General features: G+C 71.2%; 50 protein-coding genes (1 of these 50 running past the window's edge). 23 read left to right on the forward strand and 27 right to left on the reverse strand.

The window, feature by feature from the left end; all coding sequences use genetic code 11:
• Nucleotides 1–447 (forward strand): hypothetical protein, encoded by a 447-nt coding sequence (locus tag H4W80_RS20820; RefSeq protein ID WP_192786616.1) that lies wholly within the window; start codon nt 1–3, stop codon nt 445–447.
• A gap of 577 nt (nt 448–1,024) precedes the next feature.
• Nucleotides 1,025–3,130: an ATP-binding protein gene (locus H4W80_RS20825; protein WP_192786617.1), complete on the forward strand. Its 2,106-nt coding sequence runs from the start codon at nt 1,025–1,027 to the stop codon at nt 3,128–3,130.
• A gap of 8 nt (nt 3,131–3,138) precedes the next feature.
• Here H4W80_RS20825 and H4W80_RS20830 read toward each other — a convergent pair whose 3' ends face one another.
• Nucleotides 3,139–4,059, reverse strand: coding sequence for a terpene synthase family protein (locus H4W80_RS20830; protein WP_192786618.1), 921 nt, complete (start codon nt 4,057–4,059; stop codon nt 3,139–3,141).
• Between the two features lie 631 nt (nt 4,060–4,690).
• Between H4W80_RS20830 and H4W80_RS20835 the strand changes: the two genes are divergently transcribed.
• Nucleotides 4,691–5,590 (forward strand): proteasome assembly chaperone family protein, encoded by a 900-nt coding sequence (locus H4W80_RS20835; protein WP_192786619.1) that lies wholly within the window; start codon nt 4,691–4,693, stop codon nt 5,588–5,590.
• 325 nt (nt 5,591–5,915) lie between these two features.
• The gene (locus H4W80_RS20840) at nt 5,916–6,956 is read left to right on the forward strand and encodes a Gfo/Idh/MocA family oxidoreductase (protein ID WP_192786620.1); all 1,041 of its coding nucleotides are present in this window, start codon (nt 5,916–5,918) and stop codon (nt 6,954–6,956) included.
• Between the two features lie 72 nt (nt 6,957–7,028).
• On the opposite strand, the gene H4W80_RS20845 is transcribed toward H4W80_RS20840, so the two are convergent.
• Nucleotides 7,029–7,820, reverse strand: a complete 792-nt coding sequence (locus tag H4W80_RS20845; RefSeq protein ID WP_192786621.1) for a tyrosine-protein phosphatase — start codon at nt 7,818–7,820, stop codon at nt 7,029–7,031.
• Between the two features lie 64 nt (nt 7,821–7,884).
• Here H4W80_RS20845 and H4W80_RS20850 point away from each other — a divergent pair, with 64 nt between their 5' ends.
• Nucleotides 7,885–8,757, forward strand: a complete 873-nt coding sequence (locus tag H4W80_RS20850) for a hypothetical protein (protein WP_192786622.1) — start codon at nt 7,885–7,887, stop codon at nt 8,755–8,757.
• Nucleotides 8,758–8,825: 68 nt separating this feature from the next.
• Here the strand turns inward: H4W80_RS20850 and H4W80_RS20855 are convergent, their stop codons facing one another.
• The 3 genes from H4W80_RS20855 to H4W80_RS60900 form a co-directional block, all read right to left on the reverse strand.
• Entirely contained in the window at nt 8,826–11,351 is a 2,526-nt protein-coding gene (locus tag H4W80_RS20855; RefSeq protein WP_225963570.1) for an ATP-binding protein, read from the reverse strand.
• Between the two features lie 72 nt (nt 11,352–11,423).
• A complete protein-coding gene (locus H4W80_RS20860) occupies nt 11,424–12,983 on the reverse strand; it encodes a metallopeptidase domain-containing protein (protein WP_225963571.1) in 1,560 nt (519 codons plus the stop codon).
• Nucleotides 12,974–13,525, reverse strand: a complete 552-nt coding sequence (locus tag H4W80_RS60900) for a hypothetical protein (protein WP_225963572.1) — start codon at nt 13,523–13,525, stop codon at nt 12,974–12,976. The genes H4W80_RS20860 and H4W80_RS60900 overlap by 10 nt, the downstream gene beginning before the upstream one ends.
• 106 nt (nt 13,526–13,631) lie before the next feature.
• Between H4W80_RS60900 and H4W80_RS20865 the strand changes: the two genes are divergently transcribed.
• Nucleotides 13,632–14,789: a PucR family transcriptional regulator gene (locus tag H4W80_RS20865; RefSeq protein WP_192786624.1), complete on the forward strand. Its 1,158-nt coding sequence runs from the start codon at nt 13,632–13,634 to the stop codon at nt 14,787–14,789.
• A gap of 60 nt (nt 14,790–14,849) precedes the next feature.
• Nucleotides 14,850–15,863 (forward strand): amidohydrolase family protein, encoded by a 1,014-nt coding sequence (locus H4W80_RS20870; RefSeq protein ID WP_192786625.1) that lies wholly within the window; start codon nt 14,850–14,852, stop codon nt 15,861–15,863.
• Between the two features lie 9 nt (nt 15,864–15,872).
• Here the strand turns inward: H4W80_RS20870 and H4W80_RS20875 are convergent, their stop codons facing one another.
• A complete protein-coding gene (locus tag H4W80_RS20875; RefSeq protein ID WP_192786626.1) occupies nt 15,873–16,292 on the reverse strand; it encodes a MarR family winged helix-turn-helix transcriptional regulator in 420 nt (139 codons plus the stop codon).
• Between the two features lie 69 nt (nt 16,293–16,361).
• Between H4W80_RS20875 and H4W80_RS20880 the strand changes: the two genes are divergently transcribed.
• The 4 genes from H4W80_RS20880 to H4W80_RS20895 all read left to right on the forward strand — a co-directional run bounded on the left by H4W80_RS20880 (nt 16,362) and on the right by H4W80_RS20895 (nt 20,414).
• A complete protein-coding gene (locus H4W80_RS20880; protein ID WP_225963573.1) occupies nt 16,362–18,095 on the forward strand; it encodes an ABC transporter ATP-binding protein in 1,734 nt (577 codons plus the stop codon).
• A gap of 105 nt (nt 18,096–18,200) precedes the next feature.
• Nucleotides 18,201–19,454: an MFS transporter gene (locus H4W80_RS20885; RefSeq protein ID WP_192786627.1), complete on the forward strand. Its 1,254-nt coding sequence runs from the start codon at nt 18,201–18,203 to the stop codon at nt 19,452–19,454.
• Nucleotides 19,455–19,481: 27 nt separating this feature from the next.
• Complete coding sequence (locus tag H4W80_RS20890; RefSeq protein WP_225963574.1) at nt 19,482–20,054, forward strand: hemerythrin domain-containing protein; 573 nt, start codon at nt 19,482–19,484, stop codon at nt 20,052–20,054.
• A gap of 33 nt (nt 20,055–20,087) precedes the next feature.
• Nucleotides 20,088–20,414 (forward strand): DUF5709 domain-containing protein, encoded by a 327-nt coding sequence (locus H4W80_RS20895; RefSeq protein ID WP_192786628.1) that lies wholly within the window; start codon nt 20,088–20,090, stop codon nt 20,412–20,414.
• Nucleotides 20,415–20,566: 152 nt separating this feature from the next.
• Here the strand turns inward: H4W80_RS20895 and H4W80_RS20900 are convergent, their stop codons facing one another.
• Nucleotides 20,567–21,220 (reverse strand): HAD family hydrolase, encoded by a 654-nt coding sequence (locus H4W80_RS20900; RefSeq protein ID WP_192786629.1) that lies wholly within the window; start codon nt 21,218–21,220, stop codon nt 20,567–20,569.
• A gap of 77 nt (nt 21,221–21,297) precedes the next feature.
• Here H4W80_RS20900 and H4W80_RS20905 point away from each other — a divergent pair, with 77 nt between their 5' ends.
• A complete protein-coding gene (locus H4W80_RS20905; RefSeq protein WP_192786630.1) occupies nt 21,298–23,301 on the forward strand; it encodes a catalase in 2,004 nt (667 codons plus the stop codon).
• Between the two features lie 106 nt (nt 23,302–23,407).
• Complete coding sequence (locus H4W80_RS20910) at nt 23,408–24,112, forward strand: Uma2 family endonuclease (protein WP_192786631.1); 705 nt, start codon at nt 23,408–23,410, stop codon at nt 24,110–24,112.
• On the opposite strand, the gene hrpA is transcribed toward H4W80_RS20910, so the two are convergent.
• Nucleotides 24,102–27,974 (reverse strand): ATP-dependent RNA helicase HrpA, encoded by a 3,873-nt coding sequence (gene hrpA, locus H4W80_RS20915; protein WP_192786632.1) that lies wholly within the window; start codon nt 27,972–27,974, stop codon nt 24,102–24,104. The two genes, H4W80_RS20910 and hrpA, sit on opposite strands and share 11 nt — an antisense overlap.
• Nucleotides 27,975–28,186: 212 nt before the next feature.
• Complete coding sequence (locus H4W80_RS20920; RefSeq protein ID WP_192786633.1) at nt 28,187–29,257, reverse strand: ADP-ribosylglycohydrolase family protein; 1,071 nt, start codon at nt 29,255–29,257, stop codon at nt 28,187–28,189.
• 73 nt (nt 29,258–29,330) lie between these two features.
• Here H4W80_RS20920 and H4W80_RS20925 point away from each other — a divergent pair, with 73 nt between their 5' ends.
• Complete coding sequence (locus tag H4W80_RS20925; RefSeq protein WP_318786973.1) at nt 29,331–31,253, forward strand: Xaa-Pro dipeptidyl-peptidase; 1,923 nt, start codon at nt 29,331–29,333, stop codon at nt 31,251–31,253.
• 37 nt (nt 31,254–31,290) lie between these two features.
• On the opposite strand, the gene H4W80_RS20930 is transcribed toward H4W80_RS20925, so the two are convergent.
• The 6 genes from H4W80_RS20930 to H4W80_RS20955 all read right to left on the reverse strand — a co-directional run bounded on the left by H4W80_RS20930 (nt 31,291) and on the right by H4W80_RS20955 (nt 37,203).
• Nucleotides 31,291–33,030, reverse strand: coding sequence for an RNA polymerase sigma factor (locus tag H4W80_RS20930; RefSeq protein ID WP_192786635.1), 1,740 nt, complete (start codon nt 33,028–33,030; stop codon nt 31,291–31,293).
• 44 nt (nt 33,031–33,074) lie between these two features.
• Nucleotides 33,075–34,241, reverse strand: a complete 1,167-nt coding sequence (locus H4W80_RS20935; protein ID WP_192786636.1) for an FAD-dependent oxidoreductase — start codon at nt 34,239–34,241, stop codon at nt 33,075–33,077.
• On the reverse strand, nt 34,238–34,942 hold the full coding sequence (locus tag H4W80_RS20940; protein ID WP_192786637.1) for a maleate cis-trans isomerase family protein: 705 nt from the start codon (nt 34,940–34,942) through the stop codon (nt 34,238–34,240). The genes H4W80_RS20935 and H4W80_RS20940 overlap by 4 nt, the downstream gene beginning before the upstream one ends.
• Nucleotides 34,943–35,026: 84 nt before the next feature.
• Nucleotides 35,027–35,236 (reverse strand): hypothetical protein, encoded by a 210-nt coding sequence (locus tag H4W80_RS20945; protein WP_192786638.1) that lies wholly within the window; start codon nt 35,234–35,236, stop codon nt 35,027–35,029.
• Between the two features lie 12 nt (nt 35,237–35,248).
• A complete protein-coding gene (locus H4W80_RS20950; protein ID WP_192786639.1) occupies nt 35,249–36,448 on the reverse strand; it encodes a hypothetical protein in 1,200 nt (399 codons plus the stop codon).
• On the reverse strand, nt 36,445–37,203 hold the full coding sequence (locus H4W80_RS20955) for a hypothetical protein (RefSeq protein ID WP_192786640.1): 759 nt from the start codon (nt 37,201–37,203) through the stop codon (nt 36,445–36,447). The genes H4W80_RS20950 and H4W80_RS20955 overlap by 4 nt, the downstream gene beginning before the upstream one ends.
• A 201-nt stretch (nt 37,204–37,404) precedes the next feature.
• On the opposite strand from H4W80_RS20955, the gene H4W80_RS20960 reads away from it, so the two are divergent.
• Together H4W80_RS20960 and H4W80_RS20965 are read left to right on the forward strand one after the other, a co-directional pair.
• Nucleotides 37,405–38,667, forward strand: coding sequence for a helix-turn-helix domain-containing protein (locus H4W80_RS20960; protein ID WP_192786641.1), 1,263 nt, complete (start codon nt 37,405–37,407; stop codon nt 38,665–38,667).
• 184 nt (nt 38,668–38,851) lie between these two features.
• The gene (locus H4W80_RS20965; protein WP_225963575.1) at nt 38,852–39,685 is read left to right on the forward strand and encodes an SAM-dependent methyltransferase; all 834 of its coding nucleotides are present in this window, start codon (nt 38,852–38,854) and stop codon (nt 39,683–39,685) included.
• A gap of 46 nt (nt 39,686–39,731) precedes the next feature.
• Here the strand turns inward: H4W80_RS20965 and H4W80_RS20970 are convergent, their stop codons facing one another.
• Nucleotides 39,732–40,538, reverse strand: coding sequence for a DUF4253 domain-containing protein (locus tag H4W80_RS20970; RefSeq protein ID WP_192786642.1), 807 nt, complete (start codon nt 40,536–40,538; stop codon nt 39,732–39,734).
• 108 nt (nt 40,539–40,646) lie between these two features.
• Between H4W80_RS20970 and H4W80_RS20975 the strand changes: the two genes are divergently transcribed.
• On the forward strand, nt 40,647–41,225 hold the full coding sequence (locus H4W80_RS20975; RefSeq protein WP_192786643.1) for an HAD-IA family hydrolase: 579 nt from the start codon (nt 40,647–40,649) through the stop codon (nt 41,223–41,225).
• On the opposite strand, the gene H4W80_RS20980 is transcribed toward H4W80_RS20975, so the two are convergent.
• Together H4W80_RS20980 and H4W80_RS20985 are read right to left on the reverse strand one after the other, a co-directional pair.
• A complete protein-coding gene (locus H4W80_RS20980) occupies nt 41,186–41,869 on the reverse strand; it encodes a TenA family protein (RefSeq protein WP_192786644.1) in 684 nt (227 codons plus the stop codon). The genes H4W80_RS20975 and H4W80_RS20980 overlap by 40 nt on opposite strands.
• Before the next feature lie 270 nt (nt 41,870–42,139).
• Nucleotides 42,140–43,189, reverse strand: coding sequence for a TIGR03118 family protein (locus H4W80_RS20985; protein WP_192786645.1), 1,050 nt, complete (start codon nt 43,187–43,189; stop codon nt 42,140–42,142).
• Between the two features lie 220 nt (nt 43,190–43,409).
• On the opposite strand from H4W80_RS20985, the gene ppgK reads away from it, so the two are divergent.
• Nucleotides 43,410–44,132, forward strand: coding sequence for a polyphosphate--glucose phosphotransferase (gene ppgK, locus H4W80_RS20990; RefSeq protein ID WP_192786646.1), 723 nt, complete (start codon nt 43,410–43,412; stop codon nt 44,130–44,132).
• Between the two features lie 18 nt (nt 44,133–44,150).
• Here the strand turns inward: ppgK and H4W80_RS20995 are convergent, their stop codons facing one another.
• Nucleotides 44,151–44,906 carry a WXG100 family type VII secretion target gene (locus tag H4W80_RS20995; RefSeq protein WP_192786647.1) on the reverse strand — a complete coding sequence of 252 codons (756 nt, stop codon included), beginning with the start codon at nt 44,904–44,906 and terminating at the stop codon, nt 44,151–44,153.
• Entirely contained in the window at nt 44,906–45,214 is a 309-nt protein-coding gene (locus H4W80_RS21000) for a hypothetical protein (protein ID WP_192786648.1), read from the reverse strand. Before H4W80_RS21000 ends, H4W80_RS20995 begins: the two co-directional genes overlap by 1 nt.
• A gap of 166 nt (nt 45,215–45,380) precedes the next feature.
• Between H4W80_RS21000 and H4W80_RS21005 the strand changes: the two genes are divergently transcribed.
• Together H4W80_RS21005 and H4W80_RS21010 are read left to right on the forward strand one after the other, a co-directional pair.
• A complete protein-coding gene (locus tag H4W80_RS21005; protein WP_192786649.1) occupies nt 45,381–45,785 on the forward strand; it encodes a YbaB/EbfC family nucleoid-associated protein in 405 nt (134 codons plus the stop codon).
• Nucleotides 45,786–45,877: 92 nt separating this feature from the next.
• Nucleotides 45,878–46,537: a FadR/GntR family transcriptional regulator gene (locus H4W80_RS21010; protein WP_192786650.1), complete on the forward strand. Its 660-nt coding sequence runs from the start codon at nt 45,878–45,880 to the stop codon at nt 46,535–46,537.
• 316 nt (nt 46,538–46,853) lie between these two features.
• On the opposite strand, the gene H4W80_RS21015 is transcribed toward H4W80_RS21010, so the two are convergent.
• Nucleotides 46,854–47,660, reverse strand: coding sequence for a hypothetical protein (locus tag H4W80_RS21015; RefSeq protein WP_192786651.1), 807 nt, complete (start codon nt 47,658–47,660; stop codon nt 46,854–46,856).
• A 117-nt stretch (nt 47,661–47,777) separates the two neighbouring features.
• On the opposite strand from H4W80_RS21015, the gene H4W80_RS21020 reads away from it, so the two are divergent.
• Nucleotides 47,778–47,924, forward strand: coding sequence for a hypothetical protein (locus H4W80_RS21020; protein ID WP_192786652.1), 147 nt, complete (start codon nt 47,778–47,780; stop codon nt 47,922–47,924).
• Nucleotides 47,925–48,029: 105 nt separating this feature from the next.
• Here the strand turns inward: H4W80_RS21020 and H4W80_RS21025 are convergent, their stop codons facing one another.
• Nucleotides 48,030–48,566 (reverse strand): nuclear transport factor 2 family protein, encoded by a 537-nt coding sequence (locus H4W80_RS21025; RefSeq protein WP_192786653.1) that lies wholly within the window; start codon nt 48,564–48,566, stop codon nt 48,030–48,032.
• Nucleotides 48,567–49,037: 471 nt separating this feature from the next.
• On the opposite strand from H4W80_RS21025, the gene H4W80_RS21030 reads away from it, so the two are divergent.
• Together H4W80_RS21030 and H4W80_RS21035 are read left to right on the forward strand one after the other, a co-directional pair.
• On the forward strand, nt 49,038–50,201 hold the full coding sequence (locus H4W80_RS21030; RefSeq protein WP_192786654.1) for a sensor histidine kinase: 1,164 nt from the start codon (nt 49,038–49,040) through the stop codon (nt 50,199–50,201).
• Complete coding sequence (locus tag H4W80_RS21035; RefSeq protein WP_318786975.1) at nt 50,198–50,821, forward strand: response regulator transcription factor; 624 nt, start codon at nt 50,198–50,200, stop codon at nt 50,819–50,821. The genes H4W80_RS21030 and H4W80_RS21035 overlap by 4 nt, the downstream gene beginning before the upstream one ends.
• On the opposite strand, the gene nirD is transcribed toward H4W80_RS21035, so the two are convergent.
• The 5 genes in view from nirD to H4W80_RS21060 are tightly spaced (at most 1 nt apart) and all read right to left on the reverse strand, a layout consistent with a single transcriptional unit that may run on beyond the window.
• Nucleotides 50,818–51,141 (reverse strand): nitrite reductase small subunit NirD, encoded by a 324-nt coding sequence (nirD, locus tag H4W80_RS21040; protein WP_192786656.1) that lies wholly within the window; start codon nt 51,139–51,141, stop codon nt 50,818–50,820. The two genes, H4W80_RS21035 and nirD, sit on opposite strands and share 4 nt — an antisense overlap.
• Nucleotides 51,138–53,564: a nitrite reductase large subunit NirB gene (gene nirB, locus H4W80_RS21045; RefSeq protein WP_192786657.1), complete on the reverse strand. Its 2,427-nt coding sequence runs from the start codon at nt 53,562–53,564 to the stop codon at nt 51,138–51,140. The genes nirD and nirB overlap by 4 nt, the downstream gene beginning before the upstream one ends.
• On the reverse strand, nt 53,561–54,955 hold the full coding sequence (locus H4W80_RS21050; RefSeq protein ID WP_192786658.1) for an FAD-dependent oxidoreductase: 1,395 nt from the start codon (nt 54,953–54,955) through the stop codon (nt 53,561–53,563). The genes nirB and H4W80_RS21050 overlap by 4 nt, the downstream gene beginning before the upstream one ends.
• Nucleotides 54,952–56,964: a molybdopterin oxidoreductase family protein gene (locus H4W80_RS21055; RefSeq protein ID WP_318786976.1), complete on the reverse strand. Its 2,013-nt coding sequence runs from the start codon at nt 56,962–56,964 to the stop codon at nt 54,952–54,954. The genes H4W80_RS21050 and H4W80_RS21055 overlap by 4 nt, the downstream gene beginning before the upstream one ends.
• Before the next feature lies 1 nt (nt 56,965).
• Nucleotides 56,966–56,991, reverse strand: the final stretch of a protein-coding gene (locus H4W80_RS21060) for an MFS transporter (protein ID WP_192786660.1). Its footprint extends 1,285 nt past the window's final position; 26 of the gene's 1,311 nt are visible here — the last part of the coding sequence; its start codon lies off the right edge, out of view; its stop codon occupies nt 56,966–56,968.

A 56,991-nucleotide genomic window follows, 5' to 3' on the forward strand; every position in this document is an offset into this window, starting at 1 on the left:
ATGACGGAGCAGACAGCAAAGATCGAGTCGCGTTGTGATGGTTGCGGGGGCATCCTGGTCCGCCAGGTGAACCAGTTCATCGACCGCGGGCAGCTGTGGTGGGATGCCGAGGCCTCCTGCGCGTCCTGCGGTGTTGGCTGGTGCGAGAGCTTCGAGTCAGGAAAGCCGCCGGAAGTTGTCCGCAGTGCCCTGCTGGCGGCGAATGGCCCAAGCCGACTGCGTGTGGTCGGTCCGGCGCCGAACCTGGTCTCGGTCTTAAAGGTTCTGCGGGAGGTCTGTGAGGTGCCACTCCCCCAGGCTCGTGAACTCGCCGACGAACTCATTGACGCCGGCTTGGTCGGGACGCTGGTGGAGATGGAGTTTCTGCGAACCCGGCTGCGGGGCCGTGGCGTCGCAGCCGAGGTGAGTCTTGCCGGCCAGTCCGCCCCGGGAGCGGCCGAGGTGTGATCGCCGGGCGCGTCGCCTCTTTCCCAACCGGTGGCGGCGGCGTGCTGGTGGACCCTGACGCGGAGCCTCATGATCTTCGAAGCCCCCCGGCGGCGGCTTCGATCTTGACCGGCGCGCGTCTCCTGCTTGCAGTGCCGGCACCAGCATGATTCCTGTGGCTGGGCGATCGGACGACGGGCTCTCGACACGTGGCCGGCCGTCGACCGCACCATGCGCGATCTGCGAGCGCGGGCCGGAAGGCACCCGGTCCGGGGCGGGCATCAGCTGGCCCACCGCTTCGCCGGTCAACGGGCGGGCTCCAGCGGGCCAACCCGGTGCTCCCATTGTGGAAGGCCGGGTTTTCAGGCCCAGTGTGGAGGCTTGTTGTCCAGGTAGAAGGCGTCCGGGTCGGTCTCGGGCCAGTCGCCCCAGCCCTCGTCCGTGTCGTCCGCTGTCTGCTCCGGTAGAAAATCGTTCACGACGGACATGCTACTCGGGCATACAAAGCGCCCGGCGTGTCCGCAGGTCCAGGGACAGGCGGGGGCGGCGGCGGTACGATGCCAGAGCAGGTGTCGCCTATCCCCCCGTGAGGCTGCTCATGGCAACCCCGACCGGCTGGCAGCGAGACGGCAATCTACCGGCGGAGCTCACCAGCTTCGTCGGCAGGACGCGGCTCCTCGCCAACCTCAAACGGCACCTCGGCGAGTCCCGCCTGGTGACCGTGACGGGCATCGGGGGCGTGGGCAAGTCGCGTACGGTGCTGAGGCTCGCGCATCTCGTCCGGTCGCAGTATCCGGACGGCGTGTGGTTCGCCGATCTCGGGCGGTTGCAGGACGCGGGCATGGTCAAGCACACCATCGCCTCCGCGCTGGGCATCGCCGACCAGTCCTCGCGGGCCGAGTCGGAGTCGCTGTCGGAGTGGGTGGGCGAGCGCGACATGCTGCTCATCATCGACACCTGCGAGCACCTGGTGCACGGGTGCGCCGAGCTGGTGCACGAGTTGCTGGAGGCGGCGCCCAATCTGAAGGTGCTGGCCACCAGCCGCCAGTCGCTCAACCTGCCGTACGAGCACGTGGTCCCCGTGCCGCCGCTGCAGGTGCCGTTCGAGGATCCGGGCGAGAGCCTGTTCACGAACGAGTCCGTGCAGCTCTTCGCCGAACGCGCCGGGGCGAGCGTGCCCGACTTCGTGCTCGACGAGGACAACATCGGCGCCGTGGCCGAGCTGTGCCGCAGGCTCGACGGGATCCCGCTCGCGATCGAGCTGGCGGCCGTGCGACTGCGGGCGCTGTCGGTGGAGCAGATCCTCGCGCTGCTGACCGACCGGTTCAGCCTGCTGGCGGGCGCGAGCCGGACGGCGCTGCCGCGGCACCAGACGCTGCGGGCGGCCATCGGGTGGAGTCACGAGCTGTGCGAGCCCGCGGAGCGGCTGCTGTGGGCGCGGCTGTCGGTGTTCGCCAAGGACTTCGAGCTGGACGCGGCCAGGTTCGTCTGCTCCGACGGGCGGCTGCCGTCCGAGGACATCACCGATCTGGTCACGGGGCTGGTCGAGAAGTCCATCCTGCTGATCAGGAGCAACCACGCCGGGGTCCGCTACAAGCTCATCGACACCCTCGCGGAGTACGGCGAGGAGTGGCTCGACAAGCTCGGCCAGCGGGAGCAGATGCAGCAGCGGCACCTGGAGTACTACCTGAGTCTGGCCCAGCGCAGCGAGGACGCCTGGTCCGGGCCGCGGCAGATCTACTGGTTCGTCCGCATGCGGCAGGAGCACGACAACGTCCGGGTGGCGCTCGACCATGCGCTCAAGTCACCGGGCAAGTCGGTGCTGGCGCTGACTCTGCTGTCGTCGTTGTGGTTCATGTGGATCTGCTGCGGGTTCGTCCGTGAGGGGCGGCTCTACCTGGAGAAGGCGCTCCAGGCCAACCCCACCGCGAGCAAGGAGCGCTGCAAGGCGCTGTGGGTGCTCTCGTACGTGCGCAGCGCCCAGGGCGACAGCATGGGCGCGTTGAAGGCGGCCGAGCAGTGCAGCACCGAGGCCGTCAGGGTCGGCGACTCCAGGGCCGTGATCCTGGCCTCCAAGATGCAGGGCACGGCCGCGCTGCTCCAGGGCGACCTGCAGAAGGCCAGCGCGCTGCTGGGCGTGGCGATCGAGTTCAACACCGACAACAAGGAGCTGAACCCCGGCCTGCTGCCCGCCATCGTCGAGCTGTCGCTGGTGCTGTCGTCGCAGGGTGAGTTCTACGAGGCGGAGTCGCTGCTGCTGGACTGCCTTCAGGTGTGCCGGGAGCGCGGCGAGCTCTGGGTCAGCTCGTACGCGCAGTGGGCGCTGGCCTTCACCAGGCTCGCGACCGGCAGGGCGGAGGAGGCGCTGCAGAGCGCCAGGGAGGGGCTGCGGATCAAGCGGCACTTCCACGACACGCTCGACACCCTGCTGGCGCTGGAGACCTGCGCGCGCATCTTCGTCATGCGCGACGAGCTGGCGCTGGCCGCCAAGCTGCTCGGCGCGTTGCACCAGAACTGGAGGTCGGCCGGCCTGCCGCAGATGGGCGCGCCGTTCCTGACCGACGACCACAACGTGTGCGTGCGCGATTGTGTGCGGCGGATGGGCGAGCTGGCCTACAAGAACGCGTTCGAGGACGGCGCCAGGCTCGATCTGGACGAGGCGTCCGAACTCGCGCTCGGGGGCGAGCCGGACGCCTCTGACTGACGCCGGCCTCAGCCCGCCTGGGGCCAGCGGGTGTCCTCGGGCCAGGCGTGCACGTAGCGTGCGCTGCCGAGGGAGAACTCGATGTGCCCGCGCACCCAGTGTTCGAGCCCCCGAACATACTTGCGGACCGGCAGCGACGCCCAGTGCTCCAGCGCCGCGCGCCGCTCGACGAACGCGGCGATCGCGCCGTTGTGCATCTGCGCGACCTCGCGCAACGCGCTCTGGAGGGAGAGCGCCTTGTGCGTGGCCAGCACGGTGACGAGGTTGTGCCGGGCCTTGTCGTTCCCCCGTTCCTTGGCGTACGAGAGCAGGTCGTTGTCCCAGCCGATGAGGTCGCACGCCAGGTCGGAGAGCGCGCGCACGTCGGGATGATGCCACTCCTCCGCCTCGAGCCGGTAGCCGCCGCCGGCGTCGATGAGAGCGAAGCAGGTGTACGTGGCCCCCGTGATGCGGCGCATCAGCACGTAGTCGTCAGGGGTGGGGATCAGGTCGACTTCGCGGTTGGCCGCCTCCCAGATCTGGGCGAACAGGTACTCCTTCACCGTGATCCGCCACCGGTCCACTTGCGCGGGGGTGGCGGCTTCGGAGATCCGGTGCAGGAGCTCGTTGAGCGCGAGGCCGAACGGGTCGTCGGCGTCCGGCTTCCTGCGCCCGTCGAGGATCTCGAGGAGCGGCGGCAGGGCGCGGGCCAACGCGGAGGCCCGGTGTCCCATCAGCTCGCCCTCGCAGAACGCGTCGTCGAACGCGAAGAGCCAGTTGTACCAGTCGTTGATCAACCGGAGGCTGTCACGCGGCACGGTCGGGTTGGTCCGGGCCGCGAGCAGCCCGATCTTGGAGCACCGGAAGTGCTCGATCGCCTCGGCGCCGGCGAGCATGTTTGAGGCGGCCAGCCATGCATGACTCTCCGCGTCGACCTCCGCGGCATGCACGTTGATCTCGTTCGGGAACGGACATGGCAACGGAGGGATGTGGAGTGGTCGCCTACCAAATGTTTGCGCAGAAGTAGCCACGCCATCCAGCATGACGAGGCAGTGCACGAAAGGCCACAGTCGGCAACTTCGAGGCTTTTAGTGCTTATTTCATACTATGAATCGCTTTGCGTGAACCATTGGATAAACTGGCCATTTACCACATTCGCGCCGCGCGCAACGCCGACGGCGAGCCCGCGCCGCGACCGCCGCTCCCATTCGATAACGCTCTGACCACGACAGACTCCTTTTCGTGGCGAGCGGCGTCAGATTCCCTGTCGGGGACCCGGCAGAAATCGGGGCCCCATGTTACAAGTACGCGAACAGTCCCAGCGTGACCGTAATAAGCCGCAGGCACCAGCAAAGTGTCACCTTTGCCGTCGGTCGCGTCGACAGGCGCCCGACCTCGGCCTACGCCCCCGCCATCCCCAGGGCACCCCTCCTGGCCAGGGCGGACATCCCGGCTGCGAACCCCTGAGCTTCGGGTCCGTGGCGATGTGTCCCATTGACCCTCGATAGGGTGCCGTGCGCGGAATCGTTCCGACCCGCCGTAGGTTCTGGTGAAGAGTACCTAGGGAAAGGCTGTCCAACCGTGTTCGACCCGAAGGATCTCTACGAGCTCGCAGACGACGCGCCCGAGCTGCCCGATCCGGTGTTGCTGTACCACTTCGACGGCTTTGTCGACGCGGGCGCCGCCGGACGCCTCGCGCTGGGCCACCTGCTGGCCGAGCTGGAGCACCGGGTCGTGGCGACGTTCGACGTGGACCGGCTGCTCGACTACCGGTCTCGCCGGCCCATCATGACCTTCGACACTGACCGATGGGTGGAGTGCGAGAGCCCGGAATTGGCCGTTCATGTCGCGAAGGACGCGACGGGAACGCAGTTCCTCGTGATGAGCGGGCCCGAGCCGGACCGGGAGTGGGAGCTGTTCACCAAGGCCGTGTCGGACCTGGTGGAGCGCTTGAAGGTGAGCAAGATCGTGACGCTCCACGGCATCCCCATGGCGGTCCCCCACACCCGCCCGCTCGGCCTCACGATGCACGCCAGCCGGCCCGAGTTGATCAACTCCCAGACGAGCGCGTTCGGACGGGTCCAGGTGCCGGGGAGTGTGGCGGCGCTGCTGGAGCTCCGGCTCGGGGCGCAGGGGCACGACGCGCTGGGGTACGCGATCCACGTACCGCACTACCTGGCGCAGGCCGAGTACCCGACCGCCGCCGTCACCGGGCTGGAGGCGGTGACGCGGGGCACGGGGCTGGTGTTCCCACTGGACGCGCTGCGCGACGCGGCCCGCCGCACGACGACGGAGATCGAGGATCAGATCCAGGCCTCCACCGAGCTCTCCACCGCGATCAAGGGGCTGGAGCAGCAGTACGACGCGTTCGCGGGCGGCGCGGAGCGCGAGAACCTGATGGCCGAGACGACCCCGATGCCGACGGGGGACGAACTGGCCGCCCAGTTCGAACGCTTCCTCGCCGAGCGCGACGACGAGTAAAACCCCACATTTCCATATTTTACGGTGGCCCGAGCCGGCACCACCCGCCGCACGTGGCCGGGGCCTGTCCAGGGTGACGCTCACCAGGTGTGCGTGGCGGGCCACCGTCACGCCGCCCCGTGGGCCGTCTGGGTGGTGCTTTCGTGACCCCGGGAGAAGGGGCCTCTTTGTGTGCCCGGAAACGGGCCCTTCGTGACCCCGGAGAAGGGGGCGCCTTCGTGACCCCGTAGACAGTGGTGCCTTCGTGACCCCGGAAACAGGGCCGGGGGCGGGGGCCGGGGGCCGGCTGAGGGGTCTCGCCGGGCCTGCCGGATAGCCTGAGGAGATGACTGACATCCGGGTCGGACTGGTCGGCTACGGCACCGCCGGAGCGTATTTCCACGCCCCTCTCATCCACGCCACCCCCGGCCTGTCCCTGGCCGCCGTCGTGACCGGCAACCCCGCCCGCCAGGCCGAGGTGGCCGAGAAGTACGGCGCGACCCCGGTGGCCGACGTGGAGGAGCTGTGGAGCCGGTGCGATCTCGTCGTGGTCGCCTCCCCCAACAGGACCCACGTGGCCACCGCCGCCGCCGCGCTCACCCGCGGCCTGCCCGTCGTCGTGGACAAACCCCTGGCCAGGACCGCCGAGGAGGGCCGGGAGCTGGTGCGGCTGGCCAAGGAGCGCGGGCTCATGCTGACCGTGTTCCAGAACCGGCGCTGGGATGGCGACTTCCTCACCATTCGCAGGCTGGTCGAGCAGGGGCGGCTGGGTGAGGTGCTGCGCTTCGAGTCGAGGTTCGAGCGGTGGCGGCCGGTGCCCAAGGGCGGCTGGCGGGAGACCGGGGGCGCGGAGGAGATCGGCGGACTCCTCTACGACCTGGGCAGCCACCTGGTGGACCAGGCCCTGCAACTGCTCGGCCCGGCGCGCGAGGTCTACTGCGAGAGCGACGTGCGACGCGAGGGGGTGGCCTCCGACGACGACACGTTCATCGCGCTGACGCACGCGGGCGGGGCCCGGTCGCACCTGTGGATGAGCTCGGTGGCGGCCTGGCGGGGGCCCCGGTTCCGGGTGCTGGGCTCGTCGGCCGGGTTCGTGAAGTACGGGATGGACGTGCAGGAGGAGCGGCTGCGGGCGGGGATGTCGCCCGGTTCGCCGGAGTTCGGGGAGGACGACGAGGGGAGCTGGGGGCTGCTCGGCACGGAGGAGGCCCATCGTGCCGAGCGGACGGAGCCGGGGGCGTACCTGGACTTCTACCGTGGGGTGGTGGCGACGCTGCGGGAGGGCGCGCCACCGCCCGTGGACCCGGAGAGCGTGATCGACACGCTGACCGTCATCGAGGCCGCCCACCTGTCGGCCACCCAGCGCATCGTCACCCACCTGGGCTGATCCACCCACCGCCCGGACGCGAGCGGCGGACCACTCGCGTCGAACGGCAACCAGCGTCGGCGCGTAGACGGGTCAGTCGCGTAGGCGGGCTCGCAGGGCGGCTGAGTCGGCGTCGGTCCAGCCATGCCGGGTCAGCCAGCCCATCGGCCCGCCGAACCGCTCGTCCAGCACCTGGAAGAACTGCTCGATGTACCGGGCCCGCGGCATGTGGTCGTCCGCCGGCCGCGAGTCCAGATCGCCCCGGTACGTCTCGCTGCTCCGCAGCCGCTTGAGGATCAGCTCCAGCCGCTCCCCCGTCGCCACGTAGTCCTCGACGATCGCCTCGCGGGTCGCCTCCGCCACCTCCAGCGCCAGCGCCGCCAGCACTCCGGTGCGGTCCTTGCCCGCCGCGCAGTGCACCAGCGCCGCCCCGTCGTCCAGCGACATCGCGCGCAGCGCCGCCACCACCGCGTCCGGACGGTCGCGCAGGTAGCCGAAGTAGAAGCCGGTCACCCGCAGCTCCTCGTCCAGCCCGCGCTCGGCCCAGGGCAGCACCCGGTCGCCGTCGATGGTGTCGGCCTCGACGTCGGTGTGCGTGCCGCCCTCCGCGAACAGCGTCAAGTGGTGGTGGCGCACCTCGGGGACCAGGGTGAGCGGCCCCGGCCCCTCCAGCGCGACCTCGGCGTTCGAGCGCAGGTCCACGACGTGCCGCAGCTTCAGCTCACCCACCAGCACCGCCACGTCACCGGGCGTGAGGCCCTGCAGGTTGTCGGCGCGGAAGATCCGCCCGCGACGGGTGCGGCCGCCGTCGCGAGTCGGCAATCCGCCCAGATCACGCGCGTTGACCGCGCCTTCCAGGTCTATCCACCTCATCATCTCGTCCATTATTGCGACCCTATATGTCCGCCAATCATGAGCGGATTCAAGGTTCATAACGCAGCATGAACGTATGGATCCACGACCTCTGCCGCCACGGCTGGTGATCGATCCAACGCTGCACCCGGAGATCTCGGTCGAGCTGCGGTCCAGCCCGCACATCCTCCGCCTGGCTCGATCCGGTGTGCGCGTGGACACCACGAAGAACCCCGCGCTCCTCTTCGTGATCCCGGCCCTCCTGATGGTGATCGCCGTAGCGACCGGCATGACAGCCCTGCTGGTCCCCGGTGTGGGGCTCGGGCTGATCGTCCTGTTCAGGTGGATGGCGTTGGACGGCACCTACCGCTCGACCAGGCGGCGGATCCGCGCCGCCCAGGTCCACGCCAACCGCTTCATCCTCCCCGAGGACCTGGACTACCCCTGCCAGCGGCTGCTGCGCAGGGCGCAGAACGCGGTCGAGGCGATCATGGCCTCCCGCGTCCACCGGGACGGCCTGATCGACACCATCGACAACCGGGTGTCGCTGCCCGAGGAGGTCTGGCAGATCGCCCAGCGGCTGCGGAAGCTGTCGGCCATGCACGCCGAGCACGGCAAGATCGTTCCCCGCGAGCTGCCGCCCGGCATGGAGGACGCGTTCAAGCCCTACACCACCGCTCTGGACGCCGCCTGGACGTCGCTGTCGCACCGCGTCCGCCACCTGGAGAAGTACGCCAAGCAGGTGGTCAAGGCGGACAAGGTCTACCACGCGCACCGGCGGCTCGAGGCCCTGGCCGCCAAGACGCCCGAGTACCAGCAGCTGATCGCCGACACCGTGCGGGACGAGATGGCCCACGAGCGCATCAGGGAGCTGGCCGATCAGGCGGCGCACGTGCGCAAGCTGTTCGAGGAGAGCATCGCCCAGGCCAGACTGGCGGCGGGCGAGCTGATCCGGACCCCCCTCACCTGAGCAGGACCCCACTCACGTGAGCAGCACCCCCTCGCGTGATCCGGCCCCCCTCACGTGATCAGGGCCGCTCAGGAGTCGGTGCGTCTGAGGAGCTCCAAGGTGCGGCGCATGCCGGCCTCGTTGCCGAGGCTGCGGTAGATGTCCCTGGCCTGCTCCAGCGGCTCCACCGCGGCCCCGCGGCCGCCCGCGTCGAGGTGCGCCTCCCCCAGGTAGCGCAGGCTCCTGGCCATCCACCACCGGTCCTCGAGCTCCTCGAACCCCCGCACCGCCCGCCGCAGCTCCCGCTCCGACTCCTCGATCCGGCTCAGCCGCGCCAGGGCCCGGCCGGCCGACACGGCGGTCCTGGCCACTCCCCACGAGTCGCCCAGCGCGACCAGGATCTTCTCGGCCCGCCGGACGAAGTCCAGCTCGCGCAGCCCGTTGTCGGGGTCGCCGACCTCCCCCGCGGCCCGCAGGCAGCGGGCCTCCTCCCACAGCTCCCCGCGCTGCCGGAACATCTCGGAGGCCCGGTCGAGGCTGAATCCGGCCCGGGTGAACAGGTTGGCCGCCAGCCGGAGGTCGCCCGCGCGGTGCTCGACGCGCGCCTGCGCGGCCAGCACCTCGCCGTAGACGCGCAGGGTCTGGGCCTCGGAGTAGCGGTTGCCGTCCCGCTTGAAGATCTCCAGGGCGTCTTCCAGCAGCTCCCTGGCCTCGTCGGGACGGCGTTCCGACATGCGCATCTCGGCGAGGTTGCGCTGGGTGCGGGCCATCCACCACAGGTCGTCCTCGCCCTTGAACGCGGTGATGGCCCCGATGAGGTAGTCCTGCGCCCGGTCCAGGTGGCCGTCGCTGAACAGCGTCATGCCGATCGTGCGCATGGCCCTGGCGGCCCACCAGGTCTCCCCCAGCTCCTCGAACGTCGCCAGCGCCCGCCTGGCCTCCTCCAGCGCCCGCTCCCGCAGGCCCAGGCCGCCGTGCACGGAGGCGCTGTCGAGCAGCGCGATGGCCAGCGCGCGCCGGTCGCCGATCTGCGCGGCGGCCTCGCAGCCGAGCTCGGCGACGGCCACCCAGTCGGCCCAGTACGCGCGCAGCGAGTGGCACAGGGAGCAGAACGCCCTGGCCAGCCCCCAGGTCAGCTCCCACAGCCGGAGCTGGCGGGCCAGGTGGATCATGGAGAGCAGCGTCAGCCGCTCGGCGTTGAGCCAGTCGCCGGCCCGGACCTGGCCGTCGGCGTCGGAGCGGCGCCCGCCCTTGCTCCAGTCCTGCGGCCAGCGGTTCTGGGCGGCCTCCTCGGCGCGGCGGCGGTAGCCGTAGAGCACCCGCTCGATGGCGGCCCTGCGCCGCTCGGCCTCGTCCTGCTCGGCCAGCTCCGCGGCGAACACCCTGACCAGGTCGTGCAGCCGGTAACGCATCGTGCCGGTCTGGTCCGTGCCCGAGCATTCGGCGAGCTGGGCGTCGATGAGGGCTTCGAGCTGGTCGGCGCCGTCGAGCCCGGAGCTGTCGAGCAGCTCGCCGGCCACCCAGCCGGGCACGTCGGGCGCGGTGAGCGCGCTGAGCAGGCGCAGCAGGCGGCGCTGCATGCCCGTGCAGTCGTCGTAGCTGAGCTGCACGGAGGCGCGCACGCTCTTGTCCACCGTCGGGGCCACTTCGAGCTGGTCGAGGCGGCGGCGCGTGTCGGCCAGCCGGGCGGCCATCTCGCGCATGCTCCACTGCTCGCGGGTGGCCAGCCGGGCGCCGCAGATGTTGATCGCCAGCGGCAGGTAGTCGCACAGCCGCACGACCTCCCTGGCGGCCTCCAGGTCGTCGACGACCCGGTCGCCGCCGGCCAGCCTGGCCAGCAGCTCCACTCCGTGCGCCTCGCTGAACACGCTCAGCCGCGTGTCATGGGTGCCGTTCAGGAACAGCGGCGCGCGCGAGGTGACCAGCACCGCGCAGCCTGGCTCGGCCGGGATCAGCGCTTTGACCTGGGCGGCGTCGTGGGCGTTGTCGAGGCCGATGAGGATCCTGCGGCCCTTGGTCCAGGTCAGCCAGAGCTTGCGTAACTCGTCCAGGCCGCCGGGGTCGGTGGTCAGGCGCACGTCCAGCGCGCGCAGGAACCCGATCAGCACCTCGTCGGGGCGCACCGGGGCGTCCACGCCGCCGCGCAGGTCGGCGTAGAGCCTGGCGTCGGGGAACCAGCCGGCCAGCTCGTGCGCGAACCGGGTCATCAGCGCCGACTTGCCGACGCCGCCCCGGCCGTACAGGGAGACCACGAGGGGCGGTGAGAGGCCGGGGGCCTTCCTGCGCTCGGTGAAGACCTCGCGTAACTCGGCCAGCGCCTCGGCGCGGCCGGTGAAGTGCTCGGGGACCGGCGGCCACTGGTCGGGCGGGAGCGAGCCGGGCGCGGGGAGCGCCTGCTGCCGGGGCTCGCGCGTCTCGGTGGTGGCCCAGGTGGTCAGCCCGACGAGGACGGCCGCCGCTCCGGTCACGGCGATCTTGGCCAGCGGCGGGATCTCCCAGTCCACGGAGGCGGTCAGCACGCTGGCGGCGGCGGCCGCGAGGCCCGCGGAGACGGGCGCGGCCCATGGAACCTTTCTGCGTCTTTTACGCGGTTTGTCAGGTAGTTCCCCTGTCAACGAACACCCCCTATGGGGTGATTCAAACCGATGGGGTACGGCTTGCGCCAGCCGTACCCCATCGTTCATGTATTAGCCGATCACATGACAGGTGGCCGTCGCCGTCCTGCTCGGGTCGCTCTCCGAGGTGGCGGTGAGCTTGACCCTGGCCAGGCGGTCGCCGCCGGACCCGCGCACGGCGTTCACCGTGACGAGGTCCTGCTTGCCGAACGCGACGGAGGCCAGCGCGTTCGGGAGCTGGGCGGTCCAGCCCTTGCCCTGGACCTCGGCCTTGAGCCGGTAGACGTCGGAGTTCAGGTAGGCGCTGACGTCCTCCGGGTGCTGCCCCTGCGCCGGGGCGGTCTTGCCGGTGTTGAACAGCGGGAACTTGCAGGTGGAGACGTTCTTGCCGGTGGGCAGGCCGGCCGAGGGGAGCAGCCTGACGCCGCGCTTCTGCGGGCCCGCGCCGTCCAGCGAGCGGATGGCGACCGTGTACGACAGCGTGCCGGCGCGGTCGCGCTTGACGTCGGTGACGTAGAAGTGCAGGCGGTTGGCCTGGTCGACGTACTCGTACTCGCTGCCGGAGTCCGTGCCGGCGTGGAAGAGGGCGTCGGCGAGCTGGCGGTAGTCGCCGACCGTGATCGGCACCTTCGTCCCGTCGGGCAGCACGTAGTCGGTCATGCCGATGTCCTGCGGGTTCGCGTCGATCACCCACTCGAACGGGGACCGGTCCTGGTTCTTGGTCTTGGCCAGCAGGACGCCGGAGTCGGGCGTGAAGGAGTCGGTGCCCACGCGGTCCACGACCTCAACCGTGTAGTTCTCGTAGCCGCCGCCGTCACACAGCGGGTTCGTCGTGACGTCGCAGGCGGGGCTCTTGTCGCCGGTGTCGAAGGAGATGTTCACGCCGGACAGCTCGTTCTTGCCCGGCTGGATCGCGCGGGCCACGACCCTGGCGGTGACCAGGCCCGACTCGTCGAGCGCCTCCCGCGAGAGGCGCAGGACGTTCTGCTCGTCCACCATCTCCAGCTTGATTTTGTTGCGCAGCATGTGCTGGGCGCCCATGGACGCGCCGGCGGTCGGCGGGATCAGCCAGCGGGAGTGCGGGCCGCCGGGGCCGTTGAAGCTGCCCCGGCTGAGCATCTCCCAGACGCCCGTGTACGCCCTGCGCGCCGGCACCCCGTACGGGTTGTTGTAGTTGTCGGCGATGCCCATGATGTGGCTCAGCTCGTGGGCGTAGACGGCCATGCCCGAGCTCTCGGCCTGGACCGAGTCGACGCCGAAGCGGGCGTTCGGCCAGAAGGTGGAGCCGGCCTGCCACGAAGTCCAGTCGACGTAGCGGGTGTCCACCCAGTTGGGCAGCGCGGGGTCCGGCGGGCCCCACTCGTCCGGCACGTCCTCCTTGGTCGGGAACTTCATCATCCCGAACTCCTGCCAGGTCGACGACTCGTCCTGGCCGGCGCTCAGGTAGAAGACGAAGTCGAACTGCTTGGCCACCTCCTCGCCGACGGCGCCGACCCAGGCGGCGTTGCCCTCGGTGCGCAGGTTCTTGGTGCAGTTGTCGCCCGCCGGGCAGCCCGTGCCGCCCTGGAACTCCATCGCGTACTCGTGGTCCTTGCCCGACAGCGTGTAGGGCCCGAACCCGGTCAGCTCCACCCCGTACCGGCCGCCCGAGTCCTCCTCCAGTACTCGTGGATGGTGTGACCCTTGTTGAGGTCGTTCGGGGTGTTGAGGAAGTCCTGGTAGAACTTGGCCACCTGGTCACGCGGGACGTCGTGGGCCTCGGCGCTCGGGTTCGCGAAGATCGTCGAGCCCTTGGGCTGCGTCACCACGAACGGCTGGTTCGGGTAGTCGAGCAGCACGAGCGCGCCCTTGAACGTGCGCTTCGACCCCTTGACGGCGGGGTCGTTCCACTTGGTGCCGGGCGGCCGTTTGTAGTCCGCCCACGTCATGCTGTCGGGGTTCTCCCAGTTCTGCGGATCGATCGGCTTGATGCCGCCGGCTGGGTTGGAGCGCAGGGCCTGGGCGTCGGCGGGTTCGTCGCGCTGCCAGGGCTGCGTTTGCGGCCAGTGGTTCTGCCGCCACGGATACTCGGGGTCGGTGGGGGGTGCTGCGGAAGCAGGGGTCGCCATCAGGCTCACCGGGATCAGCACGATGGCCGCCAGCAAACCCTTCAGCAGCTTCTTCGGGGCAATCACGGATTGACGGTATAGACGATATTGACGGAGATCACCGATCAGTTGTAGGGAAGAACCGTGGTTGTCCTTCCGACAATTGTTGAAATATCCACGTAAAGGTGTTGTTGTGGCGGATCTCCAGCGGACCGTGGACGAGCTCGCCGCCCGTCTCGGCCGCCCCCTGCTGCTCGAGGACCGCGTGCAACGCGTCGTGGCCTACAGCGAGCAGAACGGCGCCATGGACGACATCCGCCGCGACTCGATCCTGCGCCGCAGCACCACGCCCGAGGTGCGGCAGTGGTTCCGGGCCGCCGGCGTGCACGAGGCGACCGGGCCCGTGCGCACCCCGGGCGCGCCGCACTTCGGCCTGCTGCCCCGGGTGTGCGTCCCGGTACGGCACGCGGACGCGCTGCTCGGCTTCCTGTGGTTCGTCGACGCGGAGCCGGCCATGTCCGACGCCGAGATCGCCGAGGCCCTGGCCGCCGCCCCGGCGCTGGCGCTGGCCCTGTTCCACGAGAGCCTGGCCAGCGGGCTGGCCTCCCACCGGGAGCTGGGGGCGGTCACCGGGCTGCTGGCGGGCGAGCGGGACGCGGCCAGGCAGCTCATCGAGGCGGGCGCGTTCCCGCAGGCGCAGCCGGTGACCGTGCTGGTGGCCAAGCCGCGCGGGGCCGAGCCGGACGAGGCGCTCAGGCTGGGGCTGGAACGGGGGCTGCTGGCGCTGCGGCGGCGGCTGAGCGGTCACCACCCGCTGCACCTGGTCCGCTACGACCACGCCGTGCTGCTGACCGCCGGACCGCCGGTCTCCCCCGACGAGCTGCACGCCGCCCTGCCGGTGCCGGTGGTCGTCGGGGTGGGGCGGACCAGGCCGGCGCTGGCGGCGGCGGCGGAGTCGTACCGGGAGGCCAGGCACGCGGCGGAGGTGACCTCGCGGGTGCCCGGGCTCGGGCGCACGGCCGAGTGGGCGCGGCTCGGCGTCTACCGGATGCTCACCCAGCTGCCCGACCAGGAGCTGCATCCCGGGCTCGAAGGACTGCTGGCCGACGCCCAGTACCTGCCGCTGCTGGAGACCCTGGAGACCTACCTGGACCTGGCCGGGAGCGCGGTCGCCACCTCGCGGGCGCTGCGGCTGCACCGGACGTCCCTGTACTACCGGCTGCAGCGGGTGGAGGAGCTGGCCCGTACCGACCTGAAGGACGGGGGCGAGCGGCTCGCGCTGCACCTGAGTCTGAAACTCGCCCGCCTCTCCGGCCGATACTTACCGAGAGAATCACATAATTTGTCCTAATCGAGAACCTGACGGGGCGCGCGTTCGATGCCCTGGAGGGATGATCCGACGGGAGTGCGGATGCCGTCTGCGAAGCGTGCCGGTCCGGTCCTGAACAGGCGCGCGCCCACGCCCGTCGTGGTCCATTCCGCCCCGATCGTCCTGCCCGTCTGCGCCGATCCCATCCGCGACGGGGCCGTGGCGACCAAGGGCGACCGGGTGGTCGAGGTGGGCACGCGGGCCTCGGTGACCACGTCCTTCCCCGCCGCCGAGGAGCTGCGGTGGACCGGCATGATCGTGGCCGGGCTGGTCGACGCCCGCTCCGCCGCGCCGGCTGCCGGACCTGGGGTGACGGCCCGGGCCGGCGTGGTCTCCGACCTGGCGGAGCTCGCCGGGGTGCCCGGGATCTCGTACGTCGAGGTGACGAGCGCGAGCGAGGAGGAGTGGGAGACCCGCGGGCGGGACGCGGTGATCACGACGATCCGCGAGGTCGACCGGCCCTGCGCGGTGGGGATCGCGGCGCACACGCCGGACCCACAGGTGCTGGAGGACGTGGCGGTGCTGGCCAGGACGTTCGGGCTGCGGCTGCTGGTCGATCTGGACCGGCACTCCCCCGCGGCGCTGGACGAGGCGGGGGTGCTCGGGCGGCTGTGTCACGTGGCGGTCTCCCGGCCCCTGGACCCCGGGGAGCGCAAGCTGCTGCGGCTGCGCAAGACCGTGGTGGCCGTCTGCGCGTCGCCCGCCCCCGACGTGCTGGCCCTGCTCGACGAGGGCAACCCCGTCGCCCTCGGAACCGGCGCCGGCGGCGGACCCGCCGGGGTGCTCGGAGTGGCGCGGGGCATCCGGCAGCACGCCCGCGAGCTCGGGCTGCGGACCCGGGGGCTGGACGGCAGGCTGGTGGTGGCCGCGACCATGGGCGGGGCCCGGGCGCTGGGGATGGACCGGGGCAAGGGGCGCATCGGATCGCTGGCCCCGGGGGCCCGCGCCGACTTCGCCGTCTTCGACGCCCGCGGACGCTACCCGTACGCCGCGCTCCTGGCCCAGCCGCCCTGCCTCGGCACCGTCATCGGCGGCACCGTGCTCCCCGCCGCCTGAACGACGGCGTCAGCCGAACTGGGACTCCACCAGGCCCAGCAGGTCACGGAGCTGGTCGCGCTGCTCCCCTTCCAGGACCGCGAACAACTCCTGGCCCGCCTCGCGCCGGGCCTCGCGGGCGCGTTCGGCCATCCGGCGTCCCTCGGGAGTGATCACCACCAACGTGGAGCGGCGGTTGGCCGGATCCACCTCGCGGCGCGCCAGCCCGGCCTCCTCCAGCGCGTCCACCACCGGCGTGAGCGAGCGCGGCACGATCCGCAGCTCGTCGGCCAGCCGCACCATCCGCAGCGGCTCCGGGGCCTCGGCCAGCGCTCGCAGCGCCCGCGCCTGCCCCGGGTTGAGCCCCAGCGGGACCAGCCGATCCACGTACCCGCGCCGCAACCGCCGGCTCACGAGGTGCAAGAGCTCGGCGAGCTCCTTTTCTCCCATGTCGATAAGTTTAGCGGAACAAATATGAGTTAACCTCTGTTTGAGTGGACATCTGAAAGGAGGCGCCACTTGGCGGAGGAACCACGCGCGCCCCTCGGGCGCATCATCAAGCTGTTCCGTCCCTACCGCGGCCGCCTGGCCCTGGTGGGCTCCCTCATCCTGCTGTCGTCACTGGTCTCGCTGGCCTCGCCCTTCCTGCTGCGGGAGGTGCTGGACGTGGCGATCCCGGCCAGGGACGCCGGCCTGCTCGCGCTGCTGGCCCTGGGCATGATCGCGGTGGCGGTCACCACCAGCGTGTTCGACGTGGTGCAGACGCTGATGTCCACCACCGTGGGCCAGCGGGTGATGCACGACCTGCGCATCGCCGTCTACGGCCACCTGCAGCGCATGTCGCTGGCGTTCTTCACCCGCACGAGGACCGGCGAGGTCCAGTCGCGCATCGCCAACGACATCGGGGGCATGCAGGCGGTCGTCACCTCGACCGCCTCCTCCCTCGTCTCCAACCTCACCACCGTGATCGCCACGATCGTCGCCATGGTCGCGCTCGACTGGCGGCTGACCGTCGTCTCGCTGCTGCTCATGCCGGTGTTCGTGTGGATCAGCCGCAAGGTCGGCACCGAGCGCAAGCGCATCACCAACGAGCGGCAGCGCAAGCTGGCGAGCATCGCCTCCATGGTCCAGGAGTCGCTGTCGATCAGCGGCATCCTGCTCGGCCGCACCATGGGCCGTTCCGACGGGCTGACCGAGCGCTTCGGCCGGGCCTCCGACGAGCTGGCCGACCTCGGCGTGCGCACCAGCATGGCGGGACGCTGGCGGCAGTCGTCCATCCAGATCGTCATGGCGGCCATGCCCGCGATCATCTACTGGGCCGTCGGCCACACGGGCGCGATCTCGGTCGGCACGCTGGTGGCCTTCACGACCCTGCAGACCAGCCTGTTCAGGCCGATGGTCTCGCTGCTGCGGCTGGGCGTCGAGGTGCAGACCTCGCTGGCGCTGTTCGGGCGGATCTTCGAGTATCTGGACCTGCCGGTGGACATCCGCCCCGGCACGCGGGAGCTGGAGGACGTGCGCGGCGAGGTCCGCTTCGAGGACGTCGACTTCTCGTACGGCGATACCCCCACCCTCACCGGCGTGGACCTCGAAGTCCCGGCGGGCACCAGCCTGGCCGTCGTGGGCGAGACCGGCTCGGGCAAGACCACGCTCAGCTACCTGCTGCCCAGGCTCTACGACGTCACCGGCGGGCGGGTCACGATCGACGGGGTGGACGTGCGGGAGCTGACGTTCGAGACGCTGAGCGAGGCGGTCGGCGTGGTGTCGCAGGAGACGTACCTCTTCCACGCCTCGATCGCCGACAACCTGCGCTTCGCCAGGCCGTCGGCCACCGACGAGGAGCTGGAGGAGGCCGCGCGGGCCGCGCGCATCCACGACCACATCGCCTCGCTGCCCGACGGCTACGACACGCTGGTGGGCGAGCGCGGCTACCGGTTCTCCGGCGGCGAGAAGCAGCGCCTGGCCATCGCGCGCACGCTGCTGCGCAACCCGCCGGTGCTGGTCCTCGACGAGGCCACCAGCGCCCTGGACACGCAGACCGAGCGGGCCGTGCAGGAGGCGCTCGACACGCTGGCGCGGGGCCGTACGACCATCACCATCGCGCACCGCCTGTCCACGGTCCGCGACGCGGACCAGATCGTCGTGCTGGACGGCGGGAAGATCGTCGAGCGCGGCACCCACGACGAGCTGATGGCCCGCGCCGGCCACTACGCGGCGCTGGTGAGCAGGGATCATCCGCTCGAGCTCGTTTAAACTTCAAACGGGCGTGTCCTGCCTCACACTTTGGTCAGACCGGAATCTCCTCCTGCGAGCGCCGCGTTTGACCCCCGGTGTATCTCGAAGGCTAGGACCCCCGTTTTGTCTCCCTCTTCCTCCACGTTCAGAGCGCTGCGGCACCACAACTACCGGCTCTGGGCAGGAGCGGACCTCATCTCCGTGACCGGCACCTGGATGCAGGTGCTGGGCGTCAACTGGCTCATCCTCACGCTGACCGGCTCGGCGACCAGCGTCGGGCTGAGCCTCGTCATGCAGGCGCTGCCCACGCTGCTGCTGGGCATGTGGGGCGGCGCGCTGGCCGACCGGCTGCCGAGCCGGCCGGTCGTGATCGCCGCGCAGCTCGCGCAGGCCGCGCTCGCGGCCGTGCTGGCGGTGATCGCGGCCACCGGGGCCCAGTCCGTCCTGCCGATCTACGCGGTGGCGCTGGCCGGCGGGGTGGTCAACGCGCTGGGCGGGCCCGCGCTCGGGCGGTTCGGCGCCGAGGTGGTGCCGCCCGCCGACCTGCCGAACGCGATGGCGCTCGGCTCGGTACTCAACTCCGCGGGCCGCATCCTGGGCATGAGCCTGGCGGGCGTGCTGCTGCCGCTCACGGGGAACGAGGGCCTGTTCCTGGTCAACGCCGCCAGCTTCTTCGTGGTGGTCGCGGCGGTGCTGGCCATGCGCCGCGAGGAGTTCCACGTGCTCGCGCCCTCCGAGCGGCGGGCAGGCTCGGTGCGCGAGGGCCTGGGGTACGTGCTGCGCACCCCCTGGCTGCTCGTCGTGCTGGCCCTGTGGCTCGTGGCGGGCAGCGTGGGGCGCAACTACCAGGTCACCATGGCCTCCATGAGCGCCGGCCCCCTGGACGCGGGCGCCCCCGGGTACGGCCTGCTGTCCACGGTCTTCGCCGTCGGCACCGTGCTCGGCGGCTTCCTGGCGGCCGCCAGGCCCCGGCTCACGCTCCGGCTGCTGCTGATCACGACGTTCGTGACCGGGGTGGCGCAGGCGCTGAGCGGGCTGATGCCGCAGCTGTGGACGTTCGCGGCCGTGCTGCTGCCGATCGCGGCCGGCGCGGTGCTGCTCGACACCACCGTCTCGGCCCGCGCGCAGCTCGACAGCGCCGAGCCGATGCGCGGCCGGGTCATCGCGGCGCTGTCCATCGTGAGCGCGGGGGCGGGCGCGCTGGGCGGGCCGCTGCTCGGCTGGCTCAGCGACACGCTCGGGCCGCGCGCCGCGCTGGAGATCGGCGGGGTGTCGTGCGTGGCGGCCGCGCTGCTCGCGGCCGCCGGGCTGGCCCGGCTGTCCGGCCGGACGCTCAGGCAGGCGGTACGGCTGCGCCCCCGCCTGGAGAACGCCTGAGACTGAACTCCGATCCCATGGGTAGCCATGGCCACCATGGCAACCGACGTCATCACTTTGATCACCAAAGACCACCGGACGGTGGAGTCCCTCTTCGAACGGCTCAAGGCGGGCCAGGGCGACCAGAAGACCCTCGTGACGGAGTTGCACGCCCTCCTGATCGCGCACGCCCGCGCCGAGGAGGACCGGGTCTACCCGGGCATCGACGCCCACCACGGCCTCGAGGAGCACAAGGAGACCGAGGTCCTGCTCGACGCCCTCGTACGGGCCGAGCCCGGCACCCCGGAGTTCCGCACGACGCTGGACAAGCTCGTCGAGTCCGTCAACCACCACGTCGAGGAAGAAGAGAGCAAAATCCTGCCCGCGCTGGCGAAGTCGGTCGGCGACAAGGGGCTGCAGGAGCTCGGCAAGGCGTTCCAGGAGCGCCGGGCGGAGGAGCTGAAGGCGCTCGGCGTCCCCAAGCAGGCCGCCCCGGCCGGCTCCGGGGAGGGCGCCAGCAAGTCCGAGCTGTACGAACAGGCCAAAAAGGCCGACATTCCCGGACGGTCCCAGATGGACAAGGAAGAGTTGGCCCAAGCTCTAAGCAAGGCCAAGTCATAGGATTTCGGGCCGCGTCCTGGGTAGGGGGCGCTTATGACCGAAAAACCTCCTGACCGGTTCGGCTTCAGTGACGAACAGGCGATCGAGTTCGAGGAGTGGACCGAGGATCTCGGTTTCTACCACGAGGTCAAGGAAGACGACCCCCAGCGTCGGGACACCCTCGACGAACGCCTTCGCCGCGAGGCCAGGGACCGGCTCCACGAGCCCCGCCCCAAGCACCGGCTGACCCAGCCGGACGAAGGGCTGGCGCCCGACACGGAAGGCGAGGAGATCGCCCTCGACTGGGGCGACGACGACGGGAACGATCTGTCGGCGGAAGAGCGGGCCATTCGCATCGACCCCGACGAGAACCTCACGTGATCCGTCCCCGCGCCGTCACGCACGCGCGGCGGCCCTGCGCCGTCGCGCACGCGCGGCAGCCCGGTATCGGGGCGCACGGGCGGCGGTCCGGCACCGTGGCGCACGCGTGGCGGTCCGGCCGTCGCGCGGCTGCGGCGTTCCGGCGCGGGCGTTCAGCCGAGGCGTGCCAGCACCGGCAGCAGGGCGTGCAGGTCGTCGACGATGGCGTCGGCGGCCGCCGCCTGCGGGCGCTCGGCGTGCAGGTACCCCCACGGGCCGCGGCGCAGCAGCGCGGTGCGCATGCCCGCCGCGGCGGCCGGGAGCACGTCGTTGTCGAGCCGGTCGCCGACGTAGAGGATCTCGCCGGGCTCCCGCCCCGCGACCGCCGCGACCTTGGCGAAGAACCCGGCCTCCGGCTTGGACACCCCCCATCCCTCGGAGGTGTGCACGGAGTCGGCGGGCAGGTCCATGGCGACCAGCGCCCCGTAGGCCCGCGCCGGCTGGTTGCCCGCGATGATCACCTGGTACCCGGCCGCCCTGATGGCGGCCAGGGCGTCGCGCACGTCGGGGTAGAGGTCGTCGGCGTCGAAGTGGTTGCGCAGCCCGTCGGGCTCGTCGCGCTCCCAGGCGGCCTCCTCCGCGCCCGCGTCGAAGCCGGGGCGGATGAGCTCGAAGGCGTCGAGGTGGGGGCGGTCCAGCGCGGCCATCCCGCCGAGCGCGCCCATCAGCACGAACTCGCTCACGCCGAGCCGTCCGGCCCAGCGCGTCCAGATGCGCGCCTCGCTGATCAGCGTCTCCCCCACGTCGAACACCACGGCTTTGATCATCAATCCCCCTGTTTCAACCCGCTGGCACGGGCACCTAGGTAAAACGCCCCGGCAAATCCTATAAGGGGGATTTCTTCATGCAGCCAGAGCGCGATGCGAAGGACCGCCGGCTCGACGCCGATCGCGTCCCACTCGACGACCTCACCATGACCACGGATCAGGGCGTCCCGGTCGATCACACGGACGACTCGCTGCGGGCGGGCACCCGCGGGCCGACGCTCATGGAGGACTTCCACTTCCGCGAGAAGCTCACCCGTTTCGACCACGAACGCATCCCCGAGCGCGTGGTCCACGCCAGGGGCGCGGGCGCGTACGGGGTCTTCCAGCTCTACGAGCCGCTCGGCGACCTGACCACGGCGGCCTTCCTGAACGACACCTCGACGCCGACGCCGACGTTCGTGCGTTTCTCGACCGTCGCGGGCTCACGCGGCTCGGCCGACACCGTGCGCGACGTCCGCGGGTTCGCCACGAAGTTCTACACCTCTCAAGGCAACTTCGACCTCGTGGGCAACAACTTCCCGGTCTTCTTCATCCAGGACGGCATCAAGTTCCCCGACTTCGTGCACGCGGTCAAGCCGGAGCCGCACAACGAGATCCCGCAGGCGCAGTCGGCGCACGACACGTTCTGGGACTTCATCCAGCTCCAGCCGGAGTCGCTGCACATGGTCATGTGGCTGATGTCCGACCGGGCGATCCCGCGCAGCTTCCGGATGATGCAGGGGTTCGGGGTGCACACGTTCCGGCTGGTGAACGCCTCCGGGCAGGGAACGTTCGTCAAGTGGCACTGGCGGCCGGTGCTGGGGACGTACTCGCTGGTGTGGGAGGAGGTGCTGCGCATCCAGGGCAACGACCCCGACTACAACCGCCGGGACCTGTGGGAGGCCATCGAGCGCGGCGTCTACCCCGAGTACGAGCTGTGCGTGCAACTCGTGCCCGAGTCGCGGGAGCACGACTTCGACTTCGACCTGCTCGACCCCACGAAGATCATCCCCGAGGAGCAGGTGCCGCTGCGGCCCATCGGGAAGATGACGCTCAACCGCAACCCGCACAACTTCTTCGCCGAGACCGAGCAGGTCGCCTTCCACACCGCCAACGTCGTGCCCGGCATCGACTTCTCCAACGACCCGCTGCTGCAGGCCCGCAACTTCTCCTACCTCGACACCCAGCTCCTGCGCCTGGGCGGGCCCAACTTCCCGCAGATCCCGGTCAACCGGCCGGTGAACGAGGTGCGCAACGACCAGCGCGACGGCTTCCACCAGCACCTGATCCACGAGTCGCGCACCAGCTACGCGCCCAACTCCATCAGCGGCAACCGCCCTGAGGCCACCGACGGCTACCGGCACTACCAGGAGCGGGTGGACGGTGTGAAGATCCGCCAGCGCAGCCCCAGCTTCGAGGACCACTACAGCCAGGCCACCCTGTTCTGGAACAGCATGGCGGACTGGGAGAAGCGGCACATCGTGGCCGCCTTCCTGTTCGAACTCGGGCACGTGGAGCGGCCCCACATCAAGGAGGGCATGGTCCGGCACCTGGGCCAGATCCACCCCGACCTGGCCGCCCAGGTGGCCCAGGGGCTCGGCCTGCCCGAGCCGCCCAGGACCGAGGTCCACTCCAACGTCTCCCCCGCCCTCAGCATGACCGGCCAGCCGCAGAGCGTCGCCACCCGCAAGATCGCCATCCTCATGGCGGACGGGACGGACGCCGCCGAGGTGACCGCCCTGCGCGAGTCCCTGGAGGGCAAGGGCGCCATCTGCGAGGTCCTGGCCCCGGCGGAGGGCGCCGTGGCCGGGATCCCGGTGGACCGGCAGCTCGGCGCGGCGAGCTCGGTCCTCTACGACGCGGTGGTGGCCGCCGACGGCGCGGCCCTGGCCTCGCTGGGGCGGGCCCGGTTCTTCGTCATGGAGGCGTTCAAGCACGGCAAGGCCATCGGGGCCGTGGGATCGGGGCGGGAGCTCCTGGAGGCCGCTCGGCTGCCCAATGACGTGGGGGTGGTGATGGGGGACGGGATCGCGGAGAAGTTCGCGACTGCGGTGGCCGGCCACCGCTTCTACGAACGGGACGTGAGCGCCGTCCCGGCGTGACCGGTACGCGAATCGGCCGTCCTTCGGGGCGGCCGATTTTCGTGGCATCGACACGCCAGAAGTGGAATACTTAGCGTGCCCGTTCGAATACGAAGGGAGAGAATCCATGGTCGCCATGGTGGAAGAAGAGCTCCACACGGACGCAGTGGAAGTGGAGGAGGACCACACCGACGCGGCGGAGGAGCGGCACTCCACCGAAGAGGAACGTCACACGGACGAGGCAGAGCAAGAAGACAACCCGAAGGCGACTGCGGTGCGACGTCGCCGAACGCCACGCACCGCTCGGGAGTTGTTCGATGTCCTACCCCCCCTCCCCGGCTTCCGGGTTGAGGTCATCGAAGGGAAGCTGATCGTGAGCCCATCAGGCACCCCTGAGCATTTCTTGGCCAGCGACGAGCTGGCCTACGCTCTGCGTCCGTTGCGCAAGGAACGCGGCTGGCACGGAGCACATGGGCCGCAGATCTGTATCGATGGGCCCAGATACTCACTCCAGCCCGACTACGTGCTGTGGCCCCGCGACTGCAAACGATGGGGTAATGACCTGCTGTCGACTGGAGTGATCATGGTCACCGAGGTCGTCTCGCCCAGCAGCGTTCGCGACGACCGCGAGGAAAAGGTGCGTCTTTACGCGCTGGGCGAGGTGCCGGTCTACCTGCTGATCGACCAGGTCGCGAAGTCCCCGAGCGTAACTGTGTTCAGCGACATCGAGGACGGCGTATATCGCACGATCGACTCGGAGCCCATGGGAAAGCTGCTCTACCTGCCCGACCCCGTCAACTTCGAGCTCGACACCTCGATCTTCATGCAGTGAGCTTCTCCATCGCCTTGGTGATGCGCTTCTCCGAGACCGGCGTGGGCGTGCCCAAGGTCTGAGCGAAGAAGCTCACCCGCAGTTCCTCGATCATCCACCGGATCTCCACCGCGTCCGGATCCCCCCTCCGCGCCGGAGGAAGCTTCTGGAGCACGTCGTGGTAGTCGTCCTCGACCTTGTGCACCTTGTCCATCCACTCCTGGTCCCGCCAGGGCTCTTCCGGGAGCTTGGTGAGGCGGCGGTCGATCGCCCGGATATAGCGCAGGATGTCGGACAAGCGCCGGTAACCGGTGGCCGTGACGAACCCCCGATAGACCAGTCTGCCGAGCTGCTCGCGGATGTCGTCCGTCGACGCGCTCTCCCGCAGGGCGTCCAGCCGGCCGCCCGCCGCGTGCCAGACACTCAGGATCTGCTCCACCTTCGACAGCACGTCGGCCGCCGTGTCGTAGAGGTGAGCCCGTACGTGCTGGTAGAGGCGGTCGAAGCCCACGGGGTCCCACGCCGCGCCCCCGGCGTCGAGCATCAGCTTGTCGACGGCCGCGTTGACCACGTCCTCGAACAGCGCCACCGCCCCGCCGTGCGGGCTGCGTGACAGTGCCAGCTTGGCCTGGTTGGACAGGCCGCCCAGCAGGGATTTGGCCGGGTTGGTGACGTTGAGCAGGAGCAGGCGGCGCACGCCGGGCCAGTGGGAGCGGCGCTGCTCGGCCGCCGTGTCGAAGATCTTGATGGAGACGGAGTCGCCCGCGTCCACCAGCGCCGGATAGCCCTTCATCCGGCCCTGCTCGAACACCTTGGGCAGCGTCCCGAAGCTCCACGTGTGCAGGCCGGTCTGCTCCAGGTCGTCGCCGGCCTGCGAGAGCGTCTCCCGCAGGCGCGGGGCCAGGCGGCGCTTCAGCGCGTCGAGGTCCTTGTCCTCGGCCACCGTGCGCCTGCGCTCGTCGATCACCCGGTAGGTGATGCGCAGGTGGTCGGGCACCTGGTCGAGCTGCCAGGCCTCGCGCGGCACGCGTACGCCGGTGAGGCGCAGCAGCTCGCGCTCCACGGCCGCCAGCAGCGGCTCGCCGCCCTGCTTGACCCCCTCCAGCACCTGCTTGGCGTAGTTGGGGGCGGGCACGAAGTTGCGGCGCAGGGCCTTGGGCAGGGAGCGGATCAGCGCCGTGATCAGCTCCTCGCGCAGGCCGGGGATCTGCCAGTCGAAGCCGTCGGAGCTGACCTGGTTGAGCACCTGGAGCGGCACGTGGACGGTCACGCCGTCGGCGTCCGCGCCCGGCTCGAACTGGTAGGTCAGCTTCATCCGCTGGCCGAGCTGTTTCCAGGTGTCGGGGTAGTCGCGGGCGCTGACGTCGGCGCCCTCGTTGACCAGCATGTCGGGCGAGAACGTGAGCAGGTCGGGCGTCTGCTGCCTGGCCTGCTTCCACCAGGAGTCGAAGTGGCGGGCCGAGACCACGTCGGCCGGCACCCGCTGGTCGTAGAAGTCGAACAGCGCCTCGTCGTCCACCATGATGTCGCGGCGGCGGGCCCGGTTCTCCAGCTCCTCGACCTCGCCGAGCAGCCTGCGGTTGTCCTTGAGGAAGCGGTGGTGGGTGTCCCAGTCGCCCTCGACCAGGGCGTGCCTGATGAACAGCTCACGCGACAGGTCGGGGTCGATGCGGCCGTAGTTGACCTTGCGGCCCACCACGAGCGGCACCCCGTACAGGGTGACCTTCTCCAGGGCGATCACCGCGCCCTGGTTCTTCTCCCAGTGCGGCTCGGAGTAGGTGCGTTTGACCAGGTGCTGGGCGAGCGGCTCGACCCAGTCGGGCTCGATCTTGGCGTTGACGCGCGCCCAGAGCCGGGAGGTCTCGACCAGCTCGGCCGACATGACCCACTGCGGCTGCTTCTTGGCCAGCGCCGAGCCGGGGAAGATGGCGAAGCGGGCGTTGCGGGCGCCGAGGTATTCCTGGATCGGCCGGCGGCCGTCCTGGCCCCGCTGCTTGTCCATGACGTCCTTGACGCCGATGTGCGACAGCAGCCCGACCAGCAGCGACGCGTGCACGTGGTACGGCTGCGCGGGCTGGCTGTTGGGCTGGGCGCCCAGCGACTGGCGCAGCTGGCTGTAGATGTCCTGCCACTCGCGTACGCGCAGGTAGTTGAGGAACTCGGCCTTGCACAGCCGCCGGAAGGCGCTGGAGGACAGCTCCTTCTGCTTGTCGCGCAGGTAGTTCCACAGGTTGAGGTAGGCCAGGAAGTCGGACTCGGGGTCGGCGAAGCGCCGGTGTTTCTCGTCGGCCTGCTGCTGCTTGTCGGACGGGCGCTCGCGCGGGTCCTGGATGGACAGCGCCGCGGCGATCACCATGACCTCGCGCAGGCAGCCGTTCTTCTCGGCCTCCAGCACCATGCGGCCCAGGCGCGGGTCGACGGGCAGGCCGGCCAGCTTGCGGCCGACGCCGGTGAGCTTGCCGTGGACGTCGAACGCGCCCAGCTCGTGCAGCAGGTTGACGCCGTCCTTGACCTGGCGGCGGTCCGGCGGCTCCACGAACGGGAACGCCTCGATGTCGCCCAGCCCGATCGAGGTCATCTGGAGGATGACGGAGGCCAGGTTGGTACGCAGGATCTCGGGATCGGTGAACTCGGGCCGGCTGAGGAAGTCCTCCTCCTCGTAGAGCCGGATGCAGATGCCGTCGGAGGTGCGGCCCGAGCGGCCCTTGCGCTGGTTGGCGCTGGCCTGCGAGACGGCCTCGATCGGCAGCCGCTGCACCTTGGTGCGGTGGCTGTAGCGGGAGATGCGGGCGAACCCCGGGTCGACGACGTATTTGATGCCGGGGACCGTGAGCGAGGTCTCCGCGACGTTGGTGGCCAGCACGACGCGGCGGCCGGTGTGGCGCTGGAAGACGCGGTGCTGCTCGGCGGCGCTCAGGCGGGCGTAGAGCGGGAGGATCTCGGTGTTGCGGAACTCGGCCTTGCCCAGGGCGTCGGCGGCGTCGCGGATCTCCCGCTCGCCCGACAGGAACACCAGGATGTCGCCGGGCCCCTCCGAGATCAGCTCCCGGCAGGCCTCCACGATGCCCTGGGTCTGGTCGTCGTCCTCGCCGAGCGGCCGGTAACGCACCTCCACCGGGTAGGTGCGGCCGGAGACCTCGATGATCGGCGCGTCGTCGAAGTGGCGGGAGAACCGCTCGGGGTCGATCGTCGCGCTGGTGATGATGACCTTGAGGTCGGGGCGCTGGGGCAGGAGCTGCTTGACGTAGCCGAGGATGAAGTCGATGTTGAGGCTGCGTTCGTGGGCCTCGTCGATGATCAGCGTGTCGTACTGGTCGAGCATGCGGTCGTTCTGCAGCTCGGCCAGCAGGATGCCGTCGGTCATCAGCTTGACGAGCGTGCGGTCGCTCGCCTGGTCGGTGAAGCGGACCTTGTAGCCGACGACCTCGCCCAGGTCGGTGTCGAGCTCCTCGGCGATGCGCTCGGCGACCGTGCGGGCGGCGATGCGGCGGGGCTGGGTGTGGCCGATCAGCCCGCGTACGCCGCGGCCCAGCTCCAGGCAGATCTTGGGGATCTGGGTCGTCTTGCCGGAGCCCGTCTCGCCCGCGATGATCACCACCTGGTGGTCGCGGATGGCCGCCAGGATGTCGTCTTTCCGCTGGGAGACCGGCAGGTTTTCCGGATATTTCACCACCGGTACGGCTTCGCGACGCCGGGCCAGCCGCTGCTCGGCGCGCTCGACGTCGGCGAGGATCTCCGCGGCGATCTTGTCCCGGGCGTCACGCGACCGGACCCGGCGCATGCCGTCGAGCCTGCGCCGCAGTCGCCGCTGGTCGCGCGGCATGAGCTCGGGCAGGCGGGAGTGGAGCTCGGCGAGTGGAGAGGACAAGGAAGGCGTTCCCATACTGCTTTCAGGATATTTGAGCCCCGCGTCCCCGGAGCCAACCGACCATGCTGCCCGACACCGCCGGGCCGCGCATCCCAATATCTCGCAGGCCCGGCGGGCGCGAGCACGGCGCGCCCGCGCCGGAGGCGGGGCGCCCGCCGGTCAGGCCAGCTCGGCGGCGTGGCATTCGATCGGGTCAGGCCAGCTCGGCGGCGCGGCGTTCGATCGGGTCAGGCCAGTTCCGCGGCGAGGCGTTCGATCGTGTCGCGGCCCTCCAGGGGGCGCAGCCAGGCGGCGGGCAGGACGCCGGCGCCGTGGAGGGCGCCGAGCAGGTTGCCGCACACCGAGCCGGTGGAGTCGCTGTCGCCCGAGTGGTTGACCGACAGCAGCAGGGCCCGTTCCACGGAGGGCTCGGCCAGGGCGCAGTACACGCCGATGGCCAGCGCCTCCTCGGCCACCCACGCGCCGCCCAGCGACTCGACCCGCTCCGGCGAGTGCCCGCCGCCGTCGGTCGCGAGCGCCACGGCGGCGCGCAGGGCCGCGCTGGTCTCGTCGTGCGCCGGGTAGCCCGCCAGCAGGTCCAGGGCCCGATGGACGGCGGGCTCCAGGTCCTCCCCCGCCACCAGGTACGCCGTGATCGCGGCGAACGCCCCCGCGGCCAGGTAGCCGGTCGGGTGCCCGTGGGTGATCTGCGCGCACGCCGCCGCCACCTCGAACGCCTCCCGCGGATCGGGCCTGGCCCCGTCGGCGGCGCCGGAGAGCGGGACCAGGCCGAAGGGGGCCGAGCGCATCACGGTGCCGCAGCCCTTGGAGTCCGGGTTCACCGGGCCCGGCTGACCCAGCGGGGACGGCCCGGGGAACTGCCGGCGCAGCCCCGACAGGCAGGCGTTGCCGGGGGCCCTGCGCGAGTACAGCCAGGTCTCCTCGCGCAGCCGCCCCGTGCGGTGCGGCTGGTCCGCGGGCGGCGGGGCCTGGTGGTTCTGGGTGTCGAACCAGCGCAGGTACGCCTGCCGCACCGGCTCCACCACCCCGGGGTACGGGTACGCCGCGCCGAGGCTCCCCGGAGTCGGTGGCCCGCCGGCGCGGGCCCGGAGCAGCCCTTCCACGGTGAAGAGCGTCATCTGGGTGTCGTCGGTGATGAGGCCGGATTTTCCACGCCACGTCGTGACATATCCGGTGATGCCCTCTGCCCCGTGCTCCCTGCGGATCTCCCGCAACGACTGGAACTCGATCGGCGACCCGAGCGCGTCACCGATCGCGCCGCCGAGGAGGCAGCCTCGTACTCGATCCCGTACGTCCATGGGGAAATCTTGTCAGGCTCCCGGGCGGTCTGAGAGATTGCGGGTTATTCGGCCCACGTCCCGGAGGTCACGCGTGCCACAATTACGCCCCGCCCTCTTCGCCGTCACCCTCACCCTCGCGATCGCGACACCCGCCCAGGCCGCGGCAGCACCCGCCATCACCGTCCAGAACGGCCGCACCCAGCCGGTCTTCTCCTACGCGGACGCGGTCCGTGAGCACGTGTACGTCGAGTCGACCGTCGACAGCGACCTCGACGGCAAACTCGACAAGGTACGCGTGGACATCATCAGGCCCAAGGAGTCCGGCCCGGGGCTCAAGGTGCCGGTGATCATCGATGAGAGCCCGTACTACGACAACTCGGGCCGCGGAAACGAGTCAGAGCGCAAAATTTACGACGCCGCCGGAAATGTCACCAAATTTCCGCTCTTCTACGACAACTACTTCGTCCCCCGCGGCTACGCCGTCCTCAACGTCGACATGCTCGGCACCACCCGATCGGACGGCTGCCCGGACATCGGCGGCAAGGCGGACGTCCTGGGCGGCAAGGCCGTCATCGACTGGCTGAACGGCCGCGCCAAGGCGTTCCGGGCGGACGGCACCCCGGCCGTGGCCGACTGGACGACGGGCAAGGCCGCCATGATCGGCAAGTCGTACGACGGCACGCTGGCCAACGCCGTCGCCGCCACCGGCGTCGAGGGCCTGAAGACCATCGTGCCCATCTCGGCCATCAGCTCCTGGTACAAGTACCAGCGCTCCAACGGCGTCATCTACAACCACGACTACGCCTCCTGGCTGGCCAACTACGTCGACACCGACCCCGAGGCCAAGTGCCAGGCCGTGCGCGACAAGATGGACGCCGAGGACGGCGACGACACGGGCGACTTCAACCCGTTCTGGGCCGAGCGCGACTACATCAAGGGCCTGCTCGGTGACGCCTCCAGGGTCAAGGCGAGCGTGTTCGTCGTCCACACGGTCAACGACCTCAACGTCAAGCCCGACAACTTCTCGGCCTGGTGGAAGGCCCTGGCCGACCGCAACGTGCCGCGCAAGATCTGGGTCGGCCAGACCCAGCACGTGGACCCGTTCGACTTCGAGGGCCGCCGCGCGCTCTGGGTGGACACCCTGCACCGGTGGTTCGACCACTGGCTGCACGGCGTACGCAACGGGATCATGAACGAGCCCCGCGCCGACGTCGAGACCGGCCCGGCCCGCTGGATCACCCAGCGCGACTGGCCGGCGCCGTTCGCGCTCAAGGCGTCCCTGCGCCCCGCCCCCGACGGCTCGCTCGGCCTCAAGCCCGCCGCCAGGAACAGCACCGCCTCCTTCACCGACGTCGCCATGACCGAGAGCGACATGGTGGCCGACATCGGGACGGCGAACCCGGGACGGGTCGCGTTCACCACGGGCGCGCTCCCGCTCGACCTGCGCCTGTCCGGCACGCCCACCGCCGACCTGCGGGTCAAGCTGGACAAGCCCACCTCCAACCTGACCGCCCTGCTCGTCGACTTCGGCGAGGAGGCCCGCGTCGACTGGCGCCGCGGCCAGGGCATCACCACGCTGGCCGAGGAGGACTGCTACGGCGAGAGCACCGCGGCCGACGACGCCTGCTACAGGAAGGTCGTCACGAACGTGGCCACCCGCCCGCTCGAGGTCGTCGCCCGAGGCTGGATCGACGTCCAGAACCGCGACTCGCTCAGCCAGGCCGCGCCGTTGCCGCCCGGCACGTACGGGACGGTCAAGTGGCTGACGCTGCCGCAGGACTACACCTTCAGGAAGGGCCACCGGCTCGGCCTCGTGGTGGCCGGCACCGACTCGACCTACAGCGACGAGACCGGCACCGGCGCGACCGTGACCCTCGACCTGGCCAGGTCGAGCGTCGTCGTCCCGTTCGTCCTGGGCACGCCGCTGGCGGACGTGCCGAGGGACGCGACCACGTTCCGCGGTCCTGACCGGGTCGAGCTGCCCGAGCCCGAGCCAGGGTTCTCGTTCTTCTAAGGGGGTTTCCGAGAGGGTGAGGGGCCCCGCAGGCCCCTCACCCGCAGGACGGGACGCCGCGCCGGTAGTCGAGCGTCCGTTTGCCCGTGTGCCGGACCGTCCAGGCGACGCTCATGGTCAGGGCGCCGCGCCCGGCGGTGGTGCCGCCGGTGGTCTTGCCGTCACCGGTCGCCCTGCCCGCCCACTGGACGGTGATCTTCCCCCGCTCCACGCTCGGCCGCCCGGAGCAGTCGGACCGCGAGAGCGGCGCGCTCACCTTGAAGGTGTTCCCGGACACGGTGATGCCGTCGGTGCCCTTGGCGGAGACGATCTCGCAGCGCCCGTCGCACGACAGCGCGAACGTTCCGGCGCGACCCGAGCCCAGCCACGCCGTCGCCGGCGACAGCCTGGCCACGGGCGGCGCGGGCCTGGGCAGCTCGGCCTTCCTGGCCATGCTCGTCAGGCCGGCTCCGGCGGCCATCGGGCCCACCCCGGCCACCCAGCCGGACGACTTGCCCAGCAGGCCGCCCGTCTGCGCCGAGGTCTTGGTGAGCGTCGGAGGGTGCTGGCGGGCGTTCACGACGGCCCAGACCAGCCCCGCCACCAGCAGGCCCACGCCCACCATCAGGCCGAGCCTGGCCACGGCCCTGATCGGCGGCCCCGCCTCCGGGTCGTCGTCGTCCAGCCGGTCCCGCCAGAACTCCTGGACCTGCCCGTCCCGCAGCTCGGCCAGGTCACCGCCCAGGGAGATCCCGCCGTACCGGATGATGGCGCCCTCGCTGTGGTGGCCGTTGCCCGAGCCCTTGACGGCGGCGCTGAAGACGAGCTTGTCGCCGTACGCGCCGCCGCGGAAGGCCCGCGTACGGCTCGGCGGCGTGAACGGGTGCCGCCCGCGCACGGCGGGCGCCACCGGGGGCGCCACCGGGGGCTCCTGGTCGGCGGCGGCCGCGCCCGCCGCCGACCAGGGCTTTCCCGAGGTCGCCGTCGTGGGGTCGGCGACCGGGATCTGCGGCGTGGCGTCGGCGACCGGAGGAGCCGGGGAAGGACCGGTCTCCACCAGTGTGCGTGCCTGCACGGGAAAGCCGTCTGCCCGCCAGAGTGGCCCCTCGCCGGGCAGCGGCTGCGCCAACGCCAGCCGGTTGGGAAGTGTGCCGGGCAGTGTGGTGATCGGCAGGCGGCGCAGCAGCGCCGCCGCCGACATGGTCCTGGGCGCGGCCCGGCAGGTCGCGCAGGACTGGATGTGACGGCCGATCCTGGCCCTGGCCCGCCGGCCGGGCGCCGCGACCCACGCCGACACGCGTGCCGTCAGGTCGGGGCATCCGTCGCGCCCCCGCGCGGCGATGATCGCGGCGAACCACTCCTCCAGGGACTCGGCCGCCCGGGTGACGATGGTCCGCACCTCGTCCTGGCGCAGCTCGAAGATCACGGCGATCTCCGGGTCGGCCAGGCCGTGGCGCATGGACAGGTCGAGCAGCTCCCGCTCCGGGCGCTCCAGGGAGAGCAGCGCCTCGGGCAGCAGCTCCGACATCCGGCCGGGCCGCGACCACGAGCCGATGCTCGCGGGCTTGGCGACGAACGCCCGGTGCGCGCGGGCCACCGCGTACAACCAGGGCCGTCGCAGGGCCGGATCGACCACGCGATCCGCGTACAGGTGCGCCGTCAGCGCCGCGCCGGCCACCGCCTGCTCGGCGTCGCCCGCGGCGAGCTCCGTGCGGCAGTAGTCGTAGAGGCGGGCTCCGTGCTTGTCGCACAGGTCGCGAATGGCCTGGCGAGCGTCGTCAGACAGGGTTCGCCACATCCGGCGTCACACCTCCTCCAGTCAGTACGCGGAACGGGGGGTCGTCACCTCTTCCCTGGCACGGTGTCCAGTAATGAGGCCTGTGCCAGGTAGGCGCGTGTCGCGTCAGGGTCCCCGGCGATGGCGCGCAGCCCGGCCATGGCGGCCGCCAGCCTGGCGCTGTCGCGCTCCCGCACGCCCGCGAGCCGGGTCTCGCGGGGCGGGATCACCCGCTGCAGCAGCACCGAGCGCCGCCGCCAGGCCCACGCCTCCAGCGCCGCCGGCGGGGCGAAGCCGCCGATCACGGCCGCGATCACCTGGCCCACCTCGGCCGCGTCGTGGATGCCGGCGTTCATGTTGAGCCCGCCGACCGTGGAGGTCAGGTGCGCGGCGTCGCCGACGAACAGCACCCGGCCGCACCGGTACGACGTCAGCACGCCTCTGGACAGCCCGAACCGGTCGGCGCCCGTCACGTGGATCGGCCCGCTCGCCCCCGGCAGGGCCCGGCGGACCAGCAGGGACAGGTTCGGCGGCGACAGCGGCTCGTGCGTGTCGCAGGGGATCTTGAAGATGATCCGCCAGTGGTCCGGCAGCCCGAGCAGCGTGCACGACTGCTGCACGTCGCGCACGTACGTCAGCGGCGCCAGGCTCGGCAGCAGCCGGTCCAGCGGCGAGTCGGTGAACACCCGCAGCGCCTGCGTCGGGTAGGCGGACCTGGGGAACGGCAGGCCCAGCGAGCCCCTGACCGTGCTGTGCGCGCCGTCGGCGGCGATCATGTACCGGGCCCGCGTCCAGGTGTGGCCGACGCGGACCCGGATCCCTGTGCCGCCTTCGACCACGCCGTCCACATGGGTGCCGAACCGCACGTCCACGTCCGGGTAGACGCTGAGGGCGGCCAGCAGCAGCGGGGTGAGCGCGGCCTGGTCGGCGTGGATCCTGAACGGATGCCTGGTCAGGCCGTTGAGCCGGTTCATGCCCATCTCGGCCAGCACGATGCCGGACCGGTCGCGCCACTGCACCCGGTCGACGACGCGGCCCTTGGCCACGAGCTGGGACGCCACGCCCAGGTCGTCGAGGAGGTCGAGCGTGGCCGGGTGGAACGTGCAGGCCCTGGTCTGCTTGCTGAGCTCGCTCTCGCGCTCCAGCACGGTGACCGGGATCCCGGCCTTGGCCAGCGAGAGCGCCGCGGTCAGCCCCGCGGGTCCCGCTCCCACCACGATGACGCCGTTCATGCCGCGCCTCCCATGTAGCGCCGGTGCGGCACGCGGCCGAGCGTCACCTGCTGCCCGATGGTCTGGGACAGCGCCCACCAGGCCGTGCAGAGGTTGGAGGTCAGCAGGATGCGGTCGTTGCCGGCGCTGAGGGGGCCGAGCACGGGCAGCGTGGCCATGCCGGTGCCGGTGAACAGCAGCACCGCGTCCGCCGGCAGCTCGGCCAGTTCGACCTGGCTGATCAGCTCGGAGGGGGTGACCGCGTACGAGGAGTAGCCGTTCTTCGCGCGTACCTGGACGACCTGGGTGACGTTCAGGCCGGCCGTCTTCCAGAACCGCTCGGCCAGCTCGGTCAGCCACGGCTGGTACGGGGAGACCAGCACGATGTCGCTCACCTCGGCGTGTTCCATCGCCTCGCGCGTGGCCTGCGTGGCCGAGGCGAAGGGCACCCCGGTCGCGGCCGTCAGCTCGGCGCACTGGTCGCGGTCCTCATCGGGACCGAGGAGGTAGCGGGGCTCGCTGCAGGCCATGACCATCGCGCTCAGCGGCAGGGCGTCGAACGCGTAGACCATGGAGGGCAGGGCCTCGTTGTAGCTTTCCAGCCGTTCGGCCAGGGACTGGCCGGGCCGTACAGGGAAGCGCGTGACGTGCATGTCGGCGCGCGACCCGAGCAGGCGGGTGAGCTCGGGCTCCGCCGAGGGGTTGGCGGGCGCCACGATCACTCCCACCCTCCCGCGGCTCACTGAAGGCTCCGGGCGAGGACGGTGCGCATATGGGTTCTCCTCCTGTGCGGGAAGGGTGTGGTGTCAGATGACGGGGTGGCGTAACGCGTGGTCGATCTCGGTGATCGCCCGCGCGGGCACCGGACGGATGCGGCGCAGCCGGTGCACGGTGCGCGGCGGCTCTGCCGGCGGCGCGTCGCCCTGGTCCTCGCCCCAGGACGGCGGCGGCGCCTGGCGCGCTCCGCGTGCGTGGACCTCGTGTGGCTGTGACCGGCGCAGTTCATCCGTGAGCATGGTCGCTCCTGTTCATCGCGGGTTGACGACCTTGCGGTCGCATGTGGTGAAGCGGGCCAGAGCCCCGCTCCGTACTGGGTTGACGTGGCCGCGCGGCCCGGCGAGGAGCCGGCGGAACATCGCCGGCCCCTCTTCCGCCGCGCGTTGAGATCGAGGTTCGGTCTCATGGCCCGACGCCCCGGCGACCCGCACCTGCGCCGTGGCGGCGAGCAGAACGGCGGCCTGGAGTACAGCCACCAGGACGGAGGCGGGCCCGGAAGCGGGCCCCTCCGGCAACGGCCGGTCGATCAGCACTGTGGCGCCCATCGCGCCGATCACCCCACCCAGCATCGCGGAGGCGTGCTGACCGGGTTCGGCGATCACGGTGGTCCCCGCCAGAAGGCCGACCGCGAGCACGCCGAATCCGGCGCCCATCAGCACCGCGCCGAGCAGGCTCCACCCGTCGCAAGACGAGTGGGCGAGCCGCGGCGCGCAACCTCCGCCCAGAGCGAAGCCTCCGCCGTAGACGGCTCCGCCGGTCCCGACGCGGCGGACGGCCGGGGTGGCCGCCGGAGTCACCGCGATCATGACCGGCAGGAGCCCGGCCGTCTCCACAACAGGCGGCCCCATGGCGAGCGCGGCGAACGAGGCCGCGCCGGACGGGCAGAACGCGCCCGCCGCCATCGGGAGTCCGCTACGTCGCCGGTGCCGCAGGTCGAGCGCGCGGGCACGGTGCCGCCGCGAGGCCGCGTACGACCTCGCGCCCGGCTCCGTGCCCGCGGCCGGACGGCCCGGCGAACGCCGATAAAGCCGGCCCCAGGCGCTGCCCCTCGTGTCGGCCAGCACGCCAGCCGCTAACGCGCTGGTCGACAGCACCGCGCCGACTAAGTCGGGCACGTGCCGCGCGATGCCGGAGGGATGGGGAAGCGCCGGGGCCAGCGGCACAAGCGCCGCCGTCAGTCCCAGGCGGGGAAGCCGGCCGTGATCGGCCGGCGGCCACCCGCCGTCTGACAGCAGCGCCAGCATTCCCGCTCCTGCGCACGCGCACCTGAACGCGACGCCCCAGGGCCGGTGGCCGGTGGGCGGCGCGCCGGGCGGCAGCGCGTACGCGGCGGGGAACCTCATGGCGACGCCGAGGTGGTGAGCGGGCCGTCTCCTGACCCGGTGCCGTGGCCACGCCACGGGTGCCGGGGCCGGTGCGGCCCGGTGCGCGGGGATGGGCGCCGGCGTCATCGCGCCGTCCCCGCTCTGGTGGTGGCCACGTTGGGCACGCTGACGCAGACCATGCGCTCGGTCAGCCCCACCCCCGGAGAGGAATCCGGCGTGGCGGAGCACGATGCCGACGAACGCGCGCGCGGCCTGGCCGGCACCGCACCGCCGGCCACCGTGCGCGCGACCTTCGAGGCGAGCGCGAGATGCTCGCAGCAGCGGCAGCCGACCTTGGCCTCGAGCCCCGCCACCTGGGCGAGCCTGAGCCGCAGCGGCTCCAGCGACGACCGGCGTTCCAGGCCGTCGAGGTCCTCCAGCCGGGCGGGCCAGCGCAGCGCGTCGCGGCAGCGGGTCTCCACCTCGGCCGGGAGCTCCTCCGCGGGGAACCCCTCGTGGCGCAGCCGGGTGGCGATCATGACGGCCATGAAGGCCGTCTTGTCGAAGTCGGCCAGCCGTCCCGCCAGGGCCGCGCTCAGCATCCTGGCCCGGTGGCTCAGGCAGACCGCACTCCACCCGAGCAACAGCAGCCGATCAGGTCCCGTCTCCGTGTGCCAGCCGGCCAGCCGCAGCTCGCGGGCCATCCGGTGGTAGAAGGGCCAACGGTGACCCGCCGGTGACCGCGGGCTGTCCAGCCAGACCTGGAGGCCGCCGAGAGGCAGGCTCGCGACCTGAACGCCGGCTCCCACCGCCGGCCCGGCCACGCGCGCGCAGATCCGCTGCACCACTCGCTCCTGCCCGGTGGAGGGCAGATCTTCGAGGTGCGAGGAATCCATGGTCACGTCTGGCCACCTCCTCCCGACTGTTAAGCCACAGTTACCATGCCCTCTGATAGTCCGCTTATGGACAAGGCTATGTCAACTGACAGTTTGCGCATAAGTTGATACCAACGCGCGGGGCAGAGCTGCCCCCCATGGCAGGGGACAGTGCGGCTCGCGTCCCTTACGCTGGAAAAGTTCACGGGCGGTGGATGGAGGTGTGCCGTGGCGAACTTCGCCGAACGGCTCGATCTTGCGCTGACCAAGCGCGGCTTCACCGGCGCGCAGGTCGCCTCCGCCCTGACGGAGGCGGGCATCCCCATCACCCGCGCCTACGTCAGCCAGCTGCGCACCGGCAAGCAGACCAACCCGACGCTCCAGGTGCTCAGGGCGCTGGCCTCATGCCTCCAGGTGAGCGTCGGCTGGCTGGTCGGCGACGACTACCTCGAGTCCGGCGCGGTCGAGGACCTCCAGCTGCGCGCGGCCGCCATCGGCCTGGGCACCTCAGAGCTGTCCGAGAGCTCCCTGACCCTGCTGCGCGGCGTGGTCGAGCTGGCCCGCAGGGCCGAGGGGCTGCCCGACGAGCCGGAGCCCCCCGCCTCCCCCGACATCCCCGAGGCGGCCGCGCCGCTGAGCGGGCCGCAGCGCCGGGCGCTCGGCAAGCGGCTGCACGGCCTGCGCCTGGCCGCCGACCTGTCGGTCCAGCAGGTGGAGACGGCGATCGGCAAGGGGGCCGCCGCGATCCCGGCCATCGAGGAGGGCAGGATCGCGCCCGCGCCCATCACCGCCGAGCGCCTGCTCGCCCTCTACGGCGTCACCGCCCCGCCCATCCGCGAATACGTGCTGTCGCTGGCCAGGGGCGAGCGCGAGGCCGCCTGGTACGACGCGCAGTCGGTGCCGGTCTGGCTAGCCACCACGTACGCGCTGGAGCAGCGGGCCACGGTGATCCGCACCTACCACCCCCAGTTCGTCCCGCCGCTGCTGCAGACCGAGGAATACGCCAAGGCGGCCGTCACCGTGGCCGGGCCGGCGACGCTCGGGCAGCAGACGGTCGAGGAGGCGCTCGCCCTCGTGCTGGCCCGCCAGGAGGCCGTGGCCCGCGACAGCGGCATCGTCGTGTGGGCGGTCATCGACGAGAGCGTGCTGACCCGCTCGATCGTGGGGCCGCACGTCCAGCTCCGCCAGATCGACCAGCTCATCGAGCACGCCAAGCGGCCCAACGTCTCGCTCCACGTGGTGCCGACGGAGGATCCCGTCTACGTGCCGCGCACCGGCCCGTTCACGCTCTGGCGCTTCGCGGAGGCGTTCGAGGCGGACATCGCCTGCGCCCACGGCATCGAGTCCGACGAGCTGATCACCGACACCGCCGCGGTGGAGGCGTACCACCAGGCCTTCACCAAGCTGTCGGTGACGACGACGACCCGCGAAGAGACTTTCGAGGTGTTGAATCTCCATCGCGAGCGGCTTTCGCGTTCCCTCGGAAAGTGATCTCCTTCCCTAATGGATGATCGTTATTCGCGGTAGCAGGTTAGCCACATATACCGAAAACTAATGGCTTTTCCGGTTGTCTTCCGCCGCGCAGCGGGGATCATAAGTTCTGGGTCATCGAGTGGGGTCCGAAAGGATCAATCTTTTCCCGAGATAGTGGGCGAGGGGAAAGGGGCAACACTCAATGCGTCAGCGTGCCATCCGAAACCTGGCGAAGCTGGAGATGACCCACGCCAGGATCACCCGGGTTCTCGACGCGGCCACGGGTGGGAAGAACAACTTCGTGGCGGACAGAGACGCAGTGCGCCGCTACGACCAGGCCGGTCCCGTCGTGACGACGGCCGCACGGGCTGTGCTCGACTATTTGTGCCGTGTGGTGCGTCATCTGGCCGGCGAAGGTGTGGACCAGTTCGTCATTGTCGGGAGTGGAGTGCCCAGCGGCCTGCCGGCGGGCGGGCAGTTGCACGACGTGGCCCGTGACGCCCTGTGCGGCGCGGTCCCCCGCGTGGTCTACGTGGAGAACGACCCGATGGTGCTGGCCGGTGCCCGGGCGACCATCGAGCCCGTCACCGACCTCGTACGCGTTGTCGAAGGCGACGTGCGCGAGATCGACGACCTCCTCGATGACCGGGTCCTGCAGACGTTCCTCGACTGGGACCGGCCCATGGCCGTGCTGCTGCTGTCGACCCAGAGCCTGAACGACGACGAGTACTTCCACTACGTGATCAAGCGGATCCGGCAGGTGGTGCCCGAGGGGAGCTACCTGACGCTGCTGCAGACCACGTTCGACGCGATCCCGCCGGAGCTGCTGGGAGCGATTCACGACCTGCTGGCGATGACGCTGCCGGGTCACGCGATCCGCAGCAGAGAGGAGGTCGCGGCGTTGCTCGAAGGTCTGGTGCTGGTCGATCCGGGGTTGGTGTGGATCCCGGAATGGCGGCCGGACGGCCTCGGCACCGCCTGCGCCGAACAGCCGAGTTCTTCGGGGAGTTACGGGGCCGTGGCCCGCGTCCCCTGACACCGGAGGGTCCGGCCGGGCCACCGTCTCGTGGGCGCGGCCGGACTCAGTCCCACCAGAACGACCAGGCGTGCTCGCCGATGATCTGCTCGGCATAGCCCTGCAGGTCACCGGGGCCCTGGACGATGTTGTCCGGGCAGAACGTCCAGTGCTCGGCGGCCACGTGCAACGCGTGCTCGGGATCGACCGGCGGCGCGGCCACGCTCAGGTCCAGGGTGTTGAACCCGACGCTCACCACCCGCGCCCCGAACCGGTCCTCCCAGCTGCGCACCACGGCGGCCAGCGGGACCATCCACTCGTTGTGGTGCAGCGCGCCCTGCCAGCCCATCACGGCCAGCGCGTCGGCGCCCCTGGGGGCGGCGACCAGGCCGAGCGGCATCCCCTTGACGGCCAGCTCGCCCGCGAGCCAGTCGGCGACCGCCTCGGGGGCGGCCTTGAGCACTCCGGCCGGGGCGGGGCCGGGACAGATCGCCCCGAACGGGTCCAGCTCCTCCAGCGCGTCCTGCGGCATCTGGGTCACCCACTCCTGCCACACCTCGGCCATGAACCCCTCGGCGGTGAAGTGGTCGATCTGGCGGGGATCGTCCGGAACGATCTGCCCGATCCCCCAGGGCTGCGCCGACTCGTCCAGCAGCACCGGCCACAGGCCGCTGTACGGCTGCCACTCGCGCATGCGCCTCCAGTCCTCGCCGGACGCCGCCTCCTCGCTCATCCAGAACGCCGGCCTGATCGCATTACCCTGCCGGGTGTAGGCGGGATCGGGCCAGACCAGCTCGCCCGGCGGCAGCCCCGCGGGCAGCCTGTGCCCCCTGCCGCCGTCGGCGAACAGCCGCCCCAGCTCGCGTGCGCTCATGCCCTACCGTTCCGATACCGAATCCTGTCTCGGAGATGGTAGTCCGGCCGGTCGCCGTTGGACCTGTGACGACGCGGGAAATGCCGATGACTGTCACAATGAGGGGCTGTGATCCCCTTTGACGCGGTTCTGTCTGACCTTGATGGAGTGCTCCGGCTCTTCGACCATGCCGCCCAGGCCGACATCGAGGCCCGGTACGGCCTGCCGCTCATGAAGACGGCTCTCGACCCCGCGCTGATCCTGCCCGCCACCCTGGGTCAGGTCACCGAGGAGGAGTGGCTGGAGTCGGTCGTCGTCGCGCTCGGCGGCGGCGAGCGGGCCCGTCAGGCCGTGACCGAGTTCGCGCAGGTGCGCTTCTGGGTGGACGAGGAGGTCAGGGCGCTGCTGGCCAAGGCGCAGCAGCACGTGCCCGTGGTGATCGTGACCAACGCCACGGACTCGCTGGAGCAGCACCTCGACCTGCTGGGGCTCACGTACTTCGCGGACGACGTGGTCAGCAGCGCCAGGGTGGGCGTGGCCAAGCCCGACCGGCGGATCTACGAGATCGCCGCGGAGCGGGCCGGGGTCGCGCCGGAGCGCTGCCTGTTCGTGGACGACCGGCTGCAGAACGTGGAGGCGGCCAGGGCGCTCGGCATGACCGGCGTGCACTACCGCTCGTTCCAGGATCTGGCGGCCGTACTGGGCTGATGCTCGGTGGCCTGGTCGAAGAAGGCCCGTTCCAGCTCGACGGCCAGCCGGAAGACGTCCAGCGCCGCCGTCCGGCGCTCCTCGTCCAGGTCCGCGCCGAGGCGGTCGAGCTCGCCGCGCAGGAAGGCCACCCAGGCCCGGAACTCCGGGCCCTCGTGCAGCTCGATCCACTCGCGGTGCACGAAGCCGTCCGGCAGCGGCTGCCCGGCCCGCGAGGCCCAGCCCAGGTAGCACCATTCGGCCACGCAGAGCACGGTGACGATCAGCAGGTAGTCCTGTGACGTCCGCACCTCGTCCATGAGCTGCCTGAACGCGGCCGTCACCGGCTCGGGCGAGGCGTCGGTCCGCCCGCCCAGCGCGGCCAGCGCCCGGTGGAAGTACGTCTTCTCCTCGGTGGTCGCCACCTGACCGAGGAACTTCCCGTAGGGCACCCGCGCCTCGAACGTGTCCGCGCTCGCCACGGCCGCCCCGAGCAGGGCCGTGAACGAGTCCACGAACTGGAAGTCCTGCTCCAGGTAGCGCCGCATGCCGTCGGCGGGCGCCGTGCCCGTCGTGATCGCCATCGCGAACGGGTGCGTCACCACCACCGTCCACTCGGGCTCGCACTGCTGCCTGAGCCATTCACTGAAGGATCGCTCGCTCACGATCCGACCGTACCCAAAAGGGGACCTCAACCCCTTCCTCCCGGAGGACACCAGTTCTCCGGGAGGAGCCAGCCCTCCCCTATTCCCTCAAAGGGACCTCAGCCGGGGTGCGGCGAGGAGTAAGGGTGCGGCGGGAAGCACCAACAAGGGGTTGTTTCCGGCGCGGCTCGCGCCAACCGCGCCGGAAACGTCCGCGTGACCGCCGCCCCCGGCCTTGCTCGGCGAGCTGCGCTTCTCGCCAGGCCGGGGGCGACGGCGAGCGAGCGCCGCTCAGTACCCGCCGTACGGGTTCTGGGAGGACGACCGGCTACTGGGGGCGCTCGTCTGGTGGCCCGACGGGTGGTTCGTCGGGGAGCTCGACGGCGTCGGCGTCGCGGTGGACGTCGGCTTGGTGCCCTGCGGGGCGATGATGCCGATCAGGCCGTGCTTGGTGCCGTCGATGCCCGCGGAGAACCACATGGAGTTCTCGCCGCCGTTGGTGGCGGTGCCGGGCTCCAGGTCCCACAGGCCGGGCAGCACGATCGGCTTGCCGTCCGCCGTGCTCAGCGCGCCCAGGTGGCGGCTGTTCTTGTACGCGTGCACGGTGCCGTCGCCGAAGTTGCCGATGAGCAGCGCGCCCCTGTACTGTCCCCAGCCCTTCGGCGCGGCGGTGATCCCCCAGGGGGCGTTGAGCCCGACCCTGGAGATGCGGCCGGTCAGGCGCCCGCCGGCGTTGAAGCGGCTCACGAAGCCCTTGCCCTCGCCGAATTCGGGCTTGCCGGTGGACGGGTCACGCAGCGCCCAGGACACCCAGATGCTGCCGTTGGCGATCGCCACGTTGTAGGCCTTGTACGTCCTGGGGACGCCCGGGTCGCGGAACTGCCAGCTCTTCAGGCTGATGCGGCGGAAGTCCTCGTCGAAGGCGTGGATGCGCCCGCTCGCGAAGTCGGCGGCCAGCAGGAAGTCTCCGTCGTCGGTCTCGACGAGCTCCAGCCCCTTGTAGTCGGCGCCGCGGGTGAAGGCCCCGATGATCGCGTTCTTCGGGTCCACGTCCTTGTTCCAGCCCGTGATGGCTCCGCTCGGGCTGGAGAAGATGAACGTGGCGGGCTTGCCCTTGACGGTGAAGCCCTCGCCCGGGTTGAACACCTGGCCGGTGGGTGCTCCGCCGGGGATCCACACCTCGGTCTGCTCCTTCTTGCCCGTGCCGGAGTAGACGGTGGCGGTGCCGGTGCCGGTGTTCGAGACCCACAGAGTCTTGCCCATGGCCAGGCCCCACGGGTTGACGACCTTGGCGTCGGTGACCGGGGCTTTGCCCTGAACGTCCGACACAAGGTTGATCACGTCGAATCGGTTCCTGGTTGTGGTGGCGTGCGCGGGAGTAGGGAGAGTCGCTCCCAGCACAACCGCAACAGCGCAGAGTGTGATGATGCGTGGCCGCATCCGTTGCCTCCTAGTTAGCGCTTGTGACGCGAGATACGTGGAGGGGTGTGGGGCGGTTCAGCCGGTTCCGGAAATATCAGGACGGGAGTTTTTTCGTGTCCTGAAGGGGAGAGGGATTGACATGAACGTGTTGGGCATTGACATCGGCGGTTCGGGAATCAAGGGAGCCCCTGTCGACATCGAGGCCGGCGAACTGGTGCAGGAGCGCTTGCGCATTCCCACGCCCCAGCCGTCCAAGCCCGATGAGGTGGCGGAGGCGGTGGCGGAGATCGTCAAGCATTTCGGCTGGAACGGTCCGGTCGGGGTGACGTTCCCCGGCGTGGTCAAGGACGGGGTCGTGCTGACGGCCGCCAACGTGGACCACTCGTGGATCGGCGTGGACGCGGCCAAGCTGTTCGGCGGGGCGACCGTGCTGAACGACGCCGACGCGGCCGGCGTGGCGGAGGTGACCTACGGGCGCGGGCGCGGGGAGCGCGGGACCGTGCTCGTGCTGACGTTCGGCACGGGGATCGGCAGCGCGCTGTTCACCGAGGGGACGCTCGTGCCCAACACCGAGCTCGGGCACCTGGAGTTGCGGGGCAAGGACGCCGAGCACCGGGCGTCGGCGCGGGCGCGCGAGGAGCACGAGCTGAGCTGGGAGAAGTGGGCCGAGCGGGTGGAGGAGTACCTCCGGCACGTGGAGATGCTGCTGTCGCCCACGCTGATCGTCATCGGCGGAGGTGCGAGCAGGAAGGCCGACAAGTTCCTGCCGCACGTCCACCTCGACACGCCCGTGGTGCCCGCCGCCCTCCAGAACGAGGCCGGCATCATCGGCGCGGCCCTGGCCGCCTCCCGCCGCTCATGAGCCGCTCCCGGGCCGGACTCAGTTCGTACGGGGCCGGCTCGGGGCAACCCACTTGAAGTCCTTAGCGTCGTCCGGCAGGGCCTTGCCTCCCTCGGGGTACTGGAACGTGGGGAACGCCGACTTGTCGATCTTCACGGTGGCGAAGTCGACCTCGCGCAGCCTCGCCCGCGGCCAGCCGTCCTGCTCGTAGGGCTCGGCCAGGTCGCCCAGCGCCTGCCCCTGCGCGATCAGGTAGGCGATGACGGTCGCCTGGCCCATGCAGTACGTGAGGAGCGCGCCGATCATCACGGTCAGCACCTTGTCGGCGGCGTTGAGCAGCCATCTCAGGTACAGGCGGCCCTGGACGGCCCCCACGGGCGACAGCACCATCATCGACAGCCCGTACACGCTGGAGGCGGCGACCATCGTGGAGAAGGTCGCCATCGCCCCCTTGAAGATCCGGAAGGCGTTGGCCACGCCCTCGAGGATGTCGCCGATCTGGTCGAGGGAGTCGCGCGTGACCTCGGTGCCGGCGTGCATCTTGCCGGTCACCCGGGAGAACTCCCGCTGGTCGTCGGCGATCCAGCCGCGCCGGGACTCGGCGGGGATGCCGTCGAGCACCTCCACGGGGTGGTCGAGGTCCCTGGCCATCTGCTTCCAGACCTTGGCGACCTCCGAGACGCGGTCGACGTCCATCTGGAGGGACTCCAGGAGGGCGAGCGACACCAGCGGAACGCCCGCGTACAGCTGGAGCCCCTTGAGCGTCCGGATGATCGGCCACGGCGAGGGCGCCATCACCGGTACTCCACGATGCTGGCCTCCTCGGCCCTGCGCCAGTTTCCCGCGCAGGTGGACAGGCTGTCGGAGATGCCGCGGGAGGCGATGGCGCCGCCCCGCAGGGCCTCCGTGCAGCCTCGCTGCGCCGTCTCGTAGGCCGGGCCGAGGACCCTCGCCAAGATCGTCCCCAGCGTGCCGTCGCCGAGGTCGGTGTCGTAGACACGGTCTCCGGTCTTCATGAAGGCGGCCCAGACGTCGTTGTAGCGCTCGCCCATGCCGGTGATGACACGAGACGTGATGACCCTTGTCTCCTGCGGGGTGGACATGTTGCTCCTTCAGGTGTTTTGCGTCGAAGGTCATCTTCGTAGCCCGGGAGGCGTTGATCATCTGGGTTCACCGGATGTTCGGCAGGGCGAAACCCATCGCTGTCAGCGGGTTCAGGAAATCTTGATCGACTCCGTGCGTCGCGCCCACGAACAGGAAGGTCATGGCATGTTCGACTTCGACCCGGCCGCCGTCACGCCCGAGGAGCTGGACCGGATCGGGCGGCGCGCGGACGAGGCCATGTCGAAGCTCGCCACCGCCATGGACGGGCTCGGCGAGGTCACCGGGGAGGGCGCGGCGGCCGGGGGCCGGATCCAGGCCACCGTGGAGGCCGACGGCCTCGTCCGGGACCTCCGCCTGGACGCGCGGGTGCTGCGCACGATGGGCAGCGAAGAGCTGGCCGAGGCGATCGTGGCGGCGCTGCGCGCGGCCCAGCTGTCGGCCCGGGGCCAGCTGGAGGAGCGCCTGGCCGCGGCCCAGGGCAGCGAGCGCCTGCCGTTCGACCTCGGGGACGTCGGCCGCCGCTTCGAGGCCGTCCAGTCCGCCTTCCTCGCGGCCCTGCCCCCGCGCTGACCGGCCGCGCGCCCCCGATCACCGGCCGGACTACCCTGCCTTCCGCGATAGCTCTTATGGTGGGTGTTCTCCATCCGATGAGGAGAGGGTGCATGCGAAACGTCGCTCGGACCTCGCTCGTGGACGCCGCCATCGACGAGCTCCGCCGAGAGATCGCGCGTGGTGTGTGGCCGGTCGGCACCAAGATCCCGTCCGAGAGCCAGCTCGCGCAGAGCCTCGGCATGAGCAGGCTGTCCGTACGCGAGGCGGTGCGGGTCCTGGCCCACGCCGGGCTGCTGCACACCCGCCAGGGCGACGGCACGTACGTGACCGCCACCGACGAGTCCAAGGTCGCCCTGCGCCGACGGCTCGACACGGCGGCCGCCATGGACATCATCGACGTGCGCCGCGGCCTCGACCTCGTGGCCGCCCGGCTCGCGGCCGGCAGGCGCACGGAGGAGGATCTGACCGCGATGCGCCGGACGCTGGCCCGCCGCGACACGGCCGCCCGCGCCGGCGACCTCGACGGCTTCGCGGACGCGGACGTGGACTTCCACCTGCAGGTCGCGGACGCCGCGCACAACGCCCTGCTCGGCGACCTCTACCGGAGCATGAGCGACGCCCTGCGCGACAGCGTCAGGGACCAGGAGCAGGCGGCCCTGACGCCGGACAGCTCCCACGACGACCTGCTGAGCGCGATCGAGGACGGCGACGCGGCCCGCGCGGTCGCCGTCTCCGTCGCCATCCTCGACCAGCAGGAACGCGACCTCTGAACGCCCCCGCCCGGCACCGCGACGCGCCCCGGCCCCCGCGGTGACGGGACGCGCCACGGCCCTTCAGTGAGGGGACGCGTCCGGCTCGCCCGGCGTGGGGACGCGGCATGGCCCGCCCGGCGTGGGGACGCGGCGTGGCCCGCCCGGCGTGGGGACGCGGCATGGCTCGCCCGGCGTGGGGACGCGGCATGGCTCGCCCGGCGTGGGGACGCGGCGTGGCTCGCGCGGCGGAACCGGGGTGAGCCTGCGACGCGGTGCCGCTCGGGAAAGCGACGCCGCAGACACACCCCGGCGCTCTCCCCGCCGGGCCGGCCGATCACCTGCCGGAGATGACGATCGTCTCCCCCGGCGAGTCCCCCGCCCCAGACGGCTCCGCCGGCTCAGGCGAGCGCGGCCGATGCGGCAGGCCCGCCAGGCGGGACCGAGGCAGCAGCCACAGGGCCACCACCGCGACCAGCGGACCACCGAGGGCGGCGATCACCAGCGTGTAGACAGGCACCCCGCCGGACTCCTGCCTCGCACCTGGGCTTTCGCGGTCGGCACCGGCACCATCGGAGCTTTCCCGCCCCACACCGGCACTCGAGCCTTCCTGCCCCACCTCGGTAGCACCGGCACTCCCCTGCCCCTGCGGCGTCCGGGTAATCACCGCCGGCCCCCCATCCGGGAACCCTGGCGGCCGCACGGCCCCCCAGAACGACTTCTCCGCCGACATCGGCGCCACCATCTCGGCGGGCACCGGCCTGACCTTCAGCCCGCCCGGAACGGTCAGCGTCCCCACCTCGTACGGCTGGAACAGCCCCTGGACGCCCTCCACCTTCCACACCCCCTCAGGCACGACCACCGACGTGGCGTAGTGCCCGGCCTCCGGCAGCGCCGTGCCGCCGAAGAGCAGGCTCTTCCCGTTCGCCCCGGTGAACCGCAGCCCGACCGCCCCAAGCTCCCCCTCGAACGGATGGGAGCCGTGCTGGAGCACCCAGAACCCCAGCGCGTACGACGTCCCGCCCTCGAACCGGGACGGCGCCGGATCCAGATAGGTCACCGCCCACCCCCCGGCAGCGGCGGCGGGCAGGCCGCCCAGGGCCAGCGCCGCCGCGGCGGCCAGCACGGCCAGAATCCTCTTCATGGGACCACCTCCGGTACAGATACACCGCAGGCGCGGCCCAGGTTCTGCCGGGCCTGCGGCATTTCCCGATACGGCGCGCACAATGGAGGAAAGGCGAGCGCGCCCTGGGGCGGATACATGATCGTCTCGCACGAGGGCGAGGAGATCAGGCTGACCGCGCGACAGGCGGAAACGTGGGCGCGGGGCGCCTTCGCCGTCTACCTGGCGCTGGTCGACCAGGGCCGCATCACCCCGCGCATCCCGCGCGGCACCGCGCAGTCGTAGCCCCGGACCGCCCATGGCGGGCTCGGTAAATCCATCACAGGATTCCCGCCATTCCCGGCGGACGTCCCGCAAAGGGCACGTGGTGCATGTCCAAGGCGCCGGCGGTCAGGACGACTGGTTGTTCATGAACTCCGAGATCTTCCACTTCCCGCCCTCCTTGCCGAGCAGGAACAGCTCGCGGAAGCGCGCCTGCCCCTGCTTGCTCCCGGAGCGGACGACGGCGTTCTCGCCGCTGACGGTGCGCACGTCCACGATGGTGTGCGTGGCCGACAGCAGGTCGGTGGCGCCGTGCAGCTGCTGCTGGTAGAGGCTGCGGATCGCCTTGGTGCCCTCCGCCGTGGCCTCCCCGTCTATCTCGACCACCGCGTTCCGCGCGAACGCGCCGACGATCTGGTCCACGTTCCCCGCCTTGAGCGCGTTGAAGTAGGACTCGACGGCGCCGCGCGGGTGCCCAGCCGTCGTCGCCGTCGTCGTCGCCGTCGCCGTCCCGGTCGGGGACGCGCTCGCGGTGTAGGGCCCGGTCGGGGTCACGGCCGCTTTCATCGCTTGCGTACTGTCACCGCCCACGTCGCAACCGGCGACCAGGAGGACGGGGACGGTCGCCGCCGGTAGAAGTGCCCAGCGCTGAAAAACCTTGCTCATGGCCGCTTTGATGCCCGCGCGCGTCATGAGCGAATGCGGCGTTTGGCCACTTCGCACGACGCCTTTAGCTCGTTGGGGTGTTACTCACGGTAACGGTTCACTGGATTTGCTGAGACCGGTCAGAGCTCCGATCGTTGCCGCCCCGAGACCAGCGCACCGGGCACCGCCGATAGCGTCCGTCCAGTGCTGCGAATCCAGGCGAACCCCGAACCCCTCCCCCAGCGCGAGGACGCCGAACGTTGCGACAGCATCGATTCAGAACGGCGTTGCGTGTTGCCGCTGGCCCATCGAAGCCCGCACGTCTACCCCCCGGTGGAGACTGGAGCATAGCCCTCGGCTTGGCGTCGGCGCAGCCGATATGCCAGAACGGCATCACTCCCGTCTGAGAGGGAGGACGGCAAGCCCGCTCGGCCGCCGCTTCCCCCACGCGAGGGAGGCGTTCCCCGGGCCCGTCGGCTAGCTTCTGGACCCGTGACGGTTCCCTGGAAGCCCTGGAAGGCGGTGCTCTACCAGCTGCTCGGCGCGGCGTTGCTGACGCCGGTGGCGGCGGTCCTGGCGATGGCGCTCGTGACGGAGGTGTCCCTGGCGCGGGTGCTGCTGCTGTGGGCGGCGTGCCTGCCCGCGTCGGCGCTCGTGGCGTGCCTGCCCCTGGTGCCGCGGCTTGAGGCCGTCGCCCTGTCGGAGCTGCTCGGGGTGGCCGTGCCGGACCGCGCCGACCCGGTCTATCTGCGGGTGCTGACGGCGCTGCACCTGTTCGTGGGGGCGACGCTGAGTGCCGGGGTGCTGGCGCTGGCGCCCGCGCTCACCCGATGGCAGGCCGCCCAGGACGACCTGGCGCAGGTGTCCGTCATGGCCGTGGCCGTGCTGGCGGTGATGGTGGCGGCGGGGGCCGGGCAGCAGCGGGTGGCGCGCCGGCTGCTGCGCTCCGACCCGTCGCTGGTGATCGAGGAGCTCGGCCGCCGCCAGAGCCTGGCGCTGGAGCTGCACGACTCGGTGGGGCACGCGCTCAGCGTCGTCCTGGTGCAGGCCATGGCGGCCCAGGCGGCCCTGGGGCGGCCGGAGACGGTGCCGGTGGCCGGGCGCTCGCTGGAGCACCTGGTGGGCACCGCACGTGGCGCCCAGCAGGAGCTGGACGTGCTGCTTCGGGTGCTCGACGAGGGCGGTACGGCGCAGGCGCCCACGCTGGCCGCCCTCGGCGCGCTCGTTCAGGGGCTGGACGTGGAGTGCCGGGCCGATCCGGTGGACCGGGTCCCGGAGGCGGCGTCGCGGGCCGCGTACGCGATCGCCAGAGAAGCGGTCACGAACGCGCTCAAGCACGGGCGGGGGCGGGTCCGGGTGGACCTCACCGTCCGGCACCGCACCGACCCCGAGGTGGCCGCGGTCAGGGGCTGCGGGCTTTCGAGGGCGAAGGAGGAGGTGGCCGCAGTCAGTGGCCGGGGTCGTTCGGCGGGCGGCGCCGGCGGGGCCGACAGGGAGGTCGTGCTGGTCGTGGAGAACGAGATGGCCGGGAGCGCGCCACCGGGGGAAGGACGCGGTCTGGTGGGGATGCGGATGCGGGCGCGCCTGGCCGGCGGGGTGTTCGAGCGGGAGGAGGTGGAGGGCGCATGGCGGGTGAAGGCGACACTGCCCGCGTGAGCGGGGGCATCCGGGTGGTGCTGGCCGACGACGAGCCGCTCATCCGCTCCGGCTGGGCCACCATGCTCTCCCCGTACGACGACATCGAGGTGATCGGGCAGGCGGCCGACGGCCACGCCGCCGTCGAGCTGGGCCGCGCGGCCGACGTGGTGCTCATGGACATCCGCATGCCCGGCATGGACGGCCTGCGCGCCACCCGCGAGCTGGCCCGCCTCTCGCCGCGCACCCGGGTCGTCGTGGTCACGACGTTCGAGAACGACCAGCTCGTCTGGGGCGCGCTACGCGCCGGCGCGGCCGGCTACGTGCTCAAACGCTCCCCCGCCGCCGACCTCGTCACCGCGATCCGGCTGCGGGACGGCGTGCTCTTCCCCGACGCGCTGCGCCGCATCGCCGCCCCGCGCCCGCGCGCCGCCGCCCACGACCTCACGCCCAGGGAGCTGGACGTCCTGCGCCACCTGGCCCGCGGGCTGAGCAACGCCGAGATCGCCGCCGCCCTGTACGTCACCAGGGAGACGGTCAAGACACACGTCGGCAACGTCCTGGACAAGCTCGGCGCGAGGGACCGCACCCAGGCCGTCGTGCGAGCCTACGACCTGGGTTTGGTCCTGGCGGGCGACTAGGCGCCGACCTCCACGCCGCCGTCCGCCACCCGTACGCGGTAGACCGGCACGGACACCGCGTCCTCGTCCAGGCACTGCCCGGACACCAGCGAGAACACCTGCTTGTGCAGCGGCGAGGCCACGGTCGGCTCGCCCTTCCTGGTGCCGACGATGCCGCGCGAGAGCACGTACGCGCCGGTGAACGGGTCGAGGTTGCCCAGCGCGTGCACCGTGCCGTCGTGCGTGCGGAAGACGGCCACCTGCTCGCCGCCCACCAGGGCGCAGACGCCGCGCTCCGGCAGCATGGCCTCGTAGTCGCAGATCCGCGTCCAGCCGTTCATCGGGCCATCACCGGCTTGATCTGGCCGCGCTCGCTGGCGAAGACGATCGACGGGTCGGGCACGCCGGGGGCGTTGACGAAGGTGACGAACCTGTTCAGCTTCTCGGGGTCGTCCAGCGTGGCCGCCCACTCGTCGGCGTACGTGGCGATGTGGTTGTCCATCTGCGCGTCCAGGTCGGCGCAGATGCCGAGCGAATCTTCCATGATCACCTCGCGGAGATAGTCGAGCCCGCCGTCCAGCGACTCCAGCCAGGTGGAGGTGCGCTGCAGCCGGTCGGCCGTGCGGATGTAGAACATGAGGAACCGGTCGATCGTCCTGATGAGCTCCTCCGAGCTCAGGTCCGTGGCCAGCAGGTCGGCGTGGCGGGGCTTGAAGCCGCCGTTGCCGCCGACGTACAGGTTCCAGCCCTGCTCGGTGGCGATGATCCCGAAGTCCTTGGACCTGGCCTCGGCGCACTCGCGGGCACAGCCGGAGACGGCCGACTTGAGCTTGTGCGGCGAGCGCAGGCCGCGGTAGCGCAGCTCCAGCGCGATGGCCATGCCCACCGAGTCCTGCACGCCGTAGCGGCACCAGGTCGAGCCCACGCACGACTTCACCGTGCGCAGCGCCTTGCCGTAGGCGTGGCCGGACTCGAACCCGGCGTCCACCAGCCGCCGCCAGATCTCCGGCAGCTGCTCGACCCGGGCTCCGAACAGGTCGATGCGCTGCCCGCCGGTGATCTTCGTGTAGAGGCCGAAGTCACGGGCCACCTCGCCGATCACGATCAGCTTGTCGGGGGTGATCTCGCCGCCGGGGATGCGCGGGACGACCGAGTACGTGCCGTTCTTCTGCATGTTGGCGAGGAAGTGATCGTTGGTGTCCTGCAGCGTGACCCGCTCGCCGTCGAGCACGTGGCCGTTGTAGAGCGAGGCCAGGATCGAGGCCACGGCCGGCTTGCAGATGTCGCAGCCCCTGCCCTGCCCGTGTTCGGTGATGAGCTGGGAGAACGTGGTGATCTTGCGGACCCGTACGATGTCGAACAGCTCGGCCCGCGAGTACGTGAAGTGCTCGCACAGCGCCTTGCTGACCTCGACGCCCGACTTCTCCAGCAGCTGCTTGAGCATCGGCACGCAGCTGCCGCAGGTCGTGCCGGCGCGGGTGCAGGCCTTGATGCCGGGCACGTCGGTGACGCCCTTGTCGGCGATGGCCGTGCGGACGTCGCCCGCGCACACGTTGTTGCAGGAGCACACCTGCGCCTCGTCGGGCAGGTCGAGACTGGCCCCGGCCCCGCTGAAGAGCAGGTCGGACGGCGAGGCGGGCAGCGCCTTGCCGACGAAGGGCCGCAGGGACGTGTACGGCGAGGCGTCGCCCACGCAGATCCCGCCGAGCAGCGTCTTGGCGTCGTCGCTGATGAACAGCCTCTTGTAGACGCCGCCCACCGGGTCCATGTAGGTGACGTCGAGCGCCCCCGACATGGCCCCGAACTGCGCCACCTCCACACCCAGCAGCTTGAGCTTGGTGGACATGTCGGCGCCCTCGAAGGCCGAGGACCCGCCCATGATCCGGTCGGCCGCCACCTCGGCCATCGAGTTGCACGGCCCGACCAGGCCGTAGACCATGCCGCCGACGAGCGCGCACTCGCCGACCGCGTAGATCGAGGGGTCGGAGGTGAGCATCGAGGAGTCGACCACGATGCCGCCCCGCTCCCCGACCTCCAGCCCGGACGACCTGGCCAGCTCGTCACGCGGCCTGATGCCCGCCGAGAAGACCACGACCTGCGCGTCCAGCACCGTGCCGTCCGGCTTGCGCAACCCGGTGACCTCGCCGTCCACGGTGACGATCTCCTGGACGCCCGCCCCGGCGTGCACGCCGAGCCCGAGGCCCTCGATGTGGGACTTCAGCACCGCGCCGCCGCCCTCGTCCACCTGCCGCGGCATCAGCCAGGGGCTCATCTCGACGATGTGCGCCTTCAGCCCGAGCGCGCGCAGCGCGTCGGCGGCCTCCAGTCCGAGCAGCCCGCCGCCGACCACGACGCCCTCGGCCGCGTCCTTGGCGGCCACCCGGATGGCGTCCAGGTCGTCGATGGTGCGGTAGACGAACGCGTGCTCGGCGCCCGGCACCGGCGGCACGAACGGCGCCGACCCGGTGGCCAGCACGAGCACGTCATACGGCTCGGTGGCGCCGTCGGCCAGGGTGACCTCGCGGGCCTCCCGATCGATCCCGATGACCCGGCTGCTCAGCCGCGTCACGACCCCCGCGGGCACCTCGTAGGTGAGGTCCTCCACGGTGACGCCGGAGAGGTAGGAGGTGAGCGCCACCCGGTCGTAGGCCGGGCGCGGCTCCTCCCCGATCACGGTGATCCGGCCGTCGAAGCCCTTGTCCACCAGGGTTTCGACGAGCCGGTGGGCCGTCGGCCCGTACCCAACGACGACGATCCTGCTCATACTGAAATCCCTTCCTGCTCGCACAGCCAGCCGACGATGCCCTCCACGGCGTCGCGGCAGGTTCCGCATCCGGTCGTCGCCCTGGTCGCGGCCGCCACTCCGGCCACGTCGCGGGCCCCGGCCTCCCAGCACGCCCTGATCTGGCCCTTGGTCACGTTGTTGCACTGACAGACCTTGGCCGCGTCCGGCATCAGCGTCGGGCTGTCGGCCACCGGCGCCGACGACAGCCCGGGGAACAGCAGCCCTGCCCGGTCCCCCGGCACCGGCGCGCCCCGGTCGAAGAGCTGGGTGAGCGTGCCGACGGCGTCGCTCTCGCCCAGCAGGATCGCGCCCACCAGCCGACCGTCGCGGATGACGAGCTTGCGGTAGGTGCCGCGGGCCCGGTGGCTGAAGCGCACCACCTCGGCGTGCTCCTCGGTGAGCTGGGTCTCGCCCATGGCGGCCAGCTCGACGCTCCTGGCCTTGAGCCGGGTGACCAGGCGGGAGCCCCGGTAGAGGGCCTTGCCGCCGGTGATGACGTCGGCGGCCACGGCGGCCTGCTCCCAGGCGGGGGCGACCAGGCCGTACACGGTGCCCTCGTGTTCGGCGCACTCGCCGATGGCGAAGATCGACGGGTCGTCGGTGCGCAGCTCGTCGTCCACGACGATGCCGCGCCGCACCTCCAGCCCCGCCGCGGCGGCCGGCCCGGTGACGGGGCGGACGCCGCAGGCCAGCACGACGAGGTCGCCCTCGATCAGCTCGCCGCCGGCCAGCAGGACGCCGTCCTCCCGCACCGACTCGGCGCTGACGCCGGTGCGGATCTCGACGCCGAGCCCGGCGAGCGTCTCGCCGAGCACCTCGCCCGCCTCGACGTCGAGCTGGCGCTCCATGAGGTGCCCGGCCAGGTGCAGCAGCGTCACGGGCAGGCCGCGCCCGGCCAGCCCGCGGGCGGCCTCGATGCCGAGCAGGCCGCCGCCGACGACCACGGCCCGGCGGGCCTGGTCCGCGGCCTCCATGATGCGCTCGCAGTCGTCGAGCGTGCGGAACGGGATGGCCCGCTCCACGCCCGGGATCGGCGGCACGATCGCCTCGCTGCCCATGGCCAGGACCAGCAGGTCGTACGGCTCGCGCCGCCCGCCCTCGGTCACCACGTGCCTGGTCTCCCTGTCGATGTGGGCGACCGCGTCGCCGAAGGCGGCCTCGACGTGGTGGGCGTCGTACCAGGAGGATTCGAGCAGCCTCACCTGCTCGGGACGCGAGCTGCCGGCCAGCACGTTGGACAGCAGCACCCTGTTGTACGGCTGGCGCGACTCCGCGCCGAAGATCGTGATCCTGATGTGCGGGTCCCTGGTCCGTACCTCGCTGACCAGCCGCGACCCGGCCATCCCGTTGCCGACGACGACGAGCCTCATACGTCCCTCTCCACCCTGACAGCGCAGACCTTGAACTCCGGCATCCTGGAGGTCGGATCAAGGGCCGGGTTGGTGAGCCGGTTGGCGCCCTCCCAGTGGAAGGGCATGAAAACGGTGTCGCGCCTGATGGCGTCGCTGATCCTGGCCACGGCCTTCCCCTCGCCTCTCCTGCTGCTGACCCGTACGACGTCCCCGGGCGAGATGTCGAGCTGCTCGGCGAGGTCCGGGTGCAGCTCGACGAACGGCTCGGGAGCCGCCTGGACGAGCGGCGCGATCCTGCGGGTCTGGGCGCCGCTCTGGTAGTGGGCGAGCACCCGTCCGGTGCTCAGGTAGATCGGGTAGTCCTGGTCGGTCTCCTCGGCCGCGGGCCGGTGCTGGACGGGGACGAACCTGGCGCGGCCGTCCGGGTGGGCGAAGGAGTCGAGGAACGGGCGCGGCGTGCCGGGGTGCTCCGGCTCGGGGCAGGGCCAGAAGACGCCCTTCTCGGCGGCGATGCGCTCGTAGGTGATGCCCGAGTAGTCGGCCGTCCCGCCCTTGCTCGCCCGGCGCAGCTCGTCGAAGATCTTGACCGGCTCGGTCTCGAGGTGGTGCCCGAGCCGCTCGGCGAGCCCGGCGAGCACGTCGAGGTCGCTCCTGACGCCCTCGGGCGGCGCCACGGCCCGGTTGCGGAGCAGGACGCGGCCTTCGAGGTTGGTCATGGTGCCGCTCTCCTCGGCCCACTGCGTGACCGGGAAGACCACGTCGGCCAGCGCCGCGGTCTCGGACATGACGAAGTCGCAGGTCACGAGCAGGTCGAGGGAGGCGAGGCGCTCGGCCACGTGCTCGGCGGCGGGTGCGGAGATCACGGGGTTGGAGCCGAACAGCAGCAGCGCCCGCGGCCCGCCGGGGGTGCCGAGGGCGTCGAGCAGCTCGTACGCCGACCGCCCCGGCCCCGGGAGGCTGTCGGCCGGGACGCCCCACACGCCGGCCACGTGCTCGCGGGCCGCCGGGTCGTCGATCTTGCGGTAGCCGGGGAGCTGGTCGGCCTTCTGCCCGTGTTCCCTGCCGCCCTGGCCGTTGCCCTGCCCGGTCACGCACCCGTACCCGGAGCCGTGCCGGCCGGGCAGGCCCAGCGCCAGCGCCAGGTTGATGAACGCGCTGACCGTGTCGGTGCCCTTGGCGTGCTGCTCGGCGCCGCGCCCGGTCAGGATGTAGGCGTTGCCCGCCGCTGCCAGCGCCCGGACCGCCTGCCGCATCCGGTAGACCGGCACCCCGGTGATCCGTTCCACCCGCTCCGGCCACCAGGCGGCCAGCGAGGTGCGGACCTCGTCGAAGCCGGTGGTCCTGGCGGCCACGTACGCCTCGTCCACGAGCTCGTCGGCGATGGCCAGGTGCAGCATCCCGAGCGCGAGGGCCAGGTCGGTGCCGGGCGTGGGCTGCAGGTGCAGCCAGGCCAGTCTGGCCGTCTGGGTGCGCCGCGGGTCGATGACGATCATCCGGGGGCCGGACAGGTGGCGCACGAACGGCGGCATGGTCTCGGCGACGTTCCCGCCGGCCAGCAGCACGACGTCGGCCTCGGCCAGGTCGGTGATGGGGAACGGCATGCCGCGGTCCATGCCGAACGCCTTGATGGAGGCGGCGGCGGCCGACGACATGCAGAAGCGGCCGTTGTAGTCGATCTGGCTGGTGCCCAGCGCGACCCTGGCGAACTTGCCGAGCGTGTAGGCCTTCTCGTTGGTGAGCCCGCCGCCGCCGAACACGGCCACGCCGTCGGGGCCGTGTTCGGCGCGGATCGCGGACAGCCGCTCGGCCACGTGGTCGAGCGCGACCTCCCACTCCACGGGCTCGCCGTGCAGGAGCGGGGTGGTCAGGCGCTCGCCGTTGGTGAGCAGCTCGCCCGCCGTCCAGCCCTTCTGGCACAGCGCGCCGGAGGCGTTGGCGGGGATGTCGGTCCTGGGGCTGATGGCCAGCCCCGGGCCGATCTCCATGCCGCACTGGAGTGCGCAGTACGGGCAGTGTGTCCTGGTCACGTCAGACCCGGGCATAGGCGAGGCTCG

The sequence above is a fragment of the Nonomuraea angiospora genome (assembly GCF_014873145.1).
Classification (GTDB): Bacteria; Actinomycetota; Actinomycetes; order Streptosporangiales; family Streptosporangiaceae; genus Nonomuraea; species Nonomuraea angiospora.

Excerpts from the sequence above, each read along its gene's own strand:
- ppgK (WP_192786646.1), top strand. The coding sequence starts at position 43,410 with ATGAACGTGTTGGGCATTGACATCGGCGGTTCGGGAATCAAGGGAGCC.
- H4W80_RS21020 (WP_192786652.1), top strand. The coding sequence starts at position 47,778 with ATGATCGTCTCGCACGAGGGCGAGGAGATCAGGCTGACCGCGCGACAG.
- H4W80_RS20875 (WP_192786626.1), bottom strand. The coding sequence starts at position 16,292 with ATGGGAGAAAAGGAGCTCGCCGAGCTCTTGCACCTCGTGAGCCGGCGG.
- H4W80_RS20945 (WP_192786638.1), bottom strand. The coding sequence starts at position 35,236 with ATGCTCACGGATGAACTGCGCCGGTCACAGCCACACGAGGTCCACGCA.
- H4W80_RS20850 (WP_192786622.1), top strand. The coding sequence starts at position 7,885 with ATGGATCCACGACCTCTGCCGCCACGGCTGGTGATCGATCCAACGCTG.
- H4W80_RS20965 (WP_225963575.1), top strand. The coding sequence starts at position 38,852 with ATGCGTCAGCGTGCCATCCGAAACCTGGCGAAGCTGGAGATGACCCAC.
- H4W80_RS20935 (WP_192786636.1), bottom strand. The coding sequence starts at position 34,241 with ATGAACGGCGTCATCGTGGTGGGAGCGGGACCCGCGGGGCTGACCGCG.
- H4W80_RS20890 (WP_225963574.1), top strand. The coding sequence starts at position 19,482 with ATGGCCACCATGGCAACCGACGTCATCACTTTGATCACCAAAGACCAC.
- H4W80_RS21025 (WP_192786653.1), bottom strand. The coding sequence starts at position 48,566 with ATGAGCAAGGTTTTTCAGCGCTGGGCACTTCTACCGGCGGCGACCGTC.
- H4W80_RS20820 (WP_192786616.1), top strand. The coding sequence starts at position 1 with ATGACGGAGCAGACAGCAAAGATCGAGTCGCGTTGTGATGGTTGCGGG.
- H4W80_RS21015 (WP_192786651.1), bottom strand. The coding sequence starts at position 47,660 with ATGAAGAGGATTCTGGCCGTGCTGGCCGCCGCGGCGGCGCTGGCCCTG.
- H4W80_RS20870 (WP_192786625.1), top strand. The coding sequence starts at position 14,850 with ATGCCGTCTGCGAAGCGTGCCGGTCCGGTCCTGAACAGGCGCGCGCCC.
- nirD (WP_192786656.1), bottom strand. The coding sequence starts at position 51,141 with ATGAACGGCTGGACGCGGATCTGCGACTACGAGGCCATGCTGCCGGAG.
- H4W80_RS20895 (WP_192786628.1), top strand. The coding sequence starts at position 20,088 with ATGACCGAAAAACCTCCTGACCGGTTCGGCTTCAGTGACGAACAGGCG.
- H4W80_RS20920 (WP_192786633.1), bottom strand. The coding sequence starts at position 29,257 with ATGGACGTACGGGATCGAGTACGAGGCTGCCTCCTCGGCGGCGCGATC.
- nirB (WP_192786657.1), bottom strand. The coding sequence starts at position 53,564 with ATGAGCAGGATCGTCGTCGTTGGGTACGGGCCGACGGCCCACCGGCTC.
- H4W80_RS20900 (WP_192786629.1), bottom strand. The coding sequence starts at position 21,220 with ATGATCAAAGCCGTGGTGTTCGACGTGGGGGAGACGCTGATCAGCGAG.
- H4W80_RS21005 (WP_192786649.1), top strand. The coding sequence starts at position 45,381 with ATGTTCGACTTCGACCCGGCCGCCGTCACGCCCGAGGAGCTGGACCGG.
- H4W80_RS21000 (WP_192786648.1), bottom strand. The coding sequence starts at position 45,214 with ATGTCCACCCCGCAGGAGACAAGGGTCATCACGTCTCGTGTCATCACC.
- H4W80_RS20905 (WP_192786630.1), top strand. The coding sequence starts at position 21,298 with ATGCAGCCAGAGCGCGATGCGAAGGACCGCCGGCTCGACGCCGATCGC.
- H4W80_RS20840 (WP_192786620.1), top strand. The coding sequence starts at position 5,916 with ATGACTGACATCCGGGTCGGACTGGTCGGCTACGGCACCGCCGGAGCG.
- H4W80_RS21050 (WP_192786658.1), bottom strand. The coding sequence starts at position 54,955 with ATGAGGCTCGTCGTCGTCGGCAACGGGATGGCCGGGTCGCGGCTGGTC.
- H4W80_RS20845 (WP_192786621.1), bottom strand. The coding sequence starts at position 7,820 with ATGGACGAGATGATGAGGTGGATAGACCTGGAAGGCGCGGTCAACGCG.
- H4W80_RS20910 (WP_192786631.1), top strand. The coding sequence starts at position 23,408 with ATGGTCGCCATGGTGGAAGAAGAGCTCCACACGGACGCAGTGGAAGTG.
- hrpA (WP_192786632.1), bottom strand. The coding sequence starts at position 27,974 with ATGGGAACGCCTTCCTTGTCCTCTCCACTCGCCGAGCTCCACTCCCGC.
- H4W80_RS20995 (WP_192786647.1), bottom strand. The coding sequence starts at position 44,906 with ATGGCGCCCTCGCCGTGGCCGATCATCCGGACGCTCAAGGGGCTCCAG.
- H4W80_RS20825 (WP_192786617.1), top strand. The coding sequence starts at position 1,025 with ATGGCAACCCCGACCGGCTGGCAGCGAGACGGCAATCTACCGGCGGAG.
- H4W80_RS20970 (WP_192786642.1), bottom strand. The coding sequence starts at position 40,538 with ATGAGCGCACGCGAGCTGGGGCGGCTGTTCGCCGACGGCGGCAGGGGG.
- H4W80_RS20950 (WP_192786639.1), bottom strand. The coding sequence starts at position 36,448 with ATGACGCCGGCGCCCATCCCCGCGCACCGGGCCGCACCGGCCCCGGCA.
- H4W80_RS20930 (WP_192786635.1), bottom strand. The coding sequence starts at position 33,030 with ATGTGGCGAACCCTGTCTGACGACGCTCGCCAGGCCATTCGCGACCTG.
- H4W80_RS21010 (WP_192786650.1), top strand. The coding sequence starts at position 45,878 with ATGCGAAACGTCGCTCGGACCTCGCTCGTGGACGCCGCCATCGACGAG.